Raw genomic sequence first — 56,078 nt, 5'->3', positions numbered from 1 at the left:
GCGGTGATCGACGGACCGCACAGCGCCGTCTGGGACGAGGCCGAGAACCGCCGGCACGCCCAGAAGGCGATCCTGACCTGGCTGCTGTCGGCGGCCGAGCCGGACGAATCCCCGGGCGCGTCATGACGACGTCGGGCCACCCGCTGATCCCGCTCACGAAGAGCGCGCGCCAGCAGCGCATCATCGAGCTCCTCGAGAGCAGCGAGATCCGCTCGCAGACCGAGCTGGCGGACCAGCTCCACCGCGCGGGGGTCACGGTGACCCAGGCGACGCTCTCGCGCGACCTCGTCGAGCTGGATGCCGTGAAGGTCCGCACGCCCTCCGGGCAGCTCGTGTACGCCGTACCGGGCGAGGGCGGCGACCGCCGCCCGGTGCTCGCCCACGAGTCGGCCGCGTCCGAGACCCGCCTCGCCCGCCTCGCCGGGGAGCTGCTCGTCTCCGCCGAGGCCTCGGCCAACCTGGTCGTGCTCCGCACCCCGCCGGGAGCGGCGCAGTTCCTGGCCTCCGCCCTGGACAAGGCCGAGCTCGCCCACGTGCTCGGCACCATCGCCGGCGACGACACCGTGCTGGTGATCTCGCGCGAGGCCGACGGCGGCGAGTCGCTCGCCCAGCGCCTGCTCGCTCTCGCCAACCACGGTGGTTGAGCGTGCCGAATCCCCTCACCTCGAGAGAGTCCGATGACTGACCAGACGGCAGGCGCCACGAACACTGGCAAGCTCTGGGGCGGCCGCTTCGCCGGCGGGCCCAGCCCGGAGCTCGACGCACTCTCCCGGAGCACCCACTTCGACTGGCGGCTCGTGCCCTACGACCTGGCCGGCTCCCGGGCACACGCCCGGGCCCTGCACACGGCCGGGCTGCTCACCGACGACGACCTCGAGGTCCTGCTCGGCGGGCTCGACGCACTGGGGGAGCGGTCCACCGCAGGCACGCTCCTGCCGGACCCGAGCGACGAGGACGTCCACGGCGCCCTGGAGCGGATGCTGCTCGACGAGGTGGGCGCCGACGTGGGTGGCAAGCTCCGCGCGGGGCGCAGTCGCAACGACCAGATCGCGACCTTCCTGCGGATGTTCCTGCGCGACCACGCGCAGGTGATCGGCCACCAGGTGCTTGCCCTCGTCGACGCACTCGCCGGGCAGGCAGAGGCGCACCTCGGCGCCGTGATGCCGGGCCGCACCCACCTCCAGCACGCCCAGCCGGTGCTGCTCTCGCACCACCTGCTGGCCCATGCCTGGCCCCTCCTGCGTGACGTCCAGCGGCTGCGGGACTGGGACGCCCGGGTCGCCGGCGACTCGCCGTACGGCTCCGGAGCGCTCGCCGGGTCCAGCCTGGACCTCGACCCGGAGCAGGTCGCCCGCGAGCTCGGCTTCACCGGATCGGCGTCGAACTCGATCGACGGCACCGCCGCGCGTGACTTCGTCGCCGAGTTCGCCTTCGTGACCGCGATGATCGGCGTCGACGTCAGCCGCCTCGCCGAGGAGCTGATCCTCTGGGCGACGCGCGAGTTCGGCTTCGTCCGGCTCGACGACGCCTTCTCGACCGGGTCGAGCATCATGCCGCAGAAGAAGAACCCCGACATCTCCGAGCTGGCGCGCGGCAAGGCCGGCCGGCTGATCGGCAACCTCGCCGGACTCCTCGCGACCCTGAAGGCGCTGCCGCTGGCCTACAACCGCGACCTGCAGGAGGACAAGGAGCCGGTCTTCGACTCCGTGGACACTCTCGAGGTGCTGCTGCCCGCGTTCACCGGCCAGGTCGCGACGCTGGTCTTCGACACCGGCCGGATGGCCGAGCTCGCGCCGCAGGGGTTCTCGCTGGCCACCGACATCGCCGAGTGGCTGGTGCGCGAGGGCGTGCCGTTCCGCGTCGCCCACGAGCTCGCCGGAGCCTGCGTGCGCCGCTGCGAGGAGCTCGGCATCGAGCTGGACGAGCTCACCGACGACCAGTTCGCCGCGATCGACCCGCGGCTGACGCCGACCGTCCGCGACGTGCTCACCGTGGAGGGCTCGGTGGCCTCCCGCAACGGCCGCGGCGGCACCGCTCCCGACCGGGTCGCCGAGCAGCTGACCGAGCTGCGCGCCGCCGCCACTTCGTTGAGTAGCCAGTTCGTCACCGTCGAGTAGGCGGTTCTGCACGCCGTACGACCGACGACCTGCCTCCTCGACTCTGACGGAGTGACCGCTCAACCTTCGGCGAGGTAGGCCGCGGCGACCGACTTCGGCACGCACATCGTCCACGCATCGATGACCAGCTCGCGCAGCTCGTCGGAGTCGAGGGCCTCCATCCGCGCGACCACCCACTGGTAGCGCATGTCGGAGGGGCGCGGCAGCTGGAACTTCTCCGGCTCCGCGGCGACCAGCGCCGCGCGCTCCTCACGCGGGAACCCGAAGCCGAGCAGGGTCTCGTCGGGGGAGACCGAGGCGAACACGATCTGGCCGACCCGGAACTTCCGGTGGTCGCGCACCCAGGCCTCGTAAGCACGCGGGAGCCCCAGCGCCACGCTGCGGACGTCCTCTGCGGTGACCGGCATACTGGCGAGCATGCCGGAGGGGACCGACAGGAGCACGCAAAACCTGGTCGAGGCGCTCTCCGGCCCGGTGCTCGAGGTGGCACCGCGGCTCCTCGGTTCGGTGCTTCGTCACGGCGGGGTAGCCGTGCGCCTGACCGAGGTCGAGGCGTACGACGGCGCCAACGACCCCGGGTCCCATGCCTACCGCGGCCCGACCCGGCGTACCGAGGTGATGTTCGGGCCGCCTGGTCGCCTCTACGTGTACTTCACCTACGGCATGCACCACTGCGCCAACGTCGTGTGCGGACCGGACGGGACCGCCTCGGCCGTCCTGCTCCGGGCCGGTGAGGTCGTCGAGGGCCTCGAGACCGCACGGGCGCGACGCGGACCCCATCCCGACCGCGACCTCGCCCGCGGACCGGCGCGCCTGTGCAGCGCCCTGGGCCTCGACCTCGGCGACAACGGCCGCGACCTGACCGGCGGCGCGCTGACGCTGGCTCCTCCGGCTCCGCCCGGACGCATCTCCACGGGTCCACGTGTGGGGCTCCGGCAGGCCCCGGACCGGCCGTGGCGGTTCTGGCTGACCGACGAGCCGAGCGTCAGCCGGTACGTCGCCGCGAAGCCGCCACGCGCCCGCCGGCCGATGACAGAGTAACTAGAACGAGTTACAGTTTCGTCCATGAGCCTGCCCGCATCGATCACGCCCGCGCTCCTCGACAAGCTGACCGGGATGGTGGTCTCCACCAGCGGCCGCACCGTGCCCGTCGTCGAGGTCTACACCGGCGAGCCGTTCGTGCAGCTGCCGCAGTCGGGCCCCGAGGACGTCGTCACGGCGTACGCCGCGGCGCGCAAGGCGCAGGCCACCTGGGCGTCGTGGCCGCTCAAGCAGCGCATCGACGTGATGAAGCGCTTCCACGAGCTGCTCCTGCAGAAGAACCTCACCGTGGTCGACCTGATGCAGGCCGAGACCGGCAAGGCGCGCCGGATGTCGTTCGAGGAGACCTGCGACGTGGTGATGACCACGAGCCACTACATCAAGGCGGCGCCGCGGATCCTCAAGGAGCGCAAGCACGGCGGCGTGGTGCCGATCGTGTCCACTTCCACCGAGGTGCGGGTGCCCAAGGGCGTGGTCGGCCTCATCTCGCCGTGGAACTTCCCGTTCGCGACGAGCCTCTCCGACGCGATGCCCGCCCTGATCGCGGGCAACGGCATCGTCCTCAAGCCCGACAACAAGTCCACGCTCAACGTCGCGTTCGGCGTGACGCTGCTCTACGAAGCCGGGCTCCCCGAAGGCCTCGTCCAGATCGTCTGCGGCGCCGGCCCCGACATCGGCCCGACGATCGTCGAGCACGCCGACTACGTGATGTTCACCGGCTCGACCGCGACCGGCCGGGCGATCGGCGCGCTCGCCGGCCAGAACCTCGTCGGCTGCACGCTCGAGCTCGGCGGCAAGAACCCGCTGATCGTGCTCGAGGACGCCGACCTCGACGAGGCCGTGCCCGGCGCGATCATGGCGACCTTCCTCAACGCCGGCCAGGCGTGCATGCACATCGAGCGGATCTACGTCCCGGAGAGCCTCCGCTCCGAGTTCACCCGGCGGTTCGTCCAGGCCGCCCAGAGCATCGAGGTGGGTGCGACCTACGACTTCGGTCCCGCGATGGGGTCGCTGGTCTCGGTCGCCCAGCGTGAACGGGTCGAGGGACACGTGGACGACGCCATCTCCAAGGGCGCGACCGTGCTGACCGGTGGCAAGGCGCGCCCGGACCTGGGCCCGGCGTTCTTCGAGCCGACGGTGCTCACCGACGTGACGCCGGACATGATCCACGCGACGGTCGAGACCTTCGGGCCGGTGACGACGCTGTACGGCTACACCGACCTCGAGGACGCGATCGTGCGCGCCAACGACACGGAGTACGGCCTCAACGCCAGCGTCTGGGGCAAGGACGTCTCCCGGGCGGAGGCGATCGGCCGCCGGATCGAGGCCGGCAACATCAACATCAACGACGGGCTGGCCTGCTCGTACGCCTCGAAGAAGAGCACGTCGGGCGGGTTCAAGACCTCGGGCGTCGGCAGCCGTCACGGCGACGCCGGCATGCTCAAGTACACCGACGTACAGAACGTCGCGGTGCTCAAGAAGCAGGTGCTCAGCAACCCCGAGGACACCGACTGGACCAAGCAGGTCGAGAAGACGGTCAAGGGCCTGCGCTTCATGCGCAAGCTCGGCATCCGCTGACGCGCCGCCACACCGCGGCGGAGGACCGGTTCCGCACCCGCGGGCGGAATGCGGCAGGCTTGTCCCGCACGCATCCGCTCGCGAAAGGCCCACCGTGTCCCTCGACCCCACTCTCCTCGACGACCTCGAGTGGCGCGGCCTCCTCGCGCACACGACGGATCTCGACGCGCTCCGCGAGGCGCTGACGCAGGGGAGCGTGCGGTTCTACGTGGGCTTCGACCCGACCGCACCGAGCCTGCACATGGGCAACCTGGTCCAGATCCTCACCGCGCGCCGGCTGCAGCTCGCCGGGCACACGCCGTACGCACTCGTCGGCGGAGCCACGGGCATGATCGGTGACCCGAAGGAGTCCGGCGAGCGGACCCTGAACACGCTGGACACCGTCAAGGACTGGGTCGAGCGGGTACGCCGCCAGATCGAGCCGTTCCTGTCCTTCGACGGCGACAACGGCGCCACGATGGTGAACAACTACGACTGGACGGCCTCGCTGTCGACCATCGACTTCCTCCGCGACATCGGCAAGCACTTCCCGGTCAACCGGATGCTCGCGCGCGACGTCGTGCGCAGCCGGCTCGAGGCCGGGATCAGCTACACGGAGTTCAGCTACGTGCTCCTGCAGTCGATGGACTTCCTCGAGCTCTACCGCCAGCACGGCGTCACGCTGCAATTCGGCGGCTCGGACCAGTGGGGCAACCTGACCGGCGGCGTCGAGCTGATCCGGCGCGCCGAGGGCGGCAAGGCGCACGCCTTCGCGACACCGCTGGTCACCAAGGCGGACGGCACCAAGTACGGCAAGACGGAGGGCGGGGCCCTGTGGCTCGACCCGGAGATGATGTCGCCCTACGCGTTCCACCAGTTCTGGCTCAACGCGGAGGACGAGAAGGTCGGCGAGCTGCTCCGGATCTTCACCTTCCTGACGCGCGAGGAGATCGAGGACCTCGAGGCGCAGACGGCGGAGAAGCCCTACCTGCGCGCGGGACAGAGGGCGCTCGCGGACGCCGTCACGAGCCTGGTGCACGGCGAGCAGGAGACGGCGCACGCCAAGGCCGCGGCGGCCGCGCTCTTCGGCACCGGTGACCTCCGCGACCTGAGCCCGACGACGCTGGCGGCGGCGCTGCGCGAGGCGGGCGCGACCAGGACACCCGCCGGCACGTCGTACGTCGACCTCCTGGTGGAGACCGGCCTGGTCAAGAGCAAGGGGGAGGCACGCAGGACCATCACCGAGGGCGGCGCCTACCTCAACAACGAGCGGGTGACCGATCCGGATCTGGTGCCGGACGAGCAGCATCTCCTCGCCGGAGGATGGCTGGTCCTGCGACGCGGGAAGAAGCACCTCGCCGGCGTCGAGGTCGGCTGAGGCAAGACCCCATGGACACGGTCCGGCTCGCGAACCTAGAGGAGGAGGCGCGTCGGGTTCTGCCGCCTACGACCTTCGCCTACTTCCGTCAGGGCGCCCGCGACGGTGTCACGGCGGGCGAGGCCGTCGAGGCGTGGGCGCGCTACCGGTTCGTCCCACGCGTGCTGCGCGACGTGCGTGACGTCGCGACCACGGCCACCCTGCTCGGCAGCGCGGCGCGAGCTCCGCTCGGTGTCGCGCCGACGACACTGCAGCGCGCGGCAGACCCTGGTGGCGAACTCGCGATGGCGGCCGCCTGCGCCACGTCGGGGATCCCGCTCGTGCTGTCCAGCAACGCGACCGCGCGGTTCGAGGACGTCGGCGCGACGGGGGTGACCTGGTGGCTCCAGGCCTACCTCACCCAGGACAGGGACCTGTGCCGGCCGATGCTCCAGGCCGCGGCCGCCGCCGGGGCCACGGCGATCGTGCTGACCCTCGACACCCCGGTCGTCGGCACCAAGTACGACGCCGGCGAGGGCACCGTCTGGGACGCCGTCCCACCTGAGTGGCTCAGGGTGAACCTCGGAGCGGCCGCCGACGCCCCGAAGGCACAAGACCTCGGCCCCGGTGACATCGGCTGGATCGCCGAGGTGACCGGGCTGCCCGTCGTACCGAAGGGCGTCCTGCATCCCGACGACGCCCGCGGCGCGCTCCGCGCCGGAGCCGCGGCCATCTGGGTGTCCAACCACGGCGGCCGGCAGCTCGACCGCGCGGCGGCGACTGCGGACTGCCTCTCCGGAGTCGTCGAGGCCGTCGGGAACGACGTCGAGGTCTACGTCGACGGCGGGATCCGGTCCGGCCTGTCGGCACTGGCGGCCCTGGCACTCGGCGCGCGCGCCTGCTTCGTCGGCCGGCTTCCGCTCTACGCGCTCGCTGCCGGGGGACAGGAGGGGGTCGAGCACGCGCTCGCGCAGCTCGTCGCCGAGCTCGAAGAGGCGATCCGCCTCGCCGGCTGCCACGACCCGGGGAGTGTCCGTGGCCTGCTCGGGCCACCACGGGGCGGTCCGGCCTGAATGCCAGCGCTGTGGTTCAGCGGGACTCCCGGGTGCGTCCGGAGCGCGTCAACGAGCGTCGCTCGGACGGCCATCAGGCCTCTGACCTGCGCAAACGTGCGGTGTGGTCCGCGCCACACGGAGCCGATTTGACGACGCCTGGAGAGCCGCCTAATGTTCTGTCTCGTCGCCACGGAGCGGCGGGACGCAAGGCCGAGAGGCCGGGCGGCCGGCCCGAGGCGAAACCCCCCCAATCGAACACCTCGTCCGAGGTGGACCGAGTGCGCGCAACGTCGGCCTCGGAACGACTCGGATGCACGTGCTCGCCCGGGGGATGGGGAAGCCCGAACCGATTTGACTCGGTCGGACTCGACCGGTAAGTTTTACCAGGTTGCCCCCCAGCCAGGCCGAGAGGCCGCGCTGAGGTGCGCGCTTGATCCTTGAGAACTCAACAGTGTGCCAAAAGTCGACGAATTAGTTTGATAACCCGTCCGACTTGACCGTCCGGTTCGCCGGGCGAATGAGTCGTACGGTTCCTTTGTAGGACAATAATTCTGACATTAGTCAGTGATTGATCCCGCTAGGAAGAACAATCTGAGAGATTTGGCAGCCGCCTCGGTGGCTGCCGCTAGATTTCAACGGAGAGTTTGATCCTGGCTCAGGACGAACGCTGGCGGCGTGCTTAACACATGCAAGTCGAGCGGTAAGGCTCCTTCGGGAGTACACGAGCGGCGAACGGGTGAGTAACACGTGAGCAATCTGCCCTTCACATCGGGATAACTCCGGGAAACCGAAGCTAATACCGAATACGACCACCTCAGGCATCTGATGGTGGTGGAAAGTTCCGGCGGTGAAGGATGAGCTCGCGGCCTATCAGCTTGTTGGTGGGGTAATGGCCCACCAAGGCTTCGACGGGTAGCCGGCCTGAGAGGGTGACCGGCCACACTGGGACTGAGACACGGCCCAGACTCCTACGGGAGGCAGCAGTGGGGAATATTGGACAATGGGCGAAAGCCTGATCCAGCAACGCCGCGTGAGGGATGACGGCCTTCGGGTTGTAAACCTCTTTCAGTAGGGACGAAGCGCAAGTGACGGTACCTACAGAAGAAGCACCGGCCAACTACGTGCCAGCAGCCGCGGTAATACGTAGGGTGCGAGCGTTGTCCGGAATTATTGGGCGTAAAGGGCTCGTAGGCGGTCTGTTGCGTCGGGAGTGAAAACTCAGGGCTTAACCCTGAGCCTGCTTCCGATACGGGCAGACTAGAGGTATGCAGGGGAGAACGGAATTCCTGGTGTAGCGGTGAAATGCGCAGATATCAGGAGGAACACCGGTGGCGAAGGCGGTTCTCTGGGCATTACCTGACGCTGAGGAGCGAAAGTGTGGGGAGCGAACAGGATTAGATACCCTGGTAGTCCACACCGTAAACGTTGGGCGCTAGGTGTGGGACTCATTCCACGAGTTCCGTGCCGCAGCTAACGCATTAAGCGCCCCGCCTGGGGAGTACGGCCGCAAGGCTAAAACTCAAAGGAATTGACGGGGGCCCGCACAAGCGGCGGAGCATGCGGATTAATTCGATGCAACGCGAAGAACCTTACCTAGGTTTGACATATGCGAGAACCCTCTAGAGATAGAGGTCTCTTTGGACACTCGTATACAGGTGGTGCATGGCTGTCGTCAGCTCGTGTCGTGAGATGTTGGGTTAAGTCCCGCAACGAGCGCAACCCTCGTCTTATGTTGCCAGCACGTAATGGTGGGGACTCATAAGAGACTGCCGGGGTCAACTCGGAGGAAGGTGGGGATGACGTCAAGTCATCATGCCCCTTATGCCTAGGGCTTCACGCATGCTACAATGGCCGGTACAAAGGGCTGCGAAATCGCAAGATGGAGCGAATCCCAAAAAGCCGGTCTCAGTTCGGATTGGGGTCTGCAACTCGACCCCATGAAGTCGGAGTCGCTAGTAATCGCAGATCAGCAACGCTGCGGTGAATACGTTCCCGGGCCTTGTACACACCGCCCGTCACGTCACGAAAGTTGGCAACACCCGAAGCCAGTGGCCCAACCGTTTACGGAGGGAGCTGTCGAAGGTGGGGCGAGCGATTGGGACGAAGTCGTAACAAGGTAGCCGTACCGGAAGGTGCGGCTGGATCACCTCCTTTCTAAGGAGCATCATCTGGCAACCCTAGCAATGGGATGTTGTCCAGGCTTTCCTGTTTCAGTGGACATCCGTTCCACGGCAGGATCTGCTCACTAGTGGAACGTCGACTATTTGGCTTGCGACTGGTCAACACCTCGTCAGTACTTCCGCCGTCCTCGTGACGGATCCCGGAGTGGAACCTCGAGCGTCGAGACCAGGAACGAATCAGGCACACTGTTGGGTCCTGAGGGATCGAGTGATCGATTTCTCCGGGCCACCATCCCCTCGAACTGTCCGCGTCGGTATCCGACGCGGACAAGCGAGTAACCGATGGGGGCACCGCCCGTATCTTGAGAACTACACAGTGGACGCGAGCATCTTTGTAGCAAGACAAGCTACTAAGGGCACATGGTGGATGCCTTGGCACCAAGAGCCGATGAAGGACGTAGGAGCCTGCGATAAGCCCCGGGAAGTTGGCAACCGAGCTGTGATCCGGGGATTTCCGAATGGGGAAACCCAGCTGGAGTCATGTCCAGTTACCTCTGCCTGAACACATAGGGCAGTTGGAGGGAACGTGGGGAAGTGAAACATCTCAGTACCCACAGGAAGAGAAAACAAAAGTGATTCCGAGAGTAGTGGCGAGCGAAATCGGAACAGGCCAAACTCGAGCAGTGTGATAGCCGGCAGGCGTTGCTGTTCGAGGGTTGTGGGGCCGCTTGGTTGGTTCTGCCGAACCAGCACAGAGTAAGAAACCATCGATGAAGTGGAAGCGGACTGGAAAGTCCCGGCGTAGAGGGTGATACCCCCGTATACGTAAGTCGATGGCTCTGAAGCGTCACCCCAAGTAACACGGAACCCCTGAAATTCCGTGTGAATCTGGCGGGACCACCCGTTAAGCCTAAATACTCCTTGGTGACCGATAGCGGACAAGTACCGTGAGGGAAAGGTGAAAAGTACCCCTGGCGGGGAGTGAAATAGTACCTGAAACCATGTGCCTACAAACCGTTGGAGCGGGTCTTCGGACCTGTGACAGCGTGCCTTTTGAAGAATGAGCCTGCGAGTTTGCGTTGTGTCGCAAGGTTAACCCGTGTGGGGAAGCCGTAGCGAAAGCGAGTCCGAATAGGGCGACTGAGTGGCACGATCAAGACCCGAAGCGAAGTGATCTATCCATGGGCAGGTTGAAGCGCGGGTAAGACCGCGTGGAGGACCGAACCCACTTAGGTTGAAAACTGAGGGGATGACCTGTGGATAGGGGTGAAAGGCCAATCAAACTTCGTGATAGCTGGTTCTCCCCGAAATGCATTTAGGTGCAGCGTCGCGTGTTTCTTACCGGAGGTAGAGCACTGGATAGTCTAGGGGGCCTACAAGCTTACCGAAATTAGCCAAACTCCGAATGCCGGTAAGTGAGAGCGCGGCAGTGAGACTGCGGGGGATAAGCTCCGTAGTCGAAAGGGAAACAGCCCAGACCATCAGCTAAGGCCCCTAAGCGATAACTAAGTGGAAAAGGATGTGGAGTCGCACAGACAACCAGGAGGTTGGCTTAGAAGCAGCCACCCTTGAAAGAGTGCGTAATAGCTCACTGGTCAAGTGATTCTGCGCCGACAATGTAGCGGGGCTCAAGTTATCCGCCGAAGCTATGGCATTCATGCTCAAGACAGGCCCGGCTTGCCGGGTCCAGTTGCATGGATGGGTAGGGGAGCGTCGTGTGGCGAGTGAAGCAGCGGTGTGAACCAGTTGTGGACGCCACACGAGTGAGAATGCAGGCATGAGTAGCGAATGAAGAGTGAGAAACTCTTCCGCCGAATGATCAAGGGTTCCAGGGTCAAGCTAATCTGCCCTGGGTAAGTCGGGACCTAAGGCGAGGCCGACAGGCGTAGTCGATGGACAACGGGTTGATATTCCCGTACCGGCAAAATAGCGCCCATGACGAACCCGGTGATGCTAAGTGCCCAAAACCTGGTGGATCCCCTTCGGGGGACGATCCAGGCAGAGCGCACGACCCGAACCGGCAGTAGTCAAGCGATGGGGTGACACAGGAAGGTAGCTCAACCGCGGCGATGGTTGTCCGCGGGTAAGGGTGTAGGGCGAGAGATAGGCAAATCCGTCTCTCACGTGCCTGAGACCCGACGCCGAGCCCGTATGGGCGAAGTGAGTGATCCTATGCTGTCGAGAAAAACCTCTAGCGAGCTATGCGCCGCCCGTACCCCAAACCGACTCAGGTGATCAGGTAGAGAATACCAAGGCGATCGAGTGAACCATGGTTAAGGAACTCGGCAAAATGCCCCCGTAACTTCGGGAGAAGGGGGGCCGGATTCGTGAGCAGGCTTGCCCTGCGAAGCGATGATGGCCGCAGAGACCAGGCCCAAGCGACTGTTTACTAAAAACACAGGTCCGTGCGAAGTCGTAAGACGATGTATACGGACTGACTCCTGCCCGGTGCTGGAAGGTTAAGGGGACCTGTTAGATCTTCGGATCGAAGCGGAGAACTTAAGCCCCAGTAAACGGCGGTGGTAACTATAACCATCCTAAGGTAGCGAAATTCCTTGTCGGGTAAGTTCCGACCTGCACGAATGGAGTAACGACTTGGGCGCTGTCTCAACCGTGGACTCGGCGAAATTGCAGTACGAGTAAAGATGCTCGTTACGCGCGGCAGGACGGAAAGACCCCGGGACCTTTACTATAGTTTGGTATTGGTGTTTGGTTCGGCTTGTGTAGGATAGGTGGGAGACTTTGAAGCTCGGACGCCAGTTCGGGTGGAGTCAACGTTGAAATACCACTCTGGTCGTACTAGATATCTAACCTAGGTCCATTATCTGGATCAGGGACAGTGCCTGATGGGTAGTTTAACTGGGGCGGTTGCCTCCTAAAATGTAACGGAGGCGCTCAAAGGTTCCCTCAGCCTGGTTGGCAATCAGGTTTCGAGTGTAAGTGCACAAGGGAGCTTGACTGTGAGAGTGACAACTCGAGCAGGGACGAAAGTCGGAACTAGTGATCCGGCGCTGGCATGTGGAAGCGGCGTCGCTCAACGGATAAAAGGTACCCCGGGGATAACAGGCTGATCTTCCCCAAGAGTCCATATCGACGGGATGGTTTGGCACCTCGATGTCGGCTCGTCGCATCCTGGGGCTGGAGTAGGTCCCAAGGGTTGGGCTGTTCGCCCATTAAAGCGGCACGCGAGCTGGGTTTAGAACGTCGTGAGACAGTTCGGTCCCTATCCGCCGCGCGCGCAGGAAACTTGAGAAAAGCTGTCCCTAGTACGAGAGGACCGGGATGGACGAACCTCTGGTGTGCCAGTTGTTCTGCCAAGAGCACGGCTGGTTAGCTACGTTCGGAAGTGATAACCGCTGAAAGCATCTAAGCGGGAAGCACGTTTCAAGATGAGGTTTCCCACCGGGTTAACCGGGTAAGGCCCCCAGTAGACGACTGGGTTGATAGGCCGGAGGTGTACAGCAGTAATGCCTAGCCGACCGGTACTAATAGGCCGAGGGCTTGTCCCTCAAAGATGTTGCGCGTCCACTGTGTGGTTCCCGAGTTACGGTCGGGAACCTAGACTTCGCTCTCGCGAGAGAGCGGCTAGGCTGATTCATAACTCCATAGAGTTTCGGCGGCCATAGCGAAGGGGAAATACCCGGCTCCATTCCGAACCCGGAAGTCAAGCCCTTCAGCGCCGATGGTACTGCGACCGGGAGGTCGTGGGAGAGTAGGACGTCGCCGGACATACTTTCAGTAAGGGCCGCCCCTTTGGGGCGGCCCTTACGCTTTTCCAGACCACTTTTCAACGCATCTCTTTGCACCAGGAGGATCCCGTGGCGGACGAACGTCAGCCCAGGAAGGCACGTCCGAGCAGTGGCGGACCGCGTGGCGAGAACGGTCGGGGTCGGCCCGCGGCGGGCAAGCCGGCCGCCGGCCGTGGCGCCGGGCGCCCCGCTGGCGGCAAGCCGAGCAGTGGCAAGCCGACTGGTGGCAAGCCGACGAGCGCCGGACGGGGCCGGGACGACGCGCGTGGTGCCGCGAAGGGGCGCCCGGAACGCGGTGCAGCGCCCCGTGGGGGCGAGCGGCCGTACTCCCGCGACCGGCGTGACGACCGGCGCAGCGACGCGGACCGCACCTCCGACCAGCAGCGGTACGACGGCCCGGAGATCGCGGAGTGGATCACCGGCAAGGAGCTCGACCGCTCGGTGCTCGCACAGCTGAAGTCGCTGCCCGAGAAGCTCGGCCAGCGGGTCGCCCGACACCTCGTCGCCGCGGGTGAGCTGCTCGAGTCCGACCCGAAGACCGCCTACCAGCACACCCTGGCGGCGCGTGCCCGAGCATCACGGCTCGCCGTCGTGCGTGAGGCGGTCGGGGAGGCGGCGTACGCGGCCGGGGAGTACTCCGAGGCGCTGGCCGAGCTGCGCGCCGCGAAGCGGATGAACGGCGCCCAGGACTACATCGCGATCATGGCCGACTGCGAGCGGGCGCTGGGGCGACCGGACCGCGCGCTCACGCTGCTGCGCAACGCGTCGCGGGAGAACTTCGCTCCTCCTCTGCTGGCGGAGACGGTGATCGTCGAGGCCGGCGCCCGACGTGACCGCGGGGAGCTCGACGCCGCGCTGCGGACCCTCGAGAACGCACGCCTCACATCCCAGTCACGTGCACCGTGGGTCGCGCGCCTGCGCTACGCCTATGCGGACACGCTGCTGGCGGCAGGGAGGCCCCAGGAGGCGCTGGAGTGGTTCCACCGCACCGAGGCCGTCGATGCGGAGGAGATCACCGACGCAGCCGCCCGCGCGGCGGAGGTCGAGCGGACGCTCGGGGGCTGACCGACCGCTTCGCGTCCACAGTTCCGCCCCGTGTGCTGATCCGCACAGGCCCGCGGATCGCGCTGGAGCGCTCGGGCGAGACCGGGAAGTCTGCGTCACGGAGGTGATCTGCGTGGAGCAGGCAGAAGGAGACGGTCCGCTGAACGAAGTGGTGCTGCGGGGCCGGATCAGTGGAGAGCCACAGGTGCGCGACCTGCCGAGCGGGTCGACCCTCGTCTCGTTCCGGGTCGTCGTGGCCCGGGAGAGGACGCCGATGACAGCCGCGTCGAAGGCCACCTCGGACTGGGTGGAGTGCTCGGCGTGGGGTGCTCGGGTCCGGAAGCAGGCAGGCCGCTGGCACGACGGCGACCAGGTGGAGGTCCGCGGCGCGCTGCGCCGGCGGTACTACCGGGGCGGCGAGCAGTCCCGCACCAGCGTCGAGGTCGAGGTGCTCGGTGGACGCCTGGTGCAGCGTGCCGCCACGCGTGAGCGAGAATCACTGCGTGCCGTCAGCAGCTGACCGACCCCTCCAGCAGGCCTACGACCTGGCCGCGCTGGATCTCGACGGCGTCGTGTACGTCGACGACCACGCCGTGCCGGGCGCGGTGGAGGCGCTCGAGGACGCGCGCCAGGCGGGCATGCACCTGGCGTTCATCACCAACAACGCCTCGCGGACGCCGGCAGTGGTCGCCAAGCAGCTGCGCACGCTCGGCATCCCGGTCGAGGAGTCCGACGTGGTCACGAGTGCCCAGGCGGCTGCCGGCCTGCTCGCCGGACGGGTGCCGGAGGGAAGTGCGGTGTTCGTGATCGGTGGTGACGGCCTGCACGCGGCGCTGCAGGAGCGCGGACTGGAGCCGGTCACCCGGATCGACGAGGAGCCGGTGGCGGTCATCCAGGGCTACGGCCCCGAGATGCCCTGGCGACAGGTGATCGACGGCGCGATCCTGGTCAGGCAGGGGCTGCCCTGGGTGGTCAGCAACATGGACCTCACCGTGCCGACGCGCCACGGTCCGGGGCCCGGCAACGGCACCCTGGTCAACCTGGTCTCGACGTACGCGGGGCGGAGCCCCGAGGTCGCCGGCAAGCCCGAGCGGCCACTCTTCGAGGAGACGCTGGCACGAGTCGGTGGAGAGCGTCCGCTCGTGATCGGCGACCGGATCGACACCGACATCGACGGCGCCCACAACGTCGGCTGGGACAGCCTGCTCGTGATGACGGGGGTGACGACGGCCGACGAGCTCGCCGTGCTACCCCCTGCCGCACGCCCGACGTACCTCGGTGCCGATCTGGGCTGCCTGGCGCTTCCGGTCATCGCCGCCACGACGGACGGCGGCCGCTCCGTCGTCGGTGGCTGGGCCGCCGAGGTCCACGCCGGCCGGCTGGACGTCACCGGCGACGGCGATCGGCACGACTGGTGGCGGGCGGCTGCCGCTGCGCTGTGGTCCCACCTCGACACGACGGGAACGCCGGCCGACCCCGGCGACGCGCTGCCGCCCCGGTAGCGTGGCGCCCATGACCGAGCAGCACGATGAGGACGTGTCCGTGGAGCCCGAAGCGGTCGAGCCGTCGGCACCCGTGGCAACGGGCCACCCGGCGGTCGACGAGGTGCTGCGCTCGCTGGACGACCTCGACGGCCGGCCGGTCGACGAGCACGTCGCGGCGTTCGAGCAGGCCCACGACCGGCTCCGCCGGGCGCTGTCGGACGCCGCGGACGACGAGGCCGCGCAGCCCGAGGACTGAGCCGTGCCGGTGAGGCGCCTGCGGCTCGACGCCGAGCTGGTCCGCCGGGGGATGGCACGCTCCCGCGAGCACGGAGCGGAGCTGATCTCCGCAGGGCGCGTGACCGTCAACGGCCAGCCGGCGGTGAAGGCCGCGACCGCGGTGACCGTTGACGCGGACCTCGTGGTCCACGCGGATCCCGATCGGCCCGACTACGTCAGCCGCGGGGGCCACAAGCTGGCCGGCGCGCTCGCCGTGTTCGAGCCGCGTGGCCTGGTGGTGGCCGGACGGCGCTGCCTGGACGCAGGAGCTTCGACCGGGGGGTTCACCGACGTGCTGCTGCGTGCGGGGGCAGCCGAGGTCGTCGCCGTCGACGTCGGCTACGGCCAGCTCGCCTGGTCGTTGAGGTCCGACGACCGAGTCGTCGTCCACGATCGGACGAACATCCGCGAGCTGACCACAGAGCTGGTCGGGGGACCGGTCGACCTGGTCGTCGGTGACCTCTCGTTCATCTCGCTCCGGCTGGTCCTCGACGCGCTCGTCGCCGTCACGAAGCCCGACGGGGATCTCGCGCTGATGGTCAAGCCGCAGTTCGAGGTCGGCAAGGAACGCCTCGGGAAGGGCGGGGTCGTGCGCGAGCCGGACCATCGCCTCGACGCCGTCGTCGGGGTCGCGCGAGCCGCTGGCGACCGTGGATGGGGTGCCGTGGGCGTCGCGACCAGCCCGCTGCCCGGTCCGGCCGGCAACGTGGAGTACTTCCTGTGGCTGCGCCGCGGGGCGCCGACCCTGTCGGAGTCCGACATCGCCGACGAGGTGCGCCGCTCCGGATCCCTGGGGGCGCCTGATGAGAGGCTGTGACCCGTGACCGACGACCGCACACCGGAACCTGACGGCGTACGCAGGATCCTCCTGCTCGCGCACACCGGGCGCGAGGGTGCGATCGCGGTGGCCCGGCAGGTCATCGGGGCTCTGCGTGCCCACGGGGTCGTCGTCCGGGTGCTTCCCGAGGAGGCCGCCGACCTCCAGGTGGGGGAGAGCGAGGGCGTCGAGCTCGTCGCCGAGGACGGTGCGGTCGCCGGCTGCGAGCTGGTGGTCGTGCTCGGCGGGGACGGCACGATCCTGCGCGCCGCCGAGCTCACCCACGGCACCTCGACGCCGCTGATCGGCGTCAACCTGGGTCATGTCGGCTTCCTGGCCGAGGCGGAGAGCGACGACATCGAGTCGACCATCGACGCGATCGTCGGCAGGCGCTACACCAGCGAGGACCGGCTCACCATCGACGTCTCGGTCTACCAGGGCAAGGAGCTGGTCGCCTCGACCTGGGCGCTGAACGAGGCCAGCGTCGAGAAGGCCGCGCGACAGCGGATGCTCGAGGTCGTGGTCGAGGTCGACGGGCGCCCGCTCAGCCGATGGGGCTGCGACGGCGTGGTCTGTGCGACCCCGACCGGGTCCACGGCGTACAACTTCTCCGCAGGCGGGCCCGTCGTGTGGCCGGGGGTGGACGCCCTGCTGATGGTGCCGATCAGTGCCCATGCGCTCTTCGCACGGCCGATGGTCGTCGCCCCGGACTCCGTGCTCGCCGTCGAGGTGCTCGCCCGGACCGAAGGGGCCGGCGTGCTCTGGTGCGACGGCCGGCGCACGGTCGATCTCCCGCCCGGCGCTCGCATCGAGGTACGCCGTGGCCTGCATCCGGTGCACCTCGTCCGGCTGCACCAGGCGCCGTTCACCGACCGGCTGGTCGCGAAGTTCGGCCTGCCGGTCGAGGGCTGGCGCGGGTCCTCCGAGCGCCGTCGCAACAATGCTCTGGGCGCTCCCTCACACAAGGCGGACGCCCCATGATCGAAGAGCTCAGGATCAGCTCGCTCGGGGTGATCGAGGAGTCCGTTCTCGAGCTCGGCCCGGGGCTCAACGTGGTCACCGGGGAGACCGGTGCGGGCAAGACCATGCTGGTCACCGCGCTCGGCCTGCTCCTCGGCGCCAGGTCGGACGCCGGTGCCGTGCGCAGCGGCGCGAAGGGTGCCCGCGTCGAGGGCATCGTCACCGTCGACGAGGCGGTCGCGGCCCAGGCTGACGAGTTCGGCGGCGAGGTCGAGGACGGCACCCTCGTGCTCGCCCGGCAGCTGTCTGCCGAGGGCCGCTCGAGGGCCTTCCTCGGCGGGGCGTCGGTGCCGGTGTCGGCGCTCCAGTCGCTCGCAGACCTCCTGGTGGCTGTGCACGGCCAGTCCGACCAGCACCGCCTGCTCCGGGCAGAGGCCCAGCGCGATGCCGTCGACGGCCACGCCGGCGAGGCCGCTGCCTCGCTCAAGCGTGACTACGCGAGCGCGCACGCGCTCCTCAAGCAGGTCGAGGCCGAACTGGCCGACGTGGTCGGAGCCGCGCGTGAGCGTGCCCGCGAAGCCGACGTGCTGCGGCTCGGCCTGGCCGAGATCGAGGCGGTCGAGCCGCAACCCGGCGAGGACACAGCGCTCGCGCACGAGGAGGCGCGCCTGGGCTTCGCCGACACCCTGCGCGCGGCCGCTGAGCTCGCCCGCCAGGCCCTCTCCTCCGATGCGGACGTCCCCGACGCCCTCGGCACGGTGGGAGCGGCTCGGCGGGCTCTGGAGTCGGTCCGCGAGCACGACGCCGAGGCGGGCCGGCTCGCTGACCGGATCGCCGAGATCAGCTACCTGCTCTCCGACCTGGCCGCCGACGTCGCGTCGTACGCCTCGGGCCTGGAGACCGACCCGGCGCGACTCGCGGTCGTCTCCGAGCGGCGCGCCGCGCTGACCGCCCTCACGCGCAAGTACGGCGAGACGGTGGACGAGGTGCTCGCCTGGGCCGAGTCATCGGCCGCCCGGCTGCTGGACCTCGAAGACTCCGAGGGCCGCGCCACGCAGCTCCGCGAGCAGCGACTCCAGCTGCGAGCCGACCTCTCGGGGCTCGCTGCCCGTCTCTCCAAGGCCCGCCACGAGGCCGCCGGCGAGCTCGCGGAGGCGGTCACCGGCGAGCTCCGTGCGCTGGCGATGCCGCACGCCCGCATCGAGGTCCGGATCACGCGCACGCCCGACCCCGACGGGCTCGAGATCGACGGGGAGACCTGGCGGTTCACCGGCTCGGGCGTCGACCAGATCGAGATCCTGCTCGCCGCGAACACCGGCTCGGAGCCGAGGCCGCTCCACAGGGGCGCCTCAGGCGGAGAGCTGTCCCGGGTGATGCTCGCCATCGAGGTGGTCCTCGCCGGCACGAGCCCCGTGCCCACGTTCGTCTTCGACGAGGTCGACGCCGGCGTGGGCGGCAAGGCCGCCGTCGAGATCGGCCGCCGCCTGGCCGCGCTGGCCCGATCCGCCCAGGTGCTCGTGGTCACCCACCTGCCGCAGGTCGCGGCCTTCGCCGACCGGCACGTCGTGGTCGCGAAGTCCAGCGACGGCTCCGTGACGACCTCGGGCCTCGAGGTGCTCGACGACGAGGGCAGGGTGCGCGAGCTCTCGCGGATGCTGGCCGGTCTGGAGGAGTCCGAGACCGCCATGGCACATGCACAGGAGCTCCTCGACGTGGCCCAGCAGGCGCGCGCCGAGGGCAGCTGAGCTCCGGGCCCACCGCACGGGGCAACGCCGACGCGGCGGCCCCTCCACGGGAACCCGCCGGACACGTGCAACGATGCCGGGGTCATGTGCTTCTTCCTCCACGCTGCCCCGAATTCCCCTCTCGGACCCGGTCGGGAGGTCGTGCGATGAGGCTCCCGAACCGCTCCGCCCCGGGTCCCGTGGCCGGGGCCGTGACGGTCCGTGCCCACCGTGACTTCCGGATGCTGGTGGACCGGGTCCAGGCCGGCGACCTCGTGGTCATCGACCGGCGCGACCTGGACGCCGCCTCGGCGAAGGCCCTGGCCGAGAGAAGGCCGGCAGCGGTGCTCAACGCGGCGGAGTTCGTCTCCGGTCGCTTCGCCAACCTGGGCCCCGCGGTGCTCGACGAGGACGGAGTCGTGCTGCTCGAAGCCGACCCGGCGGCGGTTCGCCGCCTGAAGGACGGCTCCGTGCTCCGCCTCGACGGCAGCCGGCTCTACGACGGCGACGAGGTCGTCGTCGACGGGCGCAAGCTGACCACCGAGGAGATCCGTGAACGGATGGACAGGGCGCGAGCCGGCCTGGCCAGCCAGCTCGACACCTTCGCGCACACGGCGAGCGAGTTCCTGCGACGCGAGGAAGGCGTGCTGTTGCACGGCACCGGTCTTCCCGTGCTCCGGACCAGGCTGGTCGGGCGTCCCGTGGTCGTCGTGGGGCCGCAGGCGACCGCGCGCGAGGTCCGGCGCCTCGCCGGCTTCGTTCGTGAGCAGCGTCCCGTGCTGGTCGGGGTCGACGGCGGGGCCGAGCACCTGACTCGAGGGCGCCGACGGATCGACGTTCTCGTCCTGGGACGCGACGCCGCGCCGAGCGAGAAGGTGCTACGGCGGGCCCGGGAGATCGTCCTCCACGGAGCGGGCGACGGCGTCCGGCGTCAGGTCGCGAAGCTCAACGTCCCGACGTACGACGTGGCGACGTCCGCCTCCAGCACCGACGTCGGCCTGCTGCTCGCCCACAACGGCGGCGCCCGCCTGGTGGTGCCGGTCGGCGACCCGGCCACGCTCGAGGAGCTGATCGACCGGGAGCGCAGCGACCAGGCGAGCACGGTCCTGACCCGGATGCGGCTCGGGACGACCGCGGTCGACGCGGCCGCCCTGCGACTGCTCTACACGGGACGCGTGCGGATCTGGCACCTGCTGCTCGTGCTCCTCGCGGCGGTCGCCGTGCTCGCCGTCACCGTGGCGGCGACCCCCGTCGGCCAGGACTGGTGGCACGACCTGAGCGGCCGGCTGCCTGACTGGCTGGGCGGGCGCGGGGGGAGTGGCGCATGAAGCCCTGGTTGATCCGCGCCGCCGTCGCGGTCCTCACCGTCGCCCTCGGCATCGGCATCGGTGCCGGGCCGCTCCAGCACAGCAACAAGGAGCGCGACAAGCAGCTGGCCGCGCAGAAGGCCAAGGTCGTCCGGGAGCAGCGCACTGTCGAGAGCCTGCGGGCGTCGGCAGCGTTCGCCGACGCGTTCGCCACTGCCACAGGACCCACGCTCACCCGCGGTGCCCTGGCGGGCCGTTCGATCGCGCTGGTCACGCTGCCCGGAGCCGATCCGAAGGTGGTCGACCGGCTCAAGGCAGAGGTTGCGGCGGCGCAGGGCCAGATCACCGCCGAGGTCGCCCTGGCAGCCGCGATGGGCCGGTCGTCCAGTCGCCAGCTGGTCGAGGCGCTGACCAGCCAGATGCTCACCCAGGCCGGCGGCCTGGAGGTCCCGGCGGACGCTGGCGGCTATGGCCGCTTCGGCGCCCTGCTCGCACGAGCGGTCGGCACGGGACCCACGGGCCAGCCGGCCCAGGCGGCGTACGACGCGACGGCCGCGGGCATCGTCTCGGGCCTGCAGAGCGCGGACCTGGTGAACCTGCCGCAGCCCGAGTCCGCACGCGCTGGACTCGCGCTGGTCGTCGCCGGTCCGGCCGCCCGCACAGACGCGGCGGGCGCCCAGAACGCGGTGCCGGTGACCATCCTGCGCGCCTTCGGCTCGCAGCTGCCGACGGTCGTGGTCGGATCCACCGCCTCCGCAGGAAGCCGGGGCCTGCTCGGTGCGCTCCGGGCGTCCGACACCCGTCGCGTGGTGTCGACGGTCGACAGCGTCGAGACGGCCATGGGCCAGGTCGCCGGTGTGCTGGCCCTCGCCGCCCGCGCCCAGGGCACGATCGGCCAGTACGGCGCCGTCGGCGCGGCCGACGGACCGATCCCCGGGGCCAAGCACTGACGCTGCGGTCCGCGGCTGGTGCGTCGTGCGACGGCAGCCCGGTCTTCTTGATAGGGTTGAACCCCGTGGAGATGTCCTGACCGATGCCCAGAAATTGGGCGCTCGTCAGCCGGATCCGCAACAACTGCGAACCACACCCACGGGAGCTCCCTTGGTAACAAGCCAGCCGACCAAGCATGTCTTCGTCACCGGCGGAGTGGCCTCCTCGCTCGGCAAGGGGCTGACGGCCTCCAGCCTCGGGAGCCTGCTGAAGTCGCGCGGCCTGCGGGTCACCATGCAGAAGCTCGACCCCTACCTGAACGTCGACCCCGGGACCATGAACCCGTTCCAGCACGGCGAGGTGTTCGTCACCAACGACGGCGCCGAGACCGACCTGGACATCGGCCACTACGAGCGCTTCCTGGACACCGACCTCAGCCAGATCGCCAACGTGACCACCGGGCAGGTGTACTCGACGGTCATCGCGAAGGAGCGCCGCGGCGACTACCTCGGCGACACGGTGCAGGTGATCCCGCACATCACCAACGAGATCAAGGACCGGATCCGCGCGATGGGAGGACCCGGCGTCGACGTGGTCATCACCGAGGTCGGTGGGACCGTAGGCGACATAGAGTCGCTGCCCTTCCTCGAAGCGGCGCGGCAGGTGCGCCACGACGTCGGTCGCGACAACTGCTTCTTCCTGCACGTCTCACTGGTGCCGTGGATCGGTCCCTCGGGCGAGCTCAAGACCAAGCCGACCCAGCACTCGGTCGCTGCCCTGCGCTCGATCGGCATCCAGCCCGACGCGATCGTGTGCCGCGCCGACCGCGAGATCCCGGCCTCGGTCAAGCGGAAGATCTCGCTGATGTGCGACGTCGACGAGGACGCCGTGGTCACCGCTGCGGACGCGCCGTCGATCTACGACATTCCCAAGGTGCTGCACCGCGAAGGGCTCGACGCCTACCTCGTACGCCGGCTCAACCTGCCCTTCCACGACGTCGACTGGACCGCCTGGGACGACCTGCTCCAGCGGGTGCACCACCCCGACGAGGAGCTCACCATCGGGCTCGTCGGGAAGTACATCGACCTCCCCGACGCCTACCTGTCGGTCGTCGAGGCGCTCCGGGCCGGCGGCTTCGCGCACCGCGCGCGGGTCAACGTCGAGTGGATCGCCTCCGACGACTGCCAGACGCCCGAGGGCGCCGCGAAGCACCTCGCCGACGTCGACGCCGTGTGCGTCCCCGGCGGGTTCGGGATCCGCGGGATCGAGGGCAAGCTCGGGGCGCTCACCTATGCCCGCACCCACGGCATCCCGACCCTCGGCCTGTGCCTGGGGCTGCAGTGCATGGTGATCGAGTACGCCCGGTCGATCGCCGGCCTCGAGAAGGCCGCCTCGACCGAGTTCGACCCCGACTGTCCCGAGCCGGTGATCGCCACGATGGCCGAGCAGCACGCCTACGTCGACGGCGCCGGCGACCTCGGCGGCACCATGCGGCTGGGCATGTATCCAGCGCTGCTGAAGGAGGGGTCCGTCGTCCGGGCCGCGTACGCCACCGACAGGGTCGAGGAGCGGCACCGCCACCGCTACGAGGTCAACAACGGCTACCGGGAGCAGCTCGAGTCCGCCGGGCTGGTCTTCTCCGGGACGTCGCCGGACAACAACCTCGTCGAGTACGTCGAGCTCCCCGCCGACGTGCACCCGTACTACGTCTCGACCCAGGCACACCCCGAGCTCCGCTCCCGGCCGACCCGGCCGCACCCGCTGTTCGCGGGCCTGGTCGGGGCGGCTCTCGCGCGCCAGCGCGAGCTGCGCATCCCGATCGACGAGACCGGGCTGCGGCGGGTCTCGGTCGACGATGAGTGACCCCTCCGAAGCGGGGTCGAGCGGCGAGCGTGCGGTCGGTCGGGACCAGCTGCTGGCGGACGAGCCGCTGAGCTGGCCGGTCGTCGACTCGTCGTACCTCCACCGCGACGACTGGGTCGTGGCGTTCCGGTCCGACACGATCCATCGACCGCTGCACCCCGAGGACACGTTCCGCAGGCTGGTCGTCGAGGATCCCGGTGCGGTCGTGGTGCTGGCGCTCGACGATGACGACCGGGTCGTCGTGATCCACCAGTACCGCCATCCGGTGCAGATGCGCCTGGTCGAGCTGCCGGCCGGAAAGCTGGACGTCGCCGGCGAGGACCCGGTCGTCGCCGCGCAACGAGAGCTGCGCGAGGAGGTCGGGCTGCAGGCCCGCGAGTGGACCCACCTGATGACGACCTATGCGTCTCCCGGGATCACCTCCGAGACGCACGCGCTCTTCCTCGCGCGCGGGCTCGAGGAGGTCGACCGCGGGTTCGACCCGCACCACGAGGAGGCCGAGATGGCCGTCTCGCGCGTCCCGCTGGGGGAGCTCGTCGACGCCGTGCTCGACGGCAGCGTGGCCGACGCGCCGCTGGCGACCGCCGTGCTCGCCCACGAGGCCCTGAAGGCACGCGGCCGCCTCTGAGATCCCCGAGCGGGCAGAAACGCTGGCCTGGGCTGCCCCGAGCGGGCAGAAACGCTGGGCTGGGCTGCCCCGAGCGGGCAGAAACGCTGGCATGAACGGCCCTGAGCGGGCAGAGATGCTGCGTCGAGTCGGACGAGCAGGCATCGTTTGTGCCCGTTCGGCGTACTCGGCCGCGGCGTTTGTGCCCGCTCGGCGTACGTGGGCGCGGCGTTTGTGCCCGCTCGGCGTACGTGGGCGCAGCCTTTGTGCCCGCTCGGCGTGCGGGGGTGCTCCGGGAATAGACTCGCGGCACCGGCGCAACGGCGCGCCGACGACGTGTGGAGGGCCAGTGAGGGTCGGCGTACCGAAGGAAGTCAAGAACCACGAGTACCGGGTGGCGATCACCCCCGTCGGCGTGCACGAGCTCGTCCAGCACGGGCACGAGGTGTTCGTCGAGCGGGGTGCGGGCATCGGCTCGTCGATCCCGGACCACGAGTACGAAGGCGCCGGGGCCAAGCTGCTGGACTCCGCCGACGAGGTGTGGGGCAGCGCCGAGACCGTGCTGAAGGTCAAGGAGCCGGTGGCCGAGGAGTACCACCGGCTGCGCGAGGGCCTGGTGCTGTTCACCTACCTCCACCTCGCCGCTGACCGGCCGCTGACCGAGGAGCTGGTCAACCGCAAGGTCACCGCGATCGCCTACGAGACCGTCCAGCTGCCTTCGGGCGGACTGCCGCTGCTCTACCCGATGTCTGAGGTCGCCGGCTGCCTGGCACCGCAGGTCGGCGCCCACTCGCTGCTCAAGGCCCAGGGTGGCCGGGGCGTGCTGATGGGCGGGGTCGGCGGGGTGGCGAACGCCAAGGTCGTCATCATCGGCGCCGGCGTCTCGGGGCAGAACGCCGCGAACATCGCGCTCGGCATGGGTGCCGACGTGACGTTGCTCGACACCGACCTGGACAAGCTGCGGATGTCGTTCTGGCGCTACAACAACCGGGTCCACGGGCTGGCGTCGTCGAAGCTGGCGATCCGGCAGCAGGTGCTCGAGGCGGACATGGTGATCGGAGCGGTGCTCATCCCCGGTGCGAAGGCGCCCAAGCTGGTGACCAACGACCTGGTCGCGGAGATGAAGCCCGGCTCGGTCCTCGTCGACATCGCGGTCGACCAGGGTGGCTGCTTCGAGGACACCCATCCGACCACGCACGCCGAGCCGACGTACCAGGTGCACAACTCGACCTTCTACTGCGTGGCCAACATGCCGGGTGCGGTCCCGAACACCTCCACCTACGCCCTCACCAACGCCACGCTGCCCTACACGGTCAAGCTCGCCGACAGGGGCTGGCAGCAGGCGTGCCGTGACGACCACTCGCTGGCCCTCGGGCTCAACACCCACGCGGGTGCGCTCACCAACGCCCCGGTGGCCGAGGCACACCAGCTGCCGGCGACCTCGCTCGACGACGTCCTGAGCGCAGGAGCGCCGTCCTGACCCAGGCCACCTCCGGTCCGAGCGCCCTGGTCAGGGCGATCCGGACCTACCTCGACCACCTCGGGGTGGAGCGCGGCCTCGCGGAGAACACCCTGAAGTCCTACCGCCGCGACCTGCGCCGGTACGCCGAGTACCTCGACACGCTCGCGATCGGCGACCTGGACTCGATCTCCGAGGCGACCGTCCTGGGTTTCCTGGCGGCGCTGCGGGAGGGCGACCAGGACCACCCGCCGCTCAGCGCCGCATCGGCCGGCCGCACGGTGGTCGCGGTGCGGGGCTTCCACAAGTTCGCCGTGAAGGACGGGCTGGCCCGGCTCGACCCGTCGGTCGGCGTCCGGCCCCCGACCCCGGCGAAGCGCCTGCCCAAGGCACTGCCGCTGGCCGACGTCGAGGCGATCCTGGAGGCCGCCGGGGCCGCCGGCACCGTGCTCGCGCTCCGCGACCGCGCCCTGCTGGAGCTGCTCTACGGCACGGGGGCCAGGATCTCCGAGGCGGTCGGCCTCGACGTCGACGACGTGGACCTCGGCGAGCCGGACGGCGCCGGCGGTGGCTCCGTGCTCCTGCGCGGAAAGGGCAGCAAGGAGCGCGTCGTCCCGCTGGGGCGGTACGCCGCCGAGGCCATCGCGGCGTACCTGGTCCGGGCCAGGTCAGCCCTCGTCTCGGCGGGCTCCACCACTGCGGGCGCGGCCACCGGGCCGAGGGGAGCGCTGTTCCTCAATGCGCGCGGTGGACGACTCTCGAGGCAGAGTGCCTGGACGGTGATCGTCCGGTCGGCCGAGCGTGCCGGCGTCACGGCGGAGGTCTCGCCGCACACGATGCGGCACTCGTTCGCGACGCACCTGCTCGAGGGTGGCGCCGACGTGCGGGTCGTCCAGGAGCTGCTCGGCCACGCGTCTGTGACGACCACGCAGGTGTACACGCTGGTCACCGTCGACACCCTCCGCGAGGTGTACGCCGCCTCGCATCCGCGTGCCCTCGCCTGAGCCCTGCGGAGGCCCCGCGAACGCACAGGGTTATGCACAGGCGGTGCACCGCCTGTGCATCTGAGCGCGGGGCGGTGCACACGGTTTCCCCAGATTTCACCGGCGATCCACCGAAGTCCCGGATCGGCTTGTGACGCCCACCGTGCGTGCATAGAGTCGCGCCCACTGCACGACATGACGGCAAGTCGACAAAGAGATCGAGCGGTTCCGGGCAGGCGCCCGCCGACCGATCACATCGACCCCGCGGGACACAGCAGACCCACCCAGAAGAACCACCAGCAGATCACACAGGGGAGCAGGCCGATGAGCGGTCCCGAGTCATACGGTGCAGGTGGGTCCGGCGCGTCCGAGATGCCCCCGCTCGTCGTCAATCCGGCGGCGACGATCGCGGGCGACGCGACCGTGATCACCCACCCCGCCTCCCGGAATTCGGTCCCTGCGCAGGTCACACTGGGAGAGATCCGGACCGAAGCCGAGGAGGACGTGACCGTGAGCATCGCCGAGGAGTCCGAGGTCGCCCTCGGGCCGACCGGACGGCCGATGCCCGACCTGCCCGAGCCCACCCCGCTCACCACGCACGGCCATGCGCGGGTGATCTCCCTGTGCAACCAGAAGGGCGGCGTGGGCAAGACCACGACCACCATCAACCTGGGTGCGTCTCTGGCCGAGTACGGCCGCAAGGTGCTGCTGGTCGACTTCGACCCCCAGGGTTCGCTGTCGGTCGGCCTGGGCCTGAACCCGCACCAGATGGAGCTGAGCATCTACAACCTGCTCATGCAGCGAGACGTCGCGCTCGACGACGTCGTGGTGCCCACCGGGGTCGCCGGCATGGACCTGCTCCCGTCGAACATCGACCTGTCGGCAGCCGAGGTCCAGCTCGTGCACGAGGTCGCCCGCGAGCAGACCCTGGCCCGGGTGCTGGCGCCGGCGATCGAGAAGTACGACGTGATCCTGATCGACTGCCAGCCCTCGCTCGGGCTGCTCACCGTCAACGCCCTGACCGCCTCCGACAGCGTGATCGTGCCGCTGGAGTGCGAGTACTTCGCGCTGCGCGGAGTCGCCCTGCTCAAGATCACCATCGACAAGGTGCGCGAGCGGCTCAACCCCAAGCTGAAGATCGACGGCGTCCTGGGCACCATGTTCGACGGCCGCACCCTGCACGGTCGCGAGGTGATGGAGCGCCTGGTCGAGGCCTGGGGAGACACGGTCTTCCACACCGTCATCCGGCGCACGGTGAAGTTCTCCGACTCCACGGTCGCGGGCGAGCCGATCACCAGCTACGCCACGGCGTCCGCGGGCGCGGACTCCTACCGTCAGCTGGCCAAGGAGGTGCTGGCGCGTTGGCGCGACGAGTGAGCCTGCCGACCGCCGACGACCTGTTCCGCAAGACGGCGGACGCCGGCACCGAGGACGCCGAGACCCAGGAGCCGTCCGAGCCCGCCAGGCGTCGCCCGGTGGCAGCGGTCCCGGAGCCGCCCGAGGCCGAGGGCCGGGCACGACGGTCCAGTGGTCGGGTGCGCCACGACGAGAAGATGACCGTCTACGTCACCGCCGACGAGCTGGTCGACATCGAGCACGCCCGGCTGACGCTGCGCCGTGACCACGGACTGGCGGTCGACCGCGGCCGGCTGGTCCGCGAGGCGCTCTCGATCGTGCTCGCCGAGCTCGAGGAGCACGGCGACGACAGCGAGCTCGTCCGCCGGCTGATCAGATGACCGCATGAGCGCGACCGTGACCAGCGAGCTCGCCCCCGAGGAAGGCACCACCGGCAGCTTCGCCGTACGCCTGGACAACTTCGAGGGCCCCTTCGACCTGCTGCTGAGCCTCATCGGCAAGCACAAGATGGACGTCACCGAGGTGGCGCTGTCCCAGGTGACCGACGAGTTCATCGCCCACATCAAGGCGGGCGGTGACGTCTGGGACCTCGACCAGACCACCTCCTTCCTGCTGGTGGCCTCGACGTTGCTCGACCTCAAGGCCGCCCGGCTGCTGCCGGCCGGTGACGTCGAGGACGAGGACGACCTCGCGCTGCTCGAGGCGCGCGACCTGCTGTTCGCCCGGCTGCTCCAGTACAAGGCGTTCAAGCAGGTCGCGACCGTGCTCGAACGCCGCCTGGCCGTCGAGGCCCTGCGCTTCCCGCGAGCGGTTGGGCTCGACGACCGGTTCGCGAACCTGCTGCCCGACGTGCTGATCGGGCTGGGCCTCGACGAGTTCGCGGCCCTGGCGGCCCGGGCGCTGGAGCCCCGGCCCGAGCCGCAGCTCTCGCTGGCGCACATCCATGCGCCGGCCGTGAGCGTGCGCGAGCAGGCGCACGTCGTGGTCGAACGGCTCCGGGTCCAGGGGACGCTGACCTTCCGCAAGCTCGCCGGTGACGCGCCCGACCTGATGACGAAGGTCGCCCGGTTCCTGGCCCTGCTCGAGCTGTTCCGGGAAGGCGTCGTGGCGTTCGACCAGGTCAGCCCGCTCGGCGAGCTCACCGTCCGGTGGACGGGCGCCGACGACGAGGACATCGAGATCACCGACGAGTTCGACGGCAGCCCGGAGCCGGTCCAGGCACCGCAGAGCAGCCCGGACGAACCACCAGGGAGCAACCAGGCATGACCGAGATCGACATCGACGAGACCGACCTCGACAACGCGGCGCTCGACGCCCCCACGTCACCGGTCGAGGAGGAGACCCTCGCGGTCCCGCTCGCCGACCTCCGCCCGGCGCTCGAGGCGGTGCTGATGGTGGCCGACCAGCCGCTGGACGAGTACAGCCTCGCGACCGCCGTGGGCTACCCGCTCGGCGAGGTCGCCGAGGCACTCGCTGCCCTGGCCGCCGAGTACGACGAGCAGGGGCGAGGTTTCGAGCTGCGCAACGTCGCCGGCGGCTGGCGCTACTACACCCGCGAGGAGTTCGCCCCGGTCGTCGAGCGGTTCGTGCTCGAGGGCCAGCAGGCGAGGCTCACCCAGGCGGCGCTCGAGACGCTGGCCGTGGTGGCCTACAAGCAGCCGGTGAGCCGCAGCCGCGTCTCCGCGATCCGCGGCGTCAACGTCGACGGTGTCATGCGCACGCTGCTGACCCGCGGACTGGTCGAGGAGGCCGGGACGGACGCCGAGACGGGCGCCCACCTCTACCGCACGACGAGCTACTTCCTCGAGCGGATCGGGGTGACCTCGCTCGACCAGCTGCCCGAGCTCGCGCCGTTCGTGCCCGACATGGACGACTCCGACCTCGAGGAGGCAGTCGCCGGCATGTCCTCGCCCGAGCACGTCGACCTCCCCGACGACGGCTCGACGCAGGCGGGCGCTAACGTCGAGCCCGATGGAGACTGACCCCGAGACACGTGCCGACATCGGGCCGGACGGGCTGATCCGCCTGCAGAAGCTGCTCGCGCAGTCCGGCGTGGCGAGCCGCCGCAAGTGCGAGGAGCTCATGCTCGCCGGCGAGGTCGAGGTGGACGGCGAGGTGGTCACCCGACTCGGGACCAAGGTCGACCCGACGACCGCGGTGATCCGCGTCTCGGGCAAGCGGCTGCCGCCGATCAGCGCACACGTGTACCTCGTCCTCAACAAGCCGAGGGGCGTGGTCTCGACGATGTCCGACCCGGAGGGCCGCCGGACCCTGTCGGACTTCGTCGCCGACCGCCCGGAGCGGCTGTTCCACGTCGGCCGGCTGGACACCGACACCGAAGGGCTGATCCTGCTGACCAACGACGGCGACTTCGCGCAGCGTCTCGCGCACCCGTCGTACGAGGTGGAGAAGACCTACGTCGCCGAGGTCGCCGGCCGGGTCGACAAGGCCACCGTCCGCGAGCTGCTGGCCGGCGTGACGCTCGAGGACGGCCCGGTGGAGGTACGCCGGGCGCGAGTGATCTCGGCCACCGCCGACCGCGGGATCGTCGAGCTGGTCATCCACGAGGGCCGCAACCGGATCGTCCGCCGGCTGCTGGACCACCTCGGCCATCCGGTGCAGCGGCTGACGCGCACCGCTGTCGGACCGGTGCGCATCGGCACGCTCAAGGCGGGCGCGCTGCGGGAGCTCACGAGCGACGAGGTGGGGTCGCTCCTCGACACCGCCGGCCTGTGATCGGGGCCGGGCGCCGTCGCGTAGGGTCGCACCGTGTCCGTACGCGCCGTCCGTGGAGCCACCCAGCTGGTCAGCGACACGCGCGAGGAGATGCTCGACAGGGTCGCCGAGATGGTCACCGAGGTGATGGCGGCAAACCGGCTCGACGTCGACGACTTCATCTCGGTGATCTTCACTGCGACCTCGGACCTGGTCGCGGAGTTCCCGGCGTACGCCGCCCGTCAGCTCGGCTTCGGAGAGGTCCCGCTGCTGTGCGCCCGCGAGCTGGAGATCGAGGCCTCGATGCCGCGCGTCGTGCGGATGCTCGCGCACGTCGAGACGGACCTGCCGCGGGCGGAGATCACGCACGTCTACCTGCACGGTGCGGCGATGCTGCGCACGGACCTCACCCGGGTGCGGTCGATGCCCGATGACTGAGTTTCGACAGGCTCAACCACCGGGCTCGGCTCGACCACCGGGCACGCCCGGCCCGGCCCTGGTCGGTCCCGTGCACGTCGTCGGCACGGGGCTGCTCGGAACGTCGATCGGCCTCGCGGCACGTGCCGCCGGCATCCCGGTCTGGCTCAGCGACGCCAACGCCGAGCACCTGCGCACGGCGATCAGCCTGGGAGCAGGCACGCAGCCGCCCGCCGACGGCGCGCCACAGCTGGTGGTCGTCGCGGTGCCGCCCGTGCACATCGCGGAGGTGGTGCTCACGGCGCTGGAGTCCGGCGCCGTGGTCACCGACATCGGCAGCGTGAAGGCGCTGCCGCTCGAGCAGATCAGCGACCACGCGTCCGAGGCCGACCTCGCCCGCTACGTCGGCAGCCACCCGATGGCGGGCAGCGAGCGGTCCGGCCCGCTCGCCGCGAGCGCGGCCCTCTTCGACGGTCGACCCTGGGCGGTCACGCCGCACGTGCACGCCGACCCCGGCGCCGTCCTGCTGGTGGAGGCGCTCGTCGAGCTCTGCGGAGCCACCACGGTGCGGCTGACGCCCGTCGAGCACGACCTGGCCGTTGCCCGGACCTCGCACCTGCCCCACCTCCTGGCCGTGCTCGCGGCGTCGCAGCTGGCGGAGGCGGTGCCCGACCACCTCTCGCTCTCCGGGCAGGGCGTGCGCGACGTCACTCGGGTCGCGGGCGGTGATCCGGACCTCTACGGCCAGATCATCCGGGCGAACGGGTCCGCGGTGACCGACCTGCTGCACGCCGTACGCCGCCAGCTGGACGAGCTGATCGCCGCCGTCGAACAGCGCTCGCCCGACGACCTCGTCGAGATCCTGAACCGCGGCGTCGCCGGCACCCGGGCCATCCCGGGCAAGCACGGCGGACCGAGCCTGGAGACGGCCGAGGTCTACGTGCTGGTGCCCGACCACCCCGGTGAGCTCGCCCGGCTCTTCGCGGACATCGGCGAGATCGGCGTCAACGTCGAGGACCTGCACATCGACCACGACCCCGGCAGGCCCGCGGGTCTGGTCGAGGTGGTCGTCGACGTGGGTGCCGCCGAGCGGCTGCGGGCCGCGCTCGAGGAGAGGCACTGGACGGCCCACCGCTAGACGACCAAGTCCAAGAGGTCGCACGCTGCGCGCCGCCCATCACGCACGCTTGCTGCGTTCTCGTCGGTCAACGCGGCGCTGCCGCGCCTTCCCTCCTCGGCCTTGCCATCGCACGCGCTGAGCGACGCTCGCTTGCACGACCCCTCGGACTTGGCCGTCTGGCTGGCGGAGTCCTCGCCGCGCCACCGGTAGGATTCTTCCCGGCGCAGACGCGCCTCACGAGCAGCAGCGGACGGGCGACAAGGGCGGGAGCCGAAGTGGTGGGCGCAGTACCTCGACCAGGGGTCGTCGTCGCGATGGACGGTCCGTCCGGCTCCGGCAAGTCGAGCACCGCCCGCGGGGTGGCCGAGCGCCTCGGACTGCGCTACCTCGACACCGGCGCGCAGTTCCGCGCGATGGCCGTCTGGATGCTCGCTCACGGCGTCGACGTCCACGACCCCGAGGCCGTCGGCGCGCACGCCGCGGAGCCCGTGCTCGTCTCCGGCACCGACCCGCTGCAGCCGACGATCACCCTCGACGGGGAAGACGTGGCCACGGCGATCCGCTCCGCGGAGGCGACCACAGCGGTCAGCCCCGTGGCGACGGTGCCGGCGGTGCGCCGGCGCCTGCTCGAGCTGCAGCGCGAGATCATCTCGGCCGCCCTGGGCGAGGGCGGCGTCGTCGTGGAGGGCCGCGACATCGGCTCGGTCGTCTGGCCGCAGGCCGAGGTCAAGCTCTACCTCACTGCCGACCCGTCCGCGCGCGCCGCACGACGGGCGGCGGAGAACGGCAGCGGCTCGGTCGAGGCGACCGAGGCCGACCTGCTGCGGCGCGACGCCATCGACTCCGGCCGCGCCGCCGCGCCGCTCGTCGTGCCTGAGGGCGCGTTGCACCTCGACACCACGCCCTGGGACCTCGACGAGGTGATCGACCGGGTCGTCGCCATCGTCGAGGACGCCCGCGAGGCATCTCCGGCGCACCGGACATCGTCGTGACCGTGGCTCCCGGGCGCCGCTCCTCGTCGGCCCACGTGGAGCTTCCCCGGTCGGCCGACGTCCCGCACCCACGGCAGGCGCTGCTCCGCCGCAACCGGTTCTGGGCGGCCCGGGTGCTGCACCGCCGGTGGGACCTCACCGTGCGCGGTGCCGAGCAGATGCCGTCGGACGGCCCCGTCGTGGTGGTCGGCAACCATGTCGGCGTGATCGACGGTCCGCTGATGGCGATCGTCTCGCCGCGTCCGGTGCACGTCCTGACCAAGCGTGAGATGTACGACGGCAAGCTGGGCGGGTTCCTCATGGCCAGCGGGCAGATCCCGGTCCATCGCGAGGGACCCGACCCTGCGGCGGTCAAGTCCGCGCTGCGGGTGCTCCGCGACGGCGGTGTGGTCGGGGTGTTCCCGGAGGGCACGCGCGGCGCCGGCGAGGTCGACCGGGTGAAGCCCGGAGCGGCGTACCTCGCGATGGCGGCGGGCGCCACGGTCGTCCCGGTGGTGTTCCTGGGCACCAGGCTGCCCGGTGGCTCGAACAACTCGCTGCCGCCGCCGCGCAGCCCGATCGTGATGAGCTTCGGCCCGGCGCTCGAGGTCGCACACTGCCCGTGGCCGCGACACCAGCCCGACACGCACGCGCTCAGCCAGCAGATCCGCACGGTCCTGCTGGACACGCTCGCCGAGGCCCAGCGGGCCACCGGCATGACGCTTCCCGGGCCGATCCCGGGCAATGACAAGGAAATCCTGTGACAGAGCAGAACGACGTGCCGACCCCCAGCGACGAGCGGTCAGAGCCTGGGTCGGACCTGAGGGTCCCGATCCTGGCCGTGGTCGGCCGGCCCAACGTCGGCAAGTCCACGCTGGTCAACCGCATCATCGGTCGCCGCGAAGCCGTCGTCGAGGACGTGCCGGGCGTCACCCGCGACCGGGTCTCGTACGACGCGACCTGGAACGGGCGGGCCTTCACGGTCGTCGACACCGGCGGGTGGGATCCCGATGCGCGCGGCCTCTTCGAGCGGATCGCGGCCCAGGCCGAGGTCGCGGTGTCGCTGGCCGACGCAGTGCTGTTCGTGGTCGACGCCACCGTCGGCATCACCGACTCCGACGAGGCGGTCGTGAAGATCCTGCGCAAGAGCGGGCGTCCGGTGGTCCTCGCGGCCAACAAGGTCGACGACCAGCGGGCGGAGGCGGAGGCCTACGGGCTGTGGAACCTCGGTCTCGGCGAGCCGTTCGCCGTCTCCGCGCTGCACGGCCGCGGCTCGGGTGACCTGCTCGACGCGATCCTGGCCGCACTGCCCGAGACGCCGGAGGAGAGCTTCGCCCCGGTGGGCGGTCCCCGCCGGATCGCGATCATCGGCCGGCCCAACGTCGGCAAGTCCTCCCTGCTCAACAAGCTCGCGGGGGAGGAGCGCGTGGTCGTCGACGACGTCTCCGGCACGACCGTCGACCCGGTCGACGAGCTGGTCCAGCTGGGCGGCCGGACCTGGCGGTTCATCGACACCGCCGGGATCCGCAAGCGCGTGAAGACGGCATCCGGCCACGAGTACTACGCGTCCCTGCGCACCGCCACCGCCATGGAGCGTGCGGAGGTCGCGCTGCTGGTGATCGACGGCAGCCAGTCGATCTCCGAGCAGGACATGCGCATCATCCAGACCGTCCGGGAGTCAGGGCGTGCTCTGGTGATCGCGTTCAACAAGTGGGACCTCGTCGACGAGGAGCGTCGCTACTACCTCGAGCGCGAGTACGAGCGCGAGCTGGTGCAGGTCCAGTGGGCGCCCCGCGTGAACATCACCGCGCGCACCGGGTGGCACATCGACCGGATCGTGCCGGCGCTGGACGCGGCGCTGGGCGGCTGGGAGACCCGGGTCTCGACCGGCACGCTCAACGCGTTCCTGGGCCGGCTCGTCGCCGAGCACCCACACCCGGTGCGCGGCGGCAAGCAGCCGAGGATCCTGTTCGGGACGCAGGCGCAGACCTCGCCGCCGACCTTCATCCTGTTCACCTCCGGCAAGCTCGACGCCGGGTACGAGCGCTACATCGAGCGCAGGCTGCGCGAGGAGTTCGGCTTCGTCGGCACGCCGATCGCCCTTCAGGTGCGCCCGCGGGAGAAGCGCAAGCGCTGAGCGATGCGGTCGGCCCTCACTCGGCGGTGATCACCGCGGCGCCGATGATCCCCGCCCGGTTGCGGAGCGTCGCGGGGATGATCTCGGTGTCGATGTCGATCAGGTGCAGGAAGTGCGGCGCGTCCTTGCTGACGCCGCCGCCGACGACGAACAGATCGGGCGAGAACAGCTTCTCGAGCGTGCGGTAGTACGTCGTCAGCCGGCCGGCCCACTCCTTCCACGACAGGTCCTCGCTGGTCTTGATGCTCGCAGCCGCGCGCGTCTCCGCACCGTGTCCGTCGATCTCGAGGTGGCCGAGCTCGGAGTTGGGCACCAGTACGCCGTTGTAGAGCAGCGCCGAGCCGATCCCGGTGCCCAGCGTCGTCAGGATCACCAGGCCGGAGCGGCCCTTCGCTGCGCCGTACCGGAGCTCGGCGACGCCGGCGGCATCGGCGTCGTTGACCACGTGCACGTCGCGGCCGAGCCTGCGGGTGAGCAGCGCGTCGGCGTCGGTGCCGATCCAGTCCTTGTCGATGTTGGCGGCCGAGTGGACCACGCCCGCCCGGACGACGCCGGGGATGGTCACCCCGACCGGCCCGGTCGCCTCGGGGAACCGGCCGACGAGCTCGACCATCACCTCGGCCACCGCTTCGGGGGACGAGTGCGCAGGGGTGGGGATCCGCTCCCGGTCGGCGGCGAAGTCCCCGAGGGTGAGGTCCACGGGGGCAGCCTTGATGCCGCTGCCGCCGAAATCGATGCCGATCGGATGGGTCATGAGCGAAGTCAACCAAAGACCGCGACGTACCCGCGCGTAGCAGCCCGATTCGGACCCGACCGGCGGGACACGGTAAGGTTCCCCTCGCTCGCCACGGCGGGCGTTCGGGCTGTGGCGCAGCTTGGTAGCGCACTTGACTGGGGGTCAAGGGGTCGCAGGTTCAAATCCTGTCAGCCCGACCGGGCGATGTCTCCGCACACACCTGGACCCGCGCAGCGCGGGTCCAGGTGTTCGTCGTTTCCACGCGTGCCGTCCGGTCCGAGGCCGGGTGGCGGCGACGTTTCGTCCCCGAGCGTGCGGGAACTACTAGGGAGCCCTTGCGGTCGCCGCCGCACATCTCCTAGGAGGCCACCATGGCTGTCGCACTCGGGGTTCTCCTGTTCGGTCTCGGTCTCGTCGTGACTCGGCGAGCGATGCAGCCAGAGTCGGGGGAGCGGTCCGGCCCGGTGCACGGCGAGGTCGGGCACTCCTGACCGATGACCGTGGACAGCCAGATGGTCCTGGACGGCCGCTACGCCCTCGACGAGGTGATCGGGCGCGGTGGCATGGCCGACGTGTACCGGGCGACCGACCAGCTCCTGCTGCGCCCGGTGGCGGTCAAGATGCTCCGGGAGATCGCCGAGCCGGGGCAGCGGGAGCGGTTCATCGCCGAGGCGCGCACGCTCGCTTCGCTCAGCCATCCGGGGCTGATCACGTTGCTCGACGCGGGCATCCTGGCCGATCGCCCCTACCTGGTCATGGAGCTGGCGACGGGTCCGACGCTCTCGGCCTGCATCGCGGAGGGCCCGGTCGATCCGGAGCGGGTCCGCTCCGTCGGACGTCAGCTGGCCGAGGCACTCGCCTACGCGCACGACCGGGGCGTCGTGCACCGCGACATCAAGCCGAGCAACGTGCTCCTCTGCGACGACGAACGGGTGCTCCTCGCCGACTTCGGCATCGCCACCCTGGTCGGCGCCGTCGAGCACCACACGAGGACGGGGGACACGATCGGGTCACCGGCGTACCTCGCCCCCGAGCAGGTCGCGGGCGAGCCGATCGGTCCGGCAGCAGACCTGTTCTCCCTTGGGTTGGTCCTTCTCGAGTCCCTGACGTCCGTCCGCGCCTACACCGGGTCGGCGATCGAGGCCGCGATGGCGAGACTGCAGGCGGCTCCCGAGATCCCGGACGAGATCGATCCCGCGTGGCGCTTGCTCATCGCCCGGATGACCCGGCGCAACCCGGAGGACAGGCCCGCCGCGGCCGAGGTCGCGGCAGAGCTGGCCGGTCTCGGTCCCGCGAGGCCGGCTGTCGCCCGGCTGGAGCAGGCGTCGATCGCGACCGGCGACCTCGAGGTCACGCAGGCGCGCCGGGTCCCGTCCGCGCAGTCCACCGATGACGAGCCGCTGCCGGGCGGACCGGCTCCGAGACGGCGAGTCCTGTGGGCGTCGGTCCTGGCCGGCCTGCTCGCGACGGGCGCACTGGCCGCTGTCCTCGCCATCAGTCCGTGGGACCACCCGCAGAGCTCCGGGTCCAGGACGGATGTGCCGTCCGGAGTACCGAGCCGGCTGCAGCAGCCGTTGTCCGACCTCCATGACGCGGTCGACGGGCACCAGCCGTGAGCCGTCACCGGATCGCCGCGGTGGTCGTGGCCACGACCTTCGCCGTGAGTGGCTGCGGCAGCGCCGACCAGGCACCGTCGGCGGCGGACCAGGTGCCGCACCTCGACGTCATCCTGCACCGGATCGACGCGGCGCTCGTCGACCACAAGTTCGCCGCCGCGAGGCAGGACCTGCACGCGCTGAAGGCCGCCGTGCTGAAGGCACGCGATGCGGGGGAGCTGCAGGACGACGACGCCGCCCGGGTCCTGAGTGCCGCCAACGAGCTCACGGCCATGCTGCCCGCCCCTGTAGCCACCCCTTCGACGACACCGTCGGGGTACGAGACGTCCCCCTCGACCACTGCTTCCCGGCCGAGCAGGACGAAGTCCGCGAAGCCCCACGTCGAGCCGTCCACGATCCCGACCGGCACACCCACGACGACACCGACGTCCAGCCCGACCGGAAGCGCGTCGCCGAGCGCGAGTCCGACGTCGGGAGTCACGCGTGAGGCGAGCCCGACCGGATCGCCGACCAGCCCCTGACCCAGGACCGGTAGACGCGAGTGCCCCCGGCCGCGGAGGCCCCGCCTACTGCGGCCTGGCGTACGCCGCGACGCCCGTGTCGTACAGCACGCACGCCTCGGCGCCGTCGACCCAGGCGTCGTGCCCAGCCTCGATGAGGACGACGTCGCCGGGGCCGATGGAGCCCTCGGTGCCGTCGTCCATCCGAATCGTCATCCGCCCCGAGACGCAGATCCCGGTGTGCCTGACCTGGCAGGAGTCGGTGCCGGCGATCGGCTTGACGTCCTCGGACCAGCGCCAACCTGGTTCGAACACGCCCTTCCCGAGCGTGAAGTCGCCCAGGGTCACCACGTCCATCTGGCCGTGGGCCCGGAACGGCCTGGTCTCGTGCGGCTTCTCGATGTTCTGTGAGTCGAGCGATGCCACGGCTGCCTCCCGGTGAAGTGGGGCCGCCCGGGATCGACCTGCGATGCCTCCAACCTAGGACGATTGCGCTCGGTTGGACAGGGGCGGGGCTTACGGAGCCATGACGTCTGCCGCGCCCGCCCCTGCACGGCGGACGGCTTCGGGTTCAGAGGATCGGCTTCCCGCCGGTCACGGCCACGCGGGCACCGGAGATGTAGCTGGCCTCGTCCGACGCCAGCAGCACGTAGACGGGCGCGAGCTCGACAGGCTGGCCGGCGCGTCCCAGCGGCGTGTTCGCGCCGAATTCCGCCACCTTGTCCGGTGGCATCGTCGAGGGGATCAGCGGGGTCCAGACGGGTCCCGGTGCGACGCTGTTCACCCGGATGCCCCGGTCCCCGAGCATCTGCGCCAGGCTCGCCGAGAAGTTCGCGATGGCGGCCTTGGTCGCGGCGTACGGTGCCAGGGTGGGGTTCGGCATGTCGGAGTTCACCGACGAGCTGCCGATGATCGACGAGCCGGGACCCATGTGGGGGACCGCCGCCTTGCAGAGGTGGAACATCGCGGAGAAGTTGGTCGCGATGGTGTGGTCCCACTCCTCGTCGGGGATCTCCTCGAGCGTCTCGTGCGTCATCTGGTACGCCGCGTTGCTGACCAGGACGTCGACGCGGCCGAACTCCTCGACGGCCTTCGCGACCACGTCGCGGCAGTGCTGCGGGTCGGCGAGGTCACCGGGGACGAGGACGGCCCTGCGGCCCGCGTCCTCGACGTACTTGGCCGTCTCGGCGGCGTCGTCGTGCTCGTCGAGGTAGGAGATCAGGACGTCGGCGCCCTCTCGGGCGTACGCGATAGCCACGGCACGCCCGATGCCGCTGTCGGCACCGGTGATCACGGCGGCCTTTCCCTCGAGGCGCCCGTGGCCCTCGTAGCTGTCCTCGCCGCAGTCCGGTCGCGGCCGCATGTCGGCCTGGCTGCCGGGCGGTTCCTGGTGCTGTGGGGGTCGGTCCATCTGCCGCGGATACCCGATGGCGCGAGCACCATGCGCGACAGCGGATCTCCTCAGGCGCCCGGCAGCTCCGCCTCCAGCTCCGCGGCGAGCGGGTTGCGTGGCTCGGCGATCACGTGCTCGAGCAGGACGAGGACCAGGACCCCGCCGATCACGCAGAGGGCGGCACTGACGCGGTAGGCGACCTGGTAGCCGTCGGTGAGCGCGATCGGCGGCAGCACGCCGTCGCGCACCTGGTGGGCGGCGTGGCGCAGGGCGAGCGTGACCAGGCTCGCCAGCCCGAGGGCGCCGCCCACCTGCTGCATCGCGGCCTGCACACCGGACGCGAGCGAGGAGTCCTGTCCGGTGACCTCGTGCAGCGAGGCGTTGCCGATCGTCGGGAACGAGACGCCGGAGAAGAACCCGAGGAGGACCATCCCCGGCACGATGTTGCCGGCGTACGACGCATCGACGCTGATCGTGCCGGCCAGGTACAGCCCGACCGCGCAACCGAAGAACCCGACCGCGAAGAGCGGCTTCACGCCGATCCGCGGCATCAGGGCGGTGCCGATGCCGATGCCGGCGCCGATGCTGAGGCCGAACGGCAGGTAGGACAGACCGCTCTTCAGCGGAGACCAGCCGAGCACCTGCTGCTCGAAGAGCGTGAGCAGGAAGAAGTAGGTGAAGAAGGACGAGGCGAAGAACAGGGTCACGAAGTTCGTGACGACCCGGGTCCGGTTGCGGAAGAAGGAGAGCGGGATGAGGGGCGCCTGGGAGACCGACTCGATGTAGAACATCAGCGCGAGCAGCAGCAGCCCGCCGAGCAGCGGCACCAGCACGTTGGCCGAGCCCCAGGAGTGGCTGGCCGCCTCGATCAGCCCGTCGACGACCAGGATCAGCCCTGCCGTGCCGGTGATCGCACCCCAGTAGTCCGGACGCCGCGCGTGCTGGGTCATCCGGCTCTCCGAGACCAGGCGCGGCACCATGGCGAACGCGAAGATCGCCACCGGGAGGTTGATGAAGAAGATCCATCGCCAGTCCGCGAGGTCCACCAGGACGCCGGAGATCACCGTGCCGGACGTGCCACCCAGACCGGCGATGCCGCCCCAGAGGCCGAGCGCCTTCATGCGCTCGACCGGGTCGGGGAACAGCACCGCGATCAGCCCGAGAGAGGCCGGCGCGGCGAGCGCCTCGCCGGTGCCCTGGAGGAACCGGGAGATCACCAGCATCTCCGGGTTGGCCGCGGCGCCACAGGTGGCGGACGCGATCGCGAAGACGCCGAGGCCGAGGGAGGAAGAGCCGCCGGCGCCCGAAGACGTCGGCCAGCCGCCCGCCGAGCAGCAGCAGCCCGCCGGCCATCAGGACGTAGCCGTTGACGACCCAGGCGAGACCGGACTGGGAGAACCCGAGGTCGTCCTTGATGTTCGGGAGCGCGACGTTCACCACGGTGACGTCCAGGATCAGCATGAACTGGATGAGCCCGAGGACGCCGAGCGCCTTCCAGCGGCGCGGGTCGGCCGCGGGGGTTGTCAGATCGCTCACGGCAAGGCCCTTCGTCCGGTCACTCCCGGCCCGGGGCCGTGACTGATGCCTGACCTTGGCACAGCCGTACGTTGCCCCGAAAGATCATTTCGGGCCAGAGCCGACGAACCACGACTCCCCGGGACAGCCGGTCTAGAGTCGTCGGCATGGGCGACGCCTGGCAGCGCGACTGCGTGCCGCTGGAGGTCGAGATGATCAGCCTCCACCGCGGCACCCCGCGGCCACCGCGTCGTGCCCGGGAGCCACGACGGCGCCCACGGCTGATCCGGCGGCTGCTGACGGCCGTCAGGCGGGTTTGCACCGCGCGCTGACCGGTTTCGTCGGCTCTCGCCGCGGGGTGCCGAAGGTCCCCCGGACGGGGTGCGTGCGGCCCTGCGGGTGCGGGCGGGGGAGCGGGATGCTGGAGGACATGACGAACCAGGGCACGATCGCGGTCGCGTACGACGGGTCGCCGGATGCGCAGACCGCCCTCTGGTGGGCGGTGCGGATGGCGATGCACAGCGAGCAGCCGGTGGTCGCGGTCATCGCGACCGCGGACGACGATCTCTCGCCGCAGGGCTCCCTGCTCTCCGGGGGACACCTCGAAGAGGTTCGTGCCTCCGCCGACAGCATCCTCGAGGAGGCCTTCGAGGTGAAGACCTCTGTCGAGACGAGGTCGGGACCGCCGGTCCCGGTGCTGCTCGAAGCGGCCCACGACGCCGCGATGCTCGTGGTGGGTAGCAGGGGCCACGGACAGGTGGCCGGGGCCGTCGCCGGCTCGGTGAGCCAGCACCTCGCCCGGCACGCACCGTGCCCGGTCGTGGTCGCGCGTCCGGTCGCTCATCCCGGTGCGCACCGCATCGTGGTCGGCGTCGACGGGTCGGGCGGCAGTGCCGCAGCGCTCGAGTTCGCCTGCCGGCATGCCGAGCTGACCGGCGAGGAGGTCCTGGTGGTGCACGGGTGGCGCGACGGCACCGCGACCGGGACGACGCGTCGCGAGGTGCCGCGTCAGTTCATGGAGCGGATCGCCGAGGAGGAGCGGCTGCTCGCGGAGACCGTCGCAGGTGCGCGGGCCGACCATCCCGGCGTACGCCTGGAGACGGCGGCGATACCGGTGGTTGCCTGGCGAGCCCTTGCCGACGCGTCAGCGGTGGCGTCACTCGTCGTGGTCGGCTCGAGGGGGCGCGGCGCATTCGCCGGCATGCTGCTCGGCTCTGTCAGCCAGCAGGTGCTGCACCACGCGCAGTGTCCTGTCGCCGTGGTCCGCTGAGGCCGTCGAGGGAGGCCTCCATGGCCTCGACGAGTGCCTCGAGCGAGTGCTCGCGCGTCTGCTCCAGGACCTGCTCCGGCTCTCCGGCCAGGTCGAGGCGCCGGCACACCTCCTGGTCTCGCACCAGCGCGGCCACGTAGACGGTGCCGGGCGGCTGGCCCTCCTCGGGTTCGGGGCCACCGACTCCGGTCGTCGCCACGACGGCGTCCGCGTCGAGCAGCTCCGCCGCACCGTGCGCCATCTCCAGGGCGCACTCCCTGGTCACCACCGGCCCGCGCGTCACCCCGAGCACCTCGAACTTGACCTCCGACGCGTACGCCACGACGCCGCCGCGAAACCACGCGGAGGCGTCGGGGCCCGCACCCAGGTCACCGGCGAGGAGCCCGGACGTCAGCGACTCCGCGACACCGACCCGGAACCCGTGACGGGAGGCGAGGTCGGCAACCACTTGGACGCGGTCGGCATTGTCGGTCATGTTCCTCCTGCGGACGCCAAGAGCGGCGATGCACGGTCAGGGACCGCACACCGCCGCTCTCGTCGGGTCACGTGAAGATGCTCACGCCACCGGGTCCGACCAGCAGACCCACGATGATCAGCACGATGCCCCAGAGCACTGCACCGCGGACAAGGCTGACGATCCCCGAGATCACCAGGATCACCGCCAGGATCCAGAGAATGAACTCCATGTCAGTGCCGCCTCTCCTTCGGAATGTCATGCGGCCCTTCGGCCGCTCCCTCCCTTGATCGCGCGCTGAGATGTGCGTCGGTGTCCGCGCGGTCGGCGTCCGTGGCCTGTTCATGCGCACGTCCCCGGTCGCGGACCCACATCGTGACGAACCCGATGGCGATGAGAACCGCCAACGTGGCCATCAGGACGCCGGCCCATGCACTGTTGTTCATCGGGCACCTCCTCGGCTCGCGGCACATCTGGTACCCGCCGCAATCGAGGGCATGCACCCGCGTCGGGTCTCGCACTCGCATGCACGTGCGAGAGCATGAAGCAGAGGGGCCGCGGGTACGGCTCGGCCATGGGTGGGCGGAGCCGCGGGACCATGCGCGTCTCGGCGACGGGCGTCCTCCTTCTCGGGTTCCTGGGTGCCGGCTGCACCACCGGTCACCCGTCGAGCACGTCGGCCTGGCAGAGCGCGAGTGACCGGGCTCTCGGGGAGGTCATCTCCGGTCTCGGGACCGCACGCCTGGTCGTCCAGCAGGAGCAGCGCAACCGGCTCCAGCACACCTACTCGGTCGAGGCGGTCACCGACAGCATCGAGACCAGCGGCCGGGAGATCTCCAGCTACCAGGTCCAGCAGCCGCCCGACGACCTGCACCGGGCGAACGCCGCCGTGGGTGATGCGCTGGACGAGGCGTCGTCGCTCCTGGTCGACGTACGGGTCGCGCTGGCGTCGCCCGGCCTGACCGAGGAGTCTGCGCGTCGGCTGGTCCAGCGCATCGACGACCTTCGCGACCAGCTCGACCAGCTCGACAAGACCGTGGAGAAGTCCCCGGGAGCCGTGGGCGCCGGATGAAGAAGATCTTCGAGGTGGCGCTGGGCATCCTCACCGCGATCGGCGGGTTCGTCGACATCGGTGACCTCGTCTTCAACGCGCAGACGGGTGCCCGGTTCGGCATGTCCCTCGCGCTGGTGACGATCACGGGCGTCGTGGGGATCTGCGTCTTCGCGGAGATGTCGGGTCGTGTGGCTGCCTGCAGCGGGCGCGCCACGTTCGACCTGGTGCGCGAGCGGCTCGGGCCGCGCGTGGGGGTGCTGAACCTCTTCGCCTCCGTAGCGGTGACGGTGATGACGTTCATCGCCGAGATCGGCGGTGTGGCGCTGGCGATCATGCTCCTGACATCGCTCTCCGAGTTCCTCATCGTGCCCTTCGTCGGCCTGCTGGTCTGGGCGGTCCTCTGGCGGACGAAGTTCACTGTGATGGAGAACGTCGTGGGTGTGCTGGGCCTGTGCCTGGTCGCCTTCGCCGTTGCGCTGTGGCAGCTCGGTCCCTCGTGGGGCGACCTCGCCTCGCAGGCTGCGACGTTCGCGAAGCCGGGCAAGGAGGACTGGCTGACCTACGGCTACTTCGCCGTCGGCCTGTTCGGTGCCGCGATGACGCCCTACGAGGTGTTCTTCTTCTCCTCCGGTGGGGTGGAGGAGAAGTGGACGGAGAAGAGCCTGGGCATCATGCGCGCCAACGTGCTGATCGGCTTCCCGCTCGGTGGACTGCTCTCCGTGGCGATCGCCGGCTGCGCAGCGGTGGTCCTCGGTCCGCTCGAGGTCGACGTGTCGTCCCTGAGCCAGGTCGGGCTGCCGGTCGCCGTCGCGCTGGGCAAGATCGGCGTCGCGGTCGTCGTCATCGGCTTCGTCGCGGCGACGTTCGGCGCCGCCTGCGAGACCGGTCTGTCGGCCGGCTACTCGCTGGCGCAGTTCTTCGGCTGGCAGTGGGGGAAGTTCGTCCGGCCGAAGCAGGCGGCGCGCTTCCACCTCCTGCTCATCCTCGCGACCGTGCTGGCCATCGGGGTACTCATGACCGGGGTCGACCCCATCCTGGTCACCGAGCTCTCGGTGGTGTTCTCGGCTGTCGCGCTCCCGCTGACGTACTTCCCCATCCTGGTTGTCGCCAACGACCGCGACTACCTGGGCGAGCACGCCAACGGAGCACTCTCGAACACGCTCGGCACGATCTTCCTGGTGCTGGTGGTCGTCGCCGCCGTGGCGGCGATCCCACTGATGATCATCACCCACATGGGCGCAGGGATGTGAGGACATGACGGAGACCGGTGCCGAGGATCGCCGCCACACCAACCGGCTCGAGGGGCCGTGGCTGGACGCGGCCCTGCACCTGATGGACCGGCAGGTGGTCGACATCGACGGGATGATGGTCTGCAACGTCGACGACCTGGAGATCACTGACGGCGGTGGGCGGGAGCTCTCCGTGACGGGACTGCTCGTCGGCCCGGCCGCGCTGGTTCCGAGGTTCTCGGGCCGTCTGGGCGGCTGGCTCCGGGAGATGTGGGTCAGCCTCGGCGTCCAGTACGCCGGACGCGAGCTGCCGCTGCGGCTGGGCCTCGACCTCGTGGAGCACGTGGGCTCCGACGTGCGGCTCCGGGTGGGGCGGGAGGGCCTCCTGGACCGCCAGTCCCCGGCGGCGCCAGGTGTCACGCTGCGGCGGATGGACGCCCTACTCGGCATGGACGTCGTGCTGGACGGGACGTCGAAGGGGCACGTCCTCGACGTACGTCTCGAACCACGCCGGCGCGAGTCGCGCCTGGTGCTGCGCAGCCTCGTCGTCGGCAGAGGCCGCCCGGGGTCGCTGCTCGGCTACGACCGCGGCGACGTCAGCGGTCCGTGGCTGGTCGACGCTGCGGTCCGCTGGCTGCACCGGCACACCGTCGAGCTCGGCATGGGCGGCGTCCGCAGCATCGACTGGGAACGCGGCCTGGTCGAGGCCAGTCGATCGCCCGGCCCCCTCGAGGCGCGCTGACCGTTCGGGCGGCACGCATGGCCCGAATGGGTCATTTCGTCGCGAAAGGCGTCATGTATCCGACGGCCCGGTCGTTTCTCCTGTCGAGAGACAACCGAGGAGACGACATGACCACCGAAGCAGCGCTCGCGCCGGACGCCACCGCGTCGGACGTCTGCGGCTGCGGTCAGGACCTCGACTGCTGCGAGCGCGAGCACTGCCCGCGCTGCGGTTGCGAGATCCACCGCGCAGCCTGATCCCCACCGCCCGACGCGCCCCGGCGCGATACTGGCGCATGGACTCCTCGACCCTGCGCGCGGCGCAGGCTCCGCTCAAGGCGCGATACCGCGACGACCCCGGTGCCGCACTCACGCCGCTGACCGCAACCGGCAGCTTTGCCGAAGACGGGATCACCTGCACCGTCGCCGGGTTCGCCGGGCCGGTGCGAGCCGGGCTGCACGCGGCAACCGGCGGGGACGGCAGCGACGCGTGCTCGGGTGACATGCTCCTCGAGGCCGTGCTCGCCTGCGCAGGAGTGACCCTGCGCAGCGTCGCGACCGCCATGGGCCTCGAGCTCGGCGTCGTCGCCGTCCGTGCGGACGCGACCTTCGATGCGAGGGGCACGCTCGGCCTGGACCGGGCCGCACCGGTCGGCATCCAGGGACTCGTCATCGGGTTCGCCATCACCGGCGACGTGGATCCTGAGGCACTCGAGCGCCTCGCGCGCTCGACCGAGCGCTACTGCGTGGTCGGCCAGAGCCTGCGCGAGCCGCCGCGAGTCGTCGTGCGGCGCGTCGGGTGAGCCACGCTGCACCCGAGTGAACCCGAGCCCACGGATAGGGTGGCCCCGACATGAGCGGCACCAGGGGAACCCGCATGGCCAGACGCGACGACGCAGACCGGTCGACCGTCTGGACGCTGCCCAACGCCGTGAGCGCGCTGCGACTTCTCGGCGTACCGGTGTTCCTGTGGCTGGTGCTCGGTCCCGAGGCCGACGTGCTCGCCGTGCTCCTGCTGATGGTCTCCGGCTTCACCGACTGGCTCGACGGCTACCTGGCGCGGCGGTTGAACCAGACCTCCAAGCTCGGCGAGATCCTGGACCCGGTCGCCGACCGGCTCTACATCCTCGCCGTCGTCATCGGCCTGGCGCTGCGCGACATCATCCCGTGGTGGGTCGCCCTGATCCTGCCCGCGCGCGACGCCTTCCTCTGGTGCCTGGTCCCCTTCCTGCGCACGCGCGGCTACAGCGCGCTGCCGGTGCACTTCCTCGGCAAGGCGGCCACCTTCAACCTGCTCTATGCATTCCCGTTGTTGTTCATCGGCGACGGGAGCGGCACCGTGGCGACCCTGGGCAAGATGTTCGGCTGGGCGTTCGCGATCTGGGGAATCGGGCTCTACTGGTGGGCCGGACTCCTCTATGCGTGGCAGGTGCGCAAGCTGCTGGCGGATCGTGACCGCAGGGCGCCCGACCTCGGGACCGGTTGAACGTGTCCGAACAGCTCGTTCCGCAGGACCGTCGCGACGACCGCGTCCTCCCGGACCAGGTCACGATGGGGCTGCTCCCGTACCTGACGGCGCACGCGGTCGACGAGGACTACGTAGAGGTCGCCTCTCGACGCGTGGATCCGCCGGTCGCCAGGTCGCGCCCGCGGATCGGCGCGGCCGGCGCCGTCGTGCTGGCCATCTTCGCGGCACTGGCCGTGACGGCCGCCGTGCAGACCTCCCAGGACAGCGTCAGCCAGGAGCGCGAGCGCCGCGCCCTGGTCGACCAGGTCAAGCAGCGGAAGGCGACCGTGGACGCGGACCGGCTGACGGTGGCGAAGCTGCGCACGGAGACCAAGCGGCTCGAGACAGAGCTGGTGCGCAACTCCCGGGACTCCACCACGATCCTCGCCGAGCTCGACCTGCTGCGGACCCGCGCCGGCACCGCTCCGGTGCACGGGCCCGGTGTCGAGATCGACGTCGACGACGCGAAGGGCGCGGAGAGTGACCGCTTCCGCGTGCTCGACACCGACCTGCAGAAGATCGTGAACGGCCTGTGGCGCGCCGGCGCCGAGGCGATCAGCATCAACGGCCAGCGCCTGACCGCCCTGTCGCCGATCCGTCACGGAGGCCAGGGGATCACGGTGAACTTCCGTGAGCTCACCCGGCCGTACCGGGTGCTCGCCATCGGCGACGCACTCAGGCTGCCGTCCCGGTTCATCGAGACCACGAGCGGCCAGGCATGGTTGGATGCGCAGCGGGAGGTGGGGCTCCGCTTCTCCATCCGCGCCAAGTCCTCGCTACGGCTCCCGGCGGCGAAGCTCCCGTCGTTCCGGTTCGTCGAGACGTCCCAGACACCCCAGGAAAAGAGGTCGTCGTGATCGCGGTCATCGGGCTGCTGCTCGGAGTGGGACTCGGCCTGTTCCTCAAACCCGACGTCCCGATCGGCCTCGAGCCGTACCTGCCGATCGCGGTCGTCGCGGCGCTCGACGCCGTGTTCGGTGCGGCCCGCGCCTTCCTCGACGGCATCTTCAACGACCGGGTCTTCGTCGTCTCGTTCATCAGCAACGTGTTCATCGCGGCCCTGATCGTGTTCCTCGGCGACAAGCTGGGCGTCGGTGCACAGCTCTCCACCGGCGTGATCGTGGTCCTCGGGATCAGGATCTTCTCCAACGTCGCCGCGATCCGCCGACATCTCTTCCACGCCTGAGCTGGAGCCGGGGGATGACCGTGACTGAGGAGAACGTCGGGCGCCGACGGCTCGTGCGCGCGCTCGTGCACCCCGGCCGGGGCCAGCTCGTCGTCGCGGTGCTGCTCGCCGTGCTCGGGGCGGCCGCGGTGACGCAGGTGCGGATCGCAGGGCGCGACGACGACTACGCAGGCCTGCGGCAGGCCGACCTCATCCAGGCGCTCACCGGCCTGCAGGCCGCCTCGCGCCGCAACGAGAAGGACATCTCGGACCTCGAGGCGACCCGCGACTCGCTGCGCGACAGCAACGACAAGACCTCCGCGGCCCTCAAGCAGGCCCACACCGAGCTCACCACGCTCGGTGTGCTCGCCGGGACGCTCGCCGCGCACGGCCCCGGAGTACGGATCACCGTGACCGTGCCGGACTCCCTGAGCGTGAACCTGCTCCTGGACGGCATCGAGGAGCTCCGTGACGCGGGCGCCGAGGCCATCGAGATCAACGACAGGATCCGGGTGGTCGCCCAGACGTCGTTCGAGGCCTCCACCGGCGGCATCGACGTCGACGGGACAGTGCTCAAGTCGCCGTACACGATCGACGTGATCGGCGATCCGGACGGCCTGACGACCGCGCTGAAGTTCCCGGGCGGCTTCGTCGACGACGTGTCGCTCGACGAGGGCAAGGTGTCGATCAAGCAGAGCCAGGACATCGAGGTGACGGTTGTCCGCAAGCCGACCCAGCCGCAGTACGCCGAGCCGACCAGGCCCGACTGAACGGGTCCCGCGACGTCGGCCGCCCCGATGGCCGACGCGCCGCGTGCGCCGCCGCCGCGACCGGTAGTTTCTTCCCAGGGGTCCACGACGGACCGGCCCCGGACCGCCGAACCAGAGGAGCAGCGTTGTTTCCCGACGACCTGAAGTACACCGCCGAGCACGAGTGGGTGCGCACCCCGGGGGAGACCGCCGGGTCGGTCCGCATCGGCATCACCGACTACGCCCAGGACGCCCTGGGTGACATCGTCTACGTCCAGCTTCCCGAGCTCGGCGAGTCGGTCACAGCCGGCGGCGCCGTCGGCGAGCTGGAGTCGACCAAGTCGGTGAGCGACGTGTACTCGCCGGTGACCGGAGAGGTGGTCGCCCGCAACGAGACCCTCGATGCGACGCCGGAGCTGGTCAACACCGACCCGTACGGCGCCGGCTGGCTCTTCGAGGTTGCCGTCGCCGACGACGCTGCCACCGTCGAGATGCTCGACGCCGCGGCGTACCAGGCACTCGCCAGCGACTGACCGTTTCTGCAGTCCCGCGGTTGCCGGTCACTGATAGGTTGGCCGGACAACCGTGAACCTCCACTTCGACTTGAGGGTTTCGGCCCGACGGTCCGATTCGGGGGTCCACGCCGGCGACCAGTGGTGACATGGGAGGTCCAGGATGCAGACGTGCTCGCAGTGCGGGAACCAGAACACTGACGAGGCGAAGTTCTGCTCCCAGTGCGGTCACCCGCTCGAGCCGACGCCGGTCGAGACGACTGCGACGATCAGCTTCGGGGGTCCTGCGGCCAAGGCCGAGGGTGACGACCGGGCGATCCTGAACGAGGCCGACGCGGCCGCGGCGGACGCCCTCCCGGCCGGGAGCGCGCTGCTCATCGTGCAGCGTGGACCGGGGGCCGGGAGCCGCTACCTCCTCGACACCGACGTCGTGAGCGCAGGCCGCCATCCGGAGAGCGACATCTTCCTCGACGACATCACGGTGTCCCGGCGGCACGTGGAGTTCCATCGCACCGAGGGGTCCTACCGGGTGCACGACGTCGGCAGCCTCAACGGGACCTACGTCAACCGCGACCGGATCGACGACGCGCTGCTGCAGAACGGCGACGAGGTCCGGATCGGCAAGTTCCGGCTGGTGTTCTTCGCCAGCGCCGCGACGGAGGGCTGAGTTGCGCCAGGCGGCCCGCAAGAGCATCGGGCAGGCGCTCGCCGAGCTGACTGCGGAGTTCCCCGACGAGGACATCAAGGAGTCCAAGCTGCGCTTCCTCGAGGCCGAGGGTCTCGTCGAGCCGGAACGCACGCCGTCGGGCTACCGCAAGTACTCCACCCGCGACATGGAGCGGCTCCGCTACATCATCAGGATGCAGCGGGAGCACTACCTGCCGCTCAAGGTGATCAGGGAGCACCTCGACCTCATCGACCGCGGCGTGGACCCGCCCGCCTTCAACGGCGGGAGGGCACCGGTCGGAGCCCTCGGCGAGGGTTCCGCGGCAGCGGAGCTGCTGCGGCCCGAGCACGGTGACGAGCGGGTCTCCCGCCGCGAGCTGGTGAAGAGGGCGGAGATCACCGACGAGTTCCTCGACCAGCTCGAGGCGTTCGGGCTGGTGCGCACCCGGGCGGGTTCGAAGTACTACGACACGGATGCACTGTCGGTCGCCCGCACCGCCGGCGAGCTCGCCGCGTTCGGCATCGAGCCTCGTCACCTGCGCGCGTTCCGCACCTCCGCTGACCGGGAGATCGGGTTGGTGGAGCAGGTCGTCACGCCGATCCGGCGCAGCCGTGAGGAGGGCGCCCAGGGACGGGCGGCCCAGGCGGTCGACGAGATCGCCGCGCTGTCGCTGCGCCTGCACGCCACCCTCGTGCGCGCCGGGCTCCGCGCGCTGCGCTGACGTCGTCCTGATCAGCGCGCGCCGCTCCACGGCGGGGGCTAGGGTGAACGTGTGCGCGAGGTCGAGGTGGTCGGAGTGCGGGTCGAGGTTCCCTCGAACCAGCCGATCGTGCTGCTGCGCGAGGCGGCGGGGGAGCGCTACCTGCCGATCTGGATCGGTGCCGTCGAGGCCACTGCGATCGCCTTCGCCCAGCAGGGCGTGGTGCCACCACGCCCCTTGACCCACGACCTGCTCAAGGACGTGCTCGACGCGACCGGCAACGCGCTCACCGAGGTCCGGATCACCGAGGTCAACGACGGCATCTTCTACGCCACCCTCGTTCTCGGCTCGGGCGTCGAGGTCAGTGCCAGACCCTCGGACTCGATCGCTCTCGCGCTGCGCACCGGCACCCGGATCGTCTGTGCCGAGGAGATCCTCGACGACGCCGGCATCGCCGTACCGGACGAGCGGGAGGAGGAGGTCGAGAAGTTCCGCGAGTTCCTCGACCAGGTGACTCCCGAGGACTTCGAGAAGCCCTCCGGCTGAACCTTCAAGTTTCCCTTTAAGGTTTGCGACACGCCGGGCCGTGTCTTTGACCAACCCTCAACCTCAGGTTTACCGTTCGGGATGTCTTCGCTGTAACTCCACGGATGCGATTCATCGGCGCCAACGCCCTGCATCCGACTTCCTCAGGGGTTACGCTCAGTGAAGCGAGACTTCGGAGGTCGTAGTGGGCACCAACAACGGAACCGGCAAGTCGGTGGCCGAGCTCGACGCACAGGCCAGGCAGGCGGCCGAGCAGGCAGCGGAGGCGGCCAACGAGCAGGGCCTGCTCTTCGACGACGACGTCTCCACGCTTCCCGACGACCTCGGCTACCGCGGACCGACCGCCTGTTCGGCTGCCGGCATCACCTACCGGCAGCTCGACTACTGGGCCCGCACCGGCCTCGTCGAGCCGACCGTGCGCAGCGCGACCGGGTCCGGCACCCAGCGGCTCTACGGCTTCCGCGACATCCTGCTGCTCAAGGTGATCAAGCGGCTGCTCGACGCCGGCGTCTCGCTGCAGCAGATCCGCACCGCCGTCGCGCACCTGCGCGCCCGCGGCACCGACGACCTCACCCGGGTCACCTTGATGAGTGACGGAGCCTCGGTCTACGAGTGCACCAGCAACGACGAGGTCATCGACCTGCTGCAGGGCGGCCAGGGCGTCTTCGGCATCGCGATCGGTGGCGTGTGGCGCGAGATCGAGGGCTCGCTCGCCGAGCTGCCCTCCGAGCGCACGGCCGACGACCACGCGGCCACGAGCCACGCCAGCGACGAGCTCGCCGCCCGCCGACAGGCGCGCATGTCGAGCTGAGAATCGACCGATCCGGGCGAATCTGCACGGGCCGGTGGGTTTCGAGAGGCTCAACCACCGGTCGTTGAGCCTCTCGAAACCCATGGGCTGGTATTTTTGGTCTTGCTGACCACCCTGCATGGGAGAGTCTCCGGCGGCGACGCGACCAGTCGCCGCGCCGGAGCGCCGAAGGGGCAATTCCTCCCCGGAACCTCTCAGGCGAAAGGACCGTGCGGGCCAGGCAACTCTGGAGGACGCCGCTGTCCGACAGAGGGGGAGGTGCCCGCCACCACGTCGGTGGATCGCAGCAGCTGCAGGGGAGCCTCATGTCGGACAGCAACACTCCGGACGCCGCACCATCAGGAGCCCGGCCCTTCGTCGACCGGCACATCGGACCCGACGAGAGCGCCGTGGCCGAGATGCTCAAGGCCATCGGCTTCGACTCGCTCGAGGCGCTGATGGACGCCGCGGTGCCCGGCAGGATCAAGTCGGGTGAGGACCTCGCGCTGCCCGCGGCCGCCTCGGAGGCGCAGGCAGCCGCGGAGCTGCGGGCGCTCGCCGCGCAGAACAACCCGGCCACGGCCATGATCGGCCTGGGCTACCACGGCACGATCACGCCGGCGGTCATCCGGCGCAACGTGCTCGAGGACCCGTCCTGGTACACCGCCTACACGCCGTACCAGCCCGAGATCAGCCAGGGCCGGCTCGAGGCGCTGCTCAACTTCCAGACCATGGTCGCCGACCTCACCGGGCTCCCGACGGCGAACGCGTCGTTGCTCGACGAGGGCACCGCTGCGGCCGAAGCGATGACGCTGGTACGCCGGGCGTCGAAGGGTGCCGGCGCGTTCGTCGTGGACGCCGACGCGCTTCCCCAGACGATCGCGGTCGTCGAGACCCGGGCCGCGGCGATGGGCATCGAGGTGGTCGTCGCAGACCTCACCAGCGGGCTGCCGGACGGGGACGTGTCCGGGGTGCTGGTCCAGTACCCGGGCTGCTCGGGCCGGATCCTCGACCCGCGGCCGTTGATCGAGGCCGCCCACGAGCGCGGTGCGCTCGCAGTGGTCGCGGCCGACCTGCTCGCGCTGACCCTGCTCGAGGCACCCGGCACCTGGGGCGCCGACGTGGTCGTCGGGTCGTCGCAGCGGTTCGGCGTCCCGCTGTTCTACGGCGGGCCGCACGCGGGGTTCATGGCCGTGCGGGCCGGGCTGGAGCGGCACCTCCCGGGCCGCCTCGTCGGCGTCTCGGTCGACGCGGCCGGCCGACCGGCGTACCGGCTGTCGTTGCAGACCCGGGAGCAGCACATCCGGCGTGACCGGGCCACCTCCAACATCTGCACCGCCCAGGTGCTCCTCGCGGTCGTCGCCGCGATGTACGCCGTGTACCACGGCCCGGACGGCCTGCGTCGCATCGGCGAGCAGGTGCACCGCAACGCGGCCGGCCTGGCGAAGCGCCTGCGCGCCGCCGGCGTCGACGTCGTGCACGACGCCTTCTTCGACACGGTCCTCGCACGGATCCCCGGGCGCGCCGCCGAGGTTGTGGGCGCTGCCCGCGAGGGCGGCGTGCACCTGCGGCTCGTCGACGCCGACCAGGTCGGGATCAGCGTCGGAGAGACCGTGGACGCAAACGACCTCGCTGCCGTGCTGGGGGCGTTCGGCGTCGCGCAGACGGCGGGTTCCTGGACGGCGGAGGGTGTCATCCCCGCCGACCTCGAGCGGACGACCGACTTCCTGAGCCACCCGGTGTTCAACACCCATCGCTCCGAGACCTCGATGCTGCGCTACCTGCGCCGGCTCTCGGCCCGCGACTACGCGCTCGACCGCGGGATGATCCCGCTCGGGTCCTGCACGATGAAGCTGAACGCGACCTCGGAGATGGAGCCGATCAGCCTGCCCGGCTTCGCGGACCTGCACCCCTTCGCACCTGCCGAGGACGCGGCCGGCTACCAGAGGCTGGTCGCCGATCTGGAGTCGTGGCTCGCGGAGGTCACCGGCTACGACCGGGTCTCGATCCAGCCGAACGCCGGATCACAGGGCGAGCTCGCCGGGCTGCTGGCGATCCGCGGCTACCACCGCGCCCGGGGCGACCACGGCCGCGACGTGTGCCTGATCCCGTCCTCGGCGCACGGCACCAACGCTGCCTCCGCGGTCATGGCCGGGATGAAGGTGGTCGTGGTGAAGTCCACCGCCGACGGCGCGGTCGACCTCGACGACCTCCGGACGCAGTGCGAGGCGCACCGCGACGACCTGGCCGCCATCATGGTCACCTACCCGTCGACCCACGGCGCCTACGAGGACACCATCTCCGACCTGTGTGCGATGGTCCACGAGCACGGTGGTCAGGTCTACGTGGACGGGGCGAACCTCAACGCGCTGCTTGGCTACGCCCGGCCCGGCAAGTTCGGCGGCGACGTCAGCCACCTGAACCTGCACAAGACCTTCTGCATCCCGCACGGTGGAGGCGGGCCCGGGGTGGGGCCGGTCGGCGTTCGCGAGCACCTCGCGCCGTACCTCCCGACCCACCCGATGCACCCCGAGGCCGACAAGAGGAGCGGGATCGGTCCGGTCAGTGCCGCGCCGTACGGGTCCGCCGGAATCCTGCCGATCTCGTGGGCCTACGTGCGGATGATGGGCGGCGAGGGCCTCACCCGGGCGACCGCGATCGCCGTGCTCGCCGCCAACTACGTCGCGACGCGCCTCGAGGAGCACTTCCCGGTGCTCTACCGCGGCCACAACGACCTGGTCGCCCACGAGTGCATCCTCGACGTGCGCACGCTCTCGAAGGAGACCGGCGTCAGCATCGACGACGTCGCCAAGCGCCTGATCGACTACGGCTTCCACGCCCCGACGATGAGCTTCCCCGTTGCCGGCACGTTGATGGTCGAGCCGACGGAGAGCGAGGACCTCGCCGAGCTGGACCGCTTCTGCGACGCGATGGTGGCCATCCGGGGCGAGATCGCCAAGGTCGCGGCAGGGGAGTGGAGCGCCGAGGAGTCGCCGCTGCGTGGCGCACCGCACACCGCCGACGCCCTGAACCAGGACCTGCCCTACTCCCTGGCCGATGCGGTGTTCCCGCAAGGGTTCGACCCGGACAAGTACTGGCCGCCCGTCGGCCGGATCGACCAGGCGTACGGCGACCGGCACCTCGTGTGCTCGTGCCCGCCACCGGAAGCCTTTGCGCAGTGACCGGAGCAGCCGCCGGACCGCCGGGTGATCCGCTGCACTGGCAGGCGGTCCTGTCGGCCTACCAGGCCAGCCGGCGATTGCCGTCGATCGTCGCGGGCGTGCTGCGCGACGGCGAGCTGGTGTGGTCCGGGACGGCCGGAGGCACGACGACGCTGGACACGCAGTATCGGATCGGCTCGATCACCAAGACGATGACCGCGGTGCTGGTCCTGCAGCTGCGCGAGGAGGGGCTGCTCGACCTCGACGACCCGGTCGGCCGGTTCGTGCCCGAGACCGGCTACCGCGACGCCACCCTGCGCGAGCTGCTCAGCCACACCTCGGGGATGCAGAGCGAGCCGGTCGGCCCCTGGTGGGAGCGGTCCGAGGGGGTCGGGTTCGACGAGCTGACGGCCGCGAACGACGGCTCGGGCGCGGTCTTCGGCCGCGGGGAGACCTACCACTACAGCAACCTGGGGTTCGCGTTGCTCGGCGAGGTGGTCGCCCGGCTGCGGGGCGCCCCGTGGTGGGACACCCTGACGAGCCGGCTGCTGGCCCCGCTCGGCATGGGTCGGACGTCGTACCTGGCGGCCGAGCCGGCCGCTCGGGGCTTCAGCGTGCACCACTACGC

The 56,078-nt window shown here is 70.0% G+C and carries 58 protein-coding genes, 1 tRNA gene, 3 rRNA genes, 1 pseudogene and 1 riboswitch (2 of these 64 running past the window's edge); of the genes and pseudogenes, 54 read left to right on the top strand and 9 right to left on the bottom strand.

Translation table 11 applies throughout. From position 1 onward, the window contains the following. The 3 genes in view from argF to argH are tightly spaced (at most 33 nt apart) and all read left to right on the top strand, a layout consistent with a single transcriptional unit that may run on beyond the window. Positions 1-126, top strand: the end of a protein-coding gene (gene argF, locus ACVW00_RS10465; protein WP_457110835.1) for an ornithine carbamoyltransferase. 837 nt of this gene lie to the left of the window's left edge; only the last 126 of its 963 coding nucleotides appear in the window; its start codon lies off the left edge, out of view; the stop codon is at positions 124-126. Next, positions 123-644: an arginine repressor gene (locus ACVW00_RS10460; protein WP_457110834.1), complete on the top strand. Its 522-nt coding sequence runs from the start codon at positions 123-125 to the stop codon at positions 642-644. Before argF ends, ACVW00_RS10460 begins: the two co-directional genes overlap by 4 nt. 33 nt (positions 645-677) lie before the next feature. Beyond that, a complete protein-coding gene (argH, locus tag ACVW00_RS10455; protein ID WP_457110833.1) occupies positions 678-2,117 on the top strand; it encodes an argininosuccinate lyase in 1,440 nt (479 codons plus the stop codon). A gap of 59 nt (positions 2,118-2,176) precedes the next feature. Here the strand turns inward: argH and ACVW00_RS10450 are convergent, their stop codons facing one another. After that, positions 2,177-2,524 (bottom strand): MmcQ/YjbR family DNA-binding protein, encoded by a 348-nt coding sequence (locus ACVW00_RS10450; RefSeq protein WP_457110832.1) that lies wholly within the window; start codon positions 2,522-2,524, stop codon positions 2,177-2,179. A 10-nt stretch (positions 2,525-2,534) separates the two neighbouring features. On the opposite strand from ACVW00_RS10450, the gene ACVW00_RS10445 reads away from it, so the two are divergent. The 30 genes from ACVW00_RS10445 to der all read left to right on the top strand — a co-directional run bounded on the left by ACVW00_RS10445 (position 2,535) and on the right by der (position 35,166). Beyond that, positions 2,535-3,158, top strand: a complete 624-nt coding sequence (locus tag ACVW00_RS10445; RefSeq protein WP_457110831.1) for a DNA-3-methyladenine glycosylase — start codon at positions 2,535-2,537, stop codon at positions 3,156-3,158. Positions 3,159-3,182: 24 nt separating this feature from the next. After that, positions 3,183-4,736 carry a succinic semialdehyde dehydrogenase gene (locus tag ACVW00_RS10440; RefSeq protein WP_457110830.1) on the top strand — a complete coding sequence of 518 codons (1,554 nt, stop codon included), beginning with the start codon at positions 3,183-3,185 and terminating at the stop codon, positions 4,734-4,736. A gap of 94 nt (positions 4,737-4,830) precedes the next feature. Next, entirely contained in the window at positions 4,831-6,093 is a 1,263-nt protein-coding gene (gene tyrS / locus ACVW00_RS10435) for a tyrosine--tRNA ligase (RefSeq protein WP_457110829.1), read from the top strand. Positions 6,094-6,104: 11 nt separating this feature from the next. Then, on the top strand, positions 6,105-7,145 hold the full coding sequence (locus ACVW00_RS10430) for an alpha-hydroxy acid oxidase (protein WP_457110828.1): 1,041 nt from the start codon (positions 6,105-6,107) through the stop codon (positions 7,143-7,145). 614 nt (positions 7,146-7,759) lie between these two features. Then, positions 7,760-9,281: ribosomal RNA gene (locus ACVW00_RS10425) — 16S ribosomal RNA — on the top strand. Between the two features lie 366 nt (positions 9,282-9,647). Beyond that, positions 9,648-12,756 (top strand): 23S ribosomal RNA (locus tag ACVW00_RS10420). A gap of 103 nt (positions 12,757-12,859) precedes the next feature. Then, a 5S ribosomal RNA gene (gene rrf / locus ACVW00_RS10415) occupies positions 12,860-12,976 on the top strand. The 16S, 23S and 5S rRNA genes sit together here, the layout of an rRNA operon. 89 nt (positions 12,977-13,065) lie before the next feature. Then, entirely contained in the window at positions 13,066-14,061 is a 996-nt protein-coding gene (locus tag ACVW00_RS10410) for a tetratricopeptide repeat protein (RefSeq protein WP_457110827.1), read from the top strand. Positions 14,062-14,173: 112 nt separating this feature from the next. After that, complete coding sequence (locus ACVW00_RS10405; RefSeq protein ID WP_457110826.1) at positions 14,174-14,560, top strand: single-stranded DNA-binding protein; 387 nt, start codon at positions 14,174-14,176, stop codon at positions 14,558-14,560. Further along, the gene (locus ACVW00_RS10400) at positions 14,544-15,542 is read left to right on the top strand and encodes an HAD-IIA family hydrolase (protein ID WP_457110825.1); all 999 of its coding nucleotides are present in this window, start codon (positions 14,544-14,546) and stop codon (positions 15,540-15,542) included. The genes ACVW00_RS10405 and ACVW00_RS10400 overlap by 17 nt, the downstream gene beginning before the upstream one ends. A gap of 10 nt (positions 15,543-15,552) precedes the next feature. Further along, positions 15,553-15,780 carry a hypothetical protein gene (locus ACVW00_RS10395; protein ID WP_457110824.1) on the top strand — a complete coding sequence of 76 codons (228 nt, stop codon included), beginning with the start codon at positions 15,553-15,555 and terminating at the stop codon, positions 15,778-15,780. A 3-nt stretch (positions 15,781-15,783) separates the two neighbouring features. Continuing rightward, positions 15,784-16,617: a TlyA family RNA methyltransferase gene (locus tag ACVW00_RS10390; protein WP_457110823.1), complete on the top strand. Its 834-nt coding sequence runs from the start codon at positions 15,784-15,786 to the stop codon at positions 16,615-16,617. 3 nt (positions 16,618-16,620) lie between these two features. Then, on the top strand, positions 16,621-17,598 hold the full coding sequence (locus ACVW00_RS10385) for an NAD kinase (protein WP_457110822.1): 978 nt from the start codon (positions 16,621-16,623) through the stop codon (positions 17,596-17,598). Beyond that, entirely contained in the window at positions 17,595-19,322 is a 1,728-nt protein-coding gene (gene recN, locus ACVW00_RS10380; RefSeq protein ID WP_457110821.1) for a DNA repair protein RecN, read from the top strand. Before ACVW00_RS10385 ends, recN begins: the two co-directional genes overlap by 4 nt. A gap of 146 nt (positions 19,323-19,468) precedes the next feature. Continuing rightward, positions 19,469-20,629: a putative cytokinetic ring protein SteA gene (steA, locus tag ACVW00_RS10375; protein ID WP_457110820.1), complete on the top strand. Its 1,161-nt coding sequence runs from the start codon at positions 19,469-19,471 to the stop codon at positions 20,627-20,629. After that, positions 20,626-21,558 (top strand): copper transporter, encoded by a 933-nt coding sequence (locus ACVW00_RS10370; RefSeq protein WP_457110819.1) that lies wholly within the window; start codon positions 20,626-20,628, stop codon positions 21,556-21,558. The genes steA and ACVW00_RS10370 overlap by 4 nt, the downstream gene beginning before the upstream one ends. Before the next feature lie 151 nt (positions 21,559-21,709). Beyond that, entirely contained in the window at positions 21,710-23,401 is a 1,692-nt protein-coding gene (locus tag ACVW00_RS10365; RefSeq protein WP_457110818.1) for a CTP synthase, read from the top strand. Next, positions 23,394-24,029 (top strand): NUDIX domain-containing protein, encoded by a 636-nt coding sequence (locus tag ACVW00_RS10360; protein WP_457110817.1) that lies wholly within the window; start codon positions 23,394-23,396, stop codon positions 24,027-24,029. The genes ACVW00_RS10365 and ACVW00_RS10360 overlap by 8 nt, the downstream gene beginning before the upstream one ends. 328 nt (positions 24,030-24,357) lie before the next feature. Next, on the top strand, positions 24,358-25,488 hold the full coding sequence (gene ald / locus ACVW00_RS10355; RefSeq protein ID WP_457110816.1) for an alanine dehydrogenase: 1,131 nt from the start codon (positions 24,358-24,360) through the stop codon (positions 25,486-25,488). 38 nt (positions 25,489-25,526) lie between these two features. Further along, entirely contained in the window at positions 25,527-26,471 is a 945-nt protein-coding gene (locus ACVW00_RS10350; RefSeq protein WP_457113100.1) for a site-specific tyrosine recombinase XerD, read from the top strand. Between the two features lie 540 nt (positions 26,472-27,011). Beyond that, complete coding sequence (locus ACVW00_RS10345) at positions 27,012-27,827, top strand: ParA family protein (protein ID WP_457113099.1); 816 nt, start codon at positions 27,012-27,014, stop codon at positions 27,825-27,827. Then, a complete protein-coding gene (locus tag ACVW00_RS10340) occupies positions 27,824-28,186 on the top strand; it encodes a hypothetical protein (protein ID WP_457110815.1) in 363 nt (120 codons plus the stop codon). Before ACVW00_RS10345 ends, ACVW00_RS10340 begins: the two co-directional genes overlap by 4 nt. Positions 28,187-28,190: 4 nt before the next feature. Next, positions 28,191-29,072, top strand: a complete 882-nt coding sequence (locus tag ACVW00_RS10335; RefSeq protein ID WP_457110814.1) for a segregation and condensation protein A — start codon at positions 28,191-28,193, stop codon at positions 29,070-29,072. Then, the gene (gene scpB, locus ACVW00_RS10330; protein ID WP_457110813.1) at positions 29,069-29,788 is read left to right on the top strand and encodes an SMC-Scp complex subunit ScpB; all 720 of its coding nucleotides are present in this window, start codon (positions 29,069-29,071) and stop codon (positions 29,786-29,788) included. Before ACVW00_RS10335 ends, scpB begins: the two co-directional genes overlap by 4 nt. Next, positions 29,778-30,542: a pseudouridine synthase gene (locus tag ACVW00_RS10325; RefSeq protein WP_457110812.1), complete on the top strand. Its 765-nt coding sequence runs from the start codon at positions 29,778-29,780 to the stop codon at positions 30,540-30,542. The genes scpB and ACVW00_RS10325 overlap by 11 nt, the downstream gene beginning before the upstream one ends. A 33-nt stretch (positions 30,543-30,575) precedes the next feature. Next, on the top strand, positions 30,576-30,959 hold the full coding sequence (gene aroH, locus ACVW00_RS10320; RefSeq protein ID WP_457110811.1) for a chorismate mutase: 384 nt from the start codon (positions 30,576-30,578) through the stop codon (positions 30,957-30,959). Further along, positions 30,952-32,076, top strand: a complete 1,125-nt coding sequence (locus tag ACVW00_RS10315; protein ID WP_457110810.1) for a prephenate dehydrogenase — start codon at positions 30,952-30,954, stop codon at positions 32,074-32,076. Before aroH ends, ACVW00_RS10315 begins: the two co-directional genes overlap by 8 nt. Before the next feature lie 296 nt (positions 32,077-32,372). After that, the gene (gene cmk, locus ACVW00_RS10310) at positions 32,373-33,050 is read left to right on the top strand and encodes a (d)CMP kinase (RefSeq protein ID WP_457110809.1); all 678 of its coding nucleotides are present in this window, start codon (positions 32,373-32,375) and stop codon (positions 33,048-33,050) included. A 2-nt stretch (positions 33,051-33,052) separates the two neighbouring features. Next, positions 33,053-33,793: a lysophospholipid acyltransferase family protein gene (locus ACVW00_RS10305; protein WP_457110808.1), complete on the top strand. Its 741-nt coding sequence runs from the start codon at positions 33,053-33,055 to the stop codon at positions 33,791-33,793. A gap of 14 nt (positions 33,794-33,807) precedes the next feature. Then, the gene (gene der, locus ACVW00_RS10300; protein ID WP_457113098.1) at positions 33,808-35,166 is read left to right on the top strand and encodes a ribosome biogenesis GTPase Der; all 1,359 of its coding nucleotides are present in this window, start codon (positions 33,808-33,810) and stop codon (positions 35,164-35,166) included. 16 nt (positions 35,167-35,182) lie between these two features. On the opposite strand, the gene ppgK is transcribed toward der, so the two are convergent. Further along, positions 35,183-35,920, bottom strand: a complete 738-nt coding sequence (gene ppgK, locus ACVW00_RS10295; RefSeq protein ID WP_457110807.1) for a polyphosphate--glucose phosphotransferase — start codon at positions 35,918-35,920, stop codon at positions 35,183-35,185. A 105-nt stretch (positions 35,921-36,025) separates the two neighbouring features. Here ppgK and ACVW00_RS10290 point away from each other — a divergent pair. From ACVW00_RS10290 to ACVW00_RS10280, 3 genes are all read left to right on the top strand, one after another. Beyond that, positions 36,026-36,099: transfer RNA gene (locus ACVW00_RS10290), tRNA-Pro, on the top strand. Positions 36,100-36,396: 297 nt separating this feature from the next. Further along, positions 36,397-37,518: a serine/threonine-protein kinase gene (locus tag ACVW00_RS10285; protein WP_457110806.1), complete on the top strand. Its 1,122-nt coding sequence runs from the start codon at positions 36,397-36,399 to the stop codon at positions 37,516-37,518. Continuing rightward, the gene (locus ACVW00_RS10280; protein WP_457110805.1) at positions 37,515-38,039 is read left to right on the top strand and encodes a hypothetical protein; all 525 of its coding nucleotides are present in this window, start codon (positions 37,515-37,517) and stop codon (positions 38,037-38,039) included. The genes ACVW00_RS10285 and ACVW00_RS10280 overlap by 4 nt, the downstream gene beginning before the upstream one ends. A 45-nt stretch (positions 38,040-38,084) precedes the next feature. Here ACVW00_RS10280 and ACVW00_RS10275 read toward each other — a convergent pair whose 3' ends face one another. The 4 genes and pseudogenes from ACVW00_RS10275 to ACVW00_RS10260 all read right to left on the bottom strand — a co-directional run. Continuing rightward, positions 38,085-38,444: a cupin domain-containing protein gene (locus tag ACVW00_RS10275; protein WP_457110804.1), complete on the bottom strand. Its 360-nt coding sequence runs from the start codon at positions 38,442-38,444 to the stop codon at positions 38,085-38,087. Between the two features lie 145 nt (positions 38,445-38,589). Further along, positions 38,590-39,429, bottom strand: coding sequence for an SDR family oxidoreductase (locus tag ACVW00_RS10270; RefSeq protein ID WP_457113097.1), 840 nt, complete (start codon positions 39,427-39,429; stop codon positions 38,590-38,592). Between the two features lie 50 nt (positions 39,430-39,479). Continuing rightward, entirely contained in the window at positions 39,480-40,634 is a 1,155-nt protein-coding gene (locus tag ACVW00_RS10265) for an MFS transporter (RefSeq protein ID WP_457110803.1), read from the bottom strand. A 121-nt stretch (positions 40,635-40,755) separates the two neighbouring features. After that, positions 40,756-40,872 (bottom strand): annotated as a pseudogene (locus tag ACVW00_RS10260) (hypothetical protein); the annotation flags it as partial. Positions 40,873-41,093: 221 nt separating this feature from the next. Here ACVW00_RS10260 and ACVW00_RS10255 point away from each other — a divergent pair. Next, entirely contained in the window at positions 41,094-41,258 is a 165-nt protein-coding gene (locus ACVW00_RS10255) for a hypothetical protein (protein ID WP_457110802.1), read from the top strand. Positions 41,259-41,356: 98 nt separating this feature from the next. After that, complete coding sequence (locus tag ACVW00_RS10250; RefSeq protein ID WP_457110801.1) at positions 41,357-42,196, top strand: universal stress protein; 840 nt, start codon at positions 41,357-41,359, stop codon at positions 42,194-42,196. Here ACVW00_RS10250 and ACVW00_RS10245 read toward each other — a convergent pair. The 3 genes from ACVW00_RS10245 to ACVW00_RS10235 form a co-directional block, all read right to left on the bottom strand. Then, positions 42,144-42,671, bottom strand: a complete 528-nt coding sequence (locus ACVW00_RS10245) for a CinA family protein (RefSeq protein WP_457110800.1) — start codon at positions 42,669-42,671, stop codon at positions 42,144-42,146. The genes ACVW00_RS10250 and ACVW00_RS10245 overlap by 53 nt on opposite strands. Before the next feature lie 67 nt (positions 42,672-42,738). Next, positions 42,739-42,882, bottom strand: coding sequence for a GPGG-motif small membrane protein (locus ACVW00_RS10240; protein WP_457110799.1), 144 nt, complete (start codon positions 42,880-42,882; stop codon positions 42,739-42,741). Between the two features lies 1 nt (position 42,883). Further along, entirely contained in the window at positions 42,884-43,096 is a 213-nt protein-coding gene (locus ACVW00_RS10235) for a hypothetical protein (protein ID WP_457110798.1), read from the bottom strand. A 95-nt stretch (positions 43,097-43,191) separates the two neighbouring features. Between ACVW00_RS10235 and ACVW00_RS10230 the strand changes: the two genes are divergently transcribed. The 16 genes from ACVW00_RS10230 to ACVW00_RS10155 all read left to right on the top strand — a co-directional run. Then, a complete protein-coding gene (locus ACVW00_RS10230; RefSeq protein WP_457110797.1) occupies positions 43,192-43,722 on the top strand; it encodes a hypothetical protein in 531 nt (176 codons plus the stop codon). Further along, positions 43,719-44,954: an NRAMP family divalent metal transporter gene (locus tag ACVW00_RS10225; RefSeq protein ID WP_457110796.1), complete on the top strand. Its 1,236-nt coding sequence runs from the start codon at positions 43,719-43,721 to the stop codon at positions 44,952-44,954. The genes ACVW00_RS10230 and ACVW00_RS10225 overlap by 4 nt, the downstream gene beginning before the upstream one ends. A gap of 4 nt (positions 44,955-44,958) precedes the next feature. Continuing rightward, positions 44,959-45,675 (top strand): hypothetical protein, encoded by a 717-nt coding sequence (locus ACVW00_RS10220; protein WP_457110795.1) that lies wholly within the window; start codon positions 44,959-44,961, stop codon positions 45,673-45,675. Between the two features lie 107 nt (positions 45,676-45,782). Then, positions 45,783-45,911, top strand: a complete 129-nt coding sequence (locus tag ACVW00_RS10215; RefSeq protein ID WP_457110794.1) for a hypothetical protein — start codon at positions 45,783-45,785, stop codon at positions 45,909-45,911. 38 nt (positions 45,912-45,949) lie between these two features. Continuing rightward, on the top strand, positions 45,950-46,456 hold the full coding sequence (locus ACVW00_RS10210; RefSeq protein ID WP_457110793.1) for an OsmC family protein: 507 nt from the start codon (positions 45,950-45,952) through the stop codon (positions 46,454-46,456). 74 nt (positions 46,457-46,530) lie between these two features. Then, entirely contained in the window at positions 46,531-47,139 is a 609-nt protein-coding gene (locus tag ACVW00_RS10205) for a CDP-alcohol phosphatidyltransferase family protein (protein ID WP_457110792.1), read from the top strand. Between the two features lie 2 nt (positions 47,140-47,141). Further along, on the top strand, positions 47,142-48,017 hold the full coding sequence (locus ACVW00_RS10200; protein WP_457110791.1) for a DUF881 domain-containing protein: 876 nt from the start codon (positions 47,142-47,144) through the stop codon (positions 48,015-48,017). Next, positions 48,014-48,346, top strand: a complete 333-nt coding sequence (locus tag ACVW00_RS10195; protein ID WP_457110790.1) for a small basic family protein — start codon at positions 48,014-48,016, stop codon at positions 48,344-48,346. Before ACVW00_RS10200 ends, ACVW00_RS10195 begins: the two co-directional genes overlap by 4 nt. A gap of 14 nt (positions 48,347-48,360) precedes the next feature. Beyond that, complete coding sequence (locus ACVW00_RS10190) at positions 48,361-49,095, top strand: DUF881 domain-containing protein (protein WP_457110789.1); 735 nt, start codon at positions 48,361-48,363, stop codon at positions 49,093-49,095. Positions 49,096-49,220: 125 nt separating this feature from the next. Beyond that, positions 49,221-49,607, top strand: coding sequence for a glycine cleavage system protein GcvH (gene gcvH, locus ACVW00_RS10185; RefSeq protein ID WP_457110788.1), 387 nt, complete (start codon positions 49,221-49,223; stop codon positions 49,605-49,607). Between the two features lie 142 nt (positions 49,608-49,749). Next, positions 49,750-50,253: an FHA domain-containing protein gene (locus ACVW00_RS10180; protein WP_457110787.1), complete on the top strand. Its 504-nt coding sequence runs from the start codon at positions 49,750-49,752 to the stop codon at positions 50,251-50,253. Between the two features lies 1 nt (position 50,254). Continuing rightward, positions 50,255-50,974 (top strand): transcriptional regulator FtsR, encoded by a 720-nt coding sequence (gene ftsR / locus ACVW00_RS10175; protein ID WP_457110786.1) that lies wholly within the window; start codon positions 50,255-50,257, stop codon positions 50,972-50,974. Between the two features lie 51 nt (positions 50,975-51,025). Next, the gene (locus ACVW00_RS10170; RefSeq protein WP_457110785.1) at positions 51,026-51,499 is read left to right on the top strand and encodes a bifunctional nuclease family protein; all 474 of its coding nucleotides are present in this window, start codon (positions 51,026-51,028) and stop codon (positions 51,497-51,499) included. A 214-nt stretch (positions 51,500-51,713) separates the two neighbouring features. After that, positions 51,714-52,310 (top strand): MerR family transcriptional regulator, encoded by a 597-nt coding sequence (locus tag ACVW00_RS10165; protein ID WP_457113096.1) that lies wholly within the window; start codon positions 51,714-51,716, stop codon positions 52,308-52,310. Between the two features lie 109 nt (positions 52,311-52,419). Next, positions 52,420-52,530, top strand: a riboswitch (glycine riboswitch). Positions 52,531-52,615: 85 nt separating this feature from the next. Continuing rightward, complete coding sequence (gene gcvP, locus ACVW00_RS10160; RefSeq protein WP_457110784.1) at positions 52,616-55,471, top strand: aminomethyl-transferring glycine dehydrogenase; 2,856 nt, start codon at positions 52,616-52,618, stop codon at positions 55,469-55,471. Further along, on the top strand, positions 55,468-56,078 hold the beginning of the coding sequence (locus tag ACVW00_RS10155) for a serine hydrolase domain-containing protein (protein WP_457110783.1). The gene runs 697 nt beyond the window's last position; only the first 611 of its 1,308 coding nucleotides appear in the window; it begins with the start codon at positions 55,468-55,470; the stop codon falls past the right edge of the window. Before gcvP ends, ACVW00_RS10155 begins: the two co-directional genes overlap by 4 nt.

The organism is Marmoricola sp. URHA0025 HA25 (genome assembly GCF_054059435.1).
This window is presented reverse-complemented; position numbering and strand designations above follow the sequence as displayed.

What these genes read in the sequence shown, in the direction of transcription:
- ACVW00_RS10180 (WP_457110787.1), top strand. Translation starts at nt 49,750, where the DNA reads ATGCAGACGTGCTCGCAGTGCGGGAACCAGAACACTGACGAGGCGAAG.
- ACVW00_RS10315 (WP_457110810.1), top strand. Translation starts at nt 30,952, where the DNA reads ATGACTGAGTTTCGACAGGCTCAACCACCGGGCTCGGCTCGACCACCG.
- ACVW00_RS10230 (WP_457110797.1), top strand. Translation starts at nt 43,192, where the DNA reads ATGAAGCAGAGGGGCCGCGGGTACGGCTCGGCCATGGGTGGGCGGAGC.
- ACVW00_RS10205 (WP_457110792.1), top strand. Translation starts at nt 46,531, where the DNA reads ATGGCCAGACGCGACGACGCAGACCGGTCGACCGTCTGGACGCTGCCC.
- gcvP (WP_457110784.1), top strand. Translation starts at nt 52,616, where the DNA reads ATGTCGGACAGCAACACTCCGGACGCCGCACCATCAGGAGCCCGGCCC.
- steA (WP_457110820.1), top strand. Translation starts at nt 19,469, where the DNA reads ATGAGGCTCCCGAACCGCTCCGCCCCGGGTCCCGTGGCCGGGGCCGTG.
- ACVW00_RS10240 (WP_457110799.1), bottom strand. Translation starts at nt 42,882, where the DNA reads ATGGAGTTCATTCTCTGGATCCTGGCGGTGATCCTGGTGATCTCGGGG.
- ACVW00_RS10210 (WP_457110793.1), top strand. Translation starts at nt 45,950, where the DNA reads ATGGACTCCTCGACCCTGCGCGCGGCGCAGGCTCCGCTCAAGGCGCGA.
- ACVW00_RS10450 (WP_457110832.1), bottom strand. Translation starts at nt 2,524, where the DNA reads ATGCCGGTCACCGCAGAGGACGTCCGCAGCGTGGCGCTGGGGCTCCCG.
- ACVW00_RS10250 (WP_457110801.1), top strand. Translation starts at nt 41,357, where the DNA reads ATGACGAACCAGGGCACGATCGCGGTCGCGTACGACGGGTCGCCGGAT.
- ACVW00_RS10235 (WP_457110798.1), bottom strand. Translation starts at nt 43,096, where the DNA reads ATGAACAACAGTGCATGGGCCGGCGTCCTGATGGCCACGTTGGCGGTT.
- ACVW00_RS10395 (WP_457110824.1), top strand. Translation starts at nt 15,553, where the DNA reads ATGACCGAGCAGCACGATGAGGACGTGTCCGTGGAGCCCGAAGCGGTC.
- ACVW00_RS10335 (WP_457110814.1), top strand. Translation starts at nt 28,191, where the DNA reads ATGAGCGCGACCGTGACCAGCGAGCTCGCCCCCGAGGAAGGCACCACC.
- ACVW00_RS10370 (WP_457110819.1), top strand. Translation starts at nt 20,626, where the DNA reads ATGAAGCCCTGGTTGATCCGCGCCGCCGTCGCGGTCCTCACCGTCGCC.
- recN (WP_457110821.1), top strand. Translation starts at nt 17,595, where the DNA reads ATGATCGAAGAGCTCAGGATCAGCTCGCTCGGGGTGATCGAGGAGTCC.
- ACVW00_RS10245 (WP_457110800.1), bottom strand. Translation starts at nt 42,671, where the DNA reads ATGACCGACAATGCCGACCGCGTCCAAGTGGTTGCCGACCTCGCCTCC.
- scpB (WP_457110813.1), top strand. Translation starts at nt 29,069, where the DNA reads ATGACCGAGATCGACATCGACGAGACCGACCTCGACAACGCGGCGCTC.
- ACVW00_RS10345 (WP_457113099.1), top strand. Translation starts at nt 27,012, where the DNA reads ATGCCCGACCTGCCCGAGCCCACCCCGCTCACCACGCACGGCCATGCG.
- ACVW00_RS10265 (WP_457110803.1), bottom strand. Translation starts at nt 40,634, where the DNA reads ATGCTGGTGATCTCCCGGTTCCTCCAGGGCACCGGCGAGGCGCTCGCC.
- ACVW00_RS10285 (WP_457110806.1), top strand. Translation starts at nt 36,397, where the DNA reads ATGACCGTGGACAGCCAGATGGTCCTGGACGGCCGCTACGCCCTCGAC.
- ACVW00_RS10440 (WP_457110830.1), top strand. Translation starts at nt 3,183, where the DNA reads ATGAGCCTGCCCGCATCGATCACGCCCGCGCTCCTCGACAAGCTGACC.
- ACVW00_RS10445 (WP_457110831.1), top strand. Translation starts at nt 2,535, where the DNA reads ATGCCGGAGGGGACCGACAGGAGCACGCAAAACCTGGTCGAGGCGCTC.
- cmk (WP_457110809.1), top strand. Translation starts at nt 32,373, where the DNA reads ATGGACGGTCCGTCCGGCTCCGGCAAGTCGAGCACCGCCCGCGGGGTG.
- ACVW00_RS10190 (WP_457110789.1), top strand. Translation starts at nt 48,361, where the DNA reads ATGACCGTGACTGAGGAGAACGTCGGGCGCCGACGGCTCGTGCGCGCG.
- ACVW00_RS10225 (WP_457110796.1), top strand. Translation starts at nt 43,719, where the DNA reads ATGAAGAAGATCTTCGAGGTGGCGCTGGGCATCCTCACCGCGATCGGC.
- ppgK (WP_457110807.1), bottom strand. Translation starts at nt 35,920, where the DNA reads ATGACCCATCCGATCGGCATCGATTTCGGCGGCAGCGGCATCAAGGCT.
- ACVW00_RS10325 (WP_457110812.1), top strand. Translation starts at nt 29,778, where the DNA reads ATGGAGACTGACCCCGAGACACGTGCCGACATCGGGCCGGACGGGCTG.
- ACVW00_RS10270 (WP_457113097.1), bottom strand. Translation starts at nt 39,429, where the DNA reads ATGGACCGACCCCCACAGCACCAGGAACCGCCCGGCAGCCAGGCCGAC.
- ACVW00_RS10215 (WP_457110794.1), top strand. Translation starts at nt 45,783, where the DNA reads ATGACCACCGAAGCAGCGCTCGCGCCGGACGCCACCGCGTCGGACGTC.
- ACVW00_RS10220 (WP_457110795.1), top strand. Translation starts at nt 44,959, where the DNA reads ATGACGGAGACCGGTGCCGAGGATCGCCGCCACACCAACCGGCTCGAG.
- ACVW00_RS10460 (WP_457110834.1), top strand. Translation starts at nt 123, where the DNA reads ATGACGACGTCGGGCCACCCGCTGATCCCGCTCACGAAGAGCGCGCGC.
- ACVW00_RS10430 (WP_457110828.1), top strand. Translation starts at nt 6,105, where the DNA reads ATGGACACGGTCCGGCTCGCGAACCTAGAGGAGGAGGCGCGTCGGGTT.
- argH (WP_457110833.1), top strand. Translation starts at nt 678, where the DNA reads ATGACTGACCAGACGGCAGGCGCCACGAACACTGGCAAGCTCTGGGGC.
- ACVW00_RS10360 (WP_457110817.1), top strand. Translation starts at nt 23,394, where the DNA reads ATGAGTGACCCCTCCGAAGCGGGGTCGAGCGGCGAGCGTGCGGTCGGT.
- ACVW00_RS10255 (WP_457110802.1), top strand. Translation starts at nt 41,094, where the DNA reads ATGGGCGACGCCTGGCAGCGCGACTGCGTGCCGCTGGAGGTCGAGATG.